The organism is Pantoea sp. Cy-639, assembly GCF_011752525.1.
Taxonomy (GTDB): domain Bacteria; phylum Pseudomonadota; class Gammaproteobacteria; order Pseudomonadales; family Pseudomonadaceae; genus Aquipseudomonas.
Genome location: NZ_VWXI01000011.1, coordinates 115,114 through 172,784, shown reverse-complemented (window position 1 = coordinate 172,784; position 57,671 = coordinate 115,114). Strand labels below are relative to the sequence as shown.

The 57,671-nt window shown below is 65.9% G+C and carries 49 protein-coding genes (2 of these 49 only partly in view); 20 read left to right on the top strand and 29 right to left on the bottom strand.

All coding sequences use genetic code 11. The features are described 5' to 3' along the window. The 4 genes from F3J43_RS15325 to F3J43_RS15310 form a co-directional block, all read right to left on the bottom strand. A protein-coding gene (locus F3J43_RS15325; protein ID WP_166887976.1) for an AMP-binding protein crosses the window boundary here: on the bottom strand, positions 1–914 show its 5' portion. Its footprint begins 733 nt before the window's first position; the window shows 914 of its 1,647 coding nt (coding positions 1–914); the start codon lies at positions 912–914; the stop codon falls past the left edge of the window. A 115-nt stretch (positions 915–1,029) separates the two neighbouring features. Beyond that, positions 1,030–5,355, bottom strand: coding sequence for a dermonecrotic toxin domain-containing protein (locus F3J43_RS15320; protein ID WP_166887973.1), 4,326 nt, complete (start codon positions 5,353–5,355; stop codon positions 1,030–1,032). Between the two features lie 86 nt (positions 5,356–5,441). Beyond that, positions 5,442–6,464: an AraC family transcriptional regulator gene (locus F3J43_RS15315; RefSeq protein WP_166887968.1), complete on the bottom strand. Its 1,023-nt coding sequence runs from the start codon at positions 6,462–6,464 to the stop codon at positions 5,442–5,444. Between the two features lie 57 nt (positions 6,465–6,521). Continuing rightward, complete coding sequence (locus F3J43_RS15310; RefSeq protein WP_166887965.1) at positions 6,522–7,385, bottom strand: LysR substrate-binding domain-containing protein; 864 nt, start codon at positions 7,383–7,385, stop codon at positions 6,522–6,524. A 114-nt stretch (positions 7,386–7,499) separates the two neighbouring features. Here F3J43_RS15310 and F3J43_RS15305 point away from each other — a divergent pair, with 114 nt between their 5' ends. Next, complete coding sequence (locus F3J43_RS15305; RefSeq protein ID WP_166887962.1) at positions 7,500–8,606, top strand: 2-aminoethylphosphonate--pyruvate transaminase; 1,107 nt, start codon at positions 7,500–7,502, stop codon at positions 8,604–8,606. 34 nt (positions 8,607–8,640) lie between these two features. Continuing rightward, positions 8,641–9,468, top strand: a complete 828-nt coding sequence (gene phnX, locus F3J43_RS15300) for a phosphonoacetaldehyde hydrolase (protein ID WP_166887959.1) — start codon at positions 8,641–8,643, stop codon at positions 9,466–9,468. 88 nt (positions 9,469–9,556) lie between these two features. Here the strand turns inward: phnX and F3J43_RS15295 are convergent, their stop codons facing one another. Then, positions 9,557–10,117, bottom strand: coding sequence for an NADPH-dependent FMN reductase (locus F3J43_RS15295; protein ID WP_166887956.1), 561 nt, complete (start codon positions 10,115–10,117; stop codon positions 9,557–9,559). 154 nt (positions 10,118–10,271) lie between these two features. Between F3J43_RS15295 and F3J43_RS15290 the strand changes: the two genes are divergently transcribed. Beyond that, positions 10,272–10,490, top strand: coding sequence for a hypothetical protein (locus F3J43_RS15290; RefSeq protein ID WP_166887953.1), 219 nt, complete (start codon positions 10,272–10,274; stop codon positions 10,488–10,490). On the opposite strand, the gene F3J43_RS15285 is transcribed toward F3J43_RS15290, so the two are convergent. The 4 genes from F3J43_RS15285 to F3J43_RS15270 all read right to left on the bottom strand — a co-directional run bounded on the left by F3J43_RS15285 (position 10,474) and on the right by F3J43_RS15270 (position 14,945). Further along, a complete protein-coding gene (locus F3J43_RS15285; RefSeq protein WP_166887950.1) occupies positions 10,474–12,735 on the bottom strand; it encodes an Orn/Lys/Arg family decarboxylase in 2,262 nt (753 codons plus the stop codon). The genes F3J43_RS15290 and F3J43_RS15285 overlap by 17 nt on opposite strands. An 88-nt stretch (positions 12,736–12,823) precedes the next feature. Continuing rightward, positions 12,824–13,579, bottom strand: a complete 756-nt coding sequence (dnaQ, locus tag F3J43_RS15280; RefSeq protein WP_166887947.1) for a DNA polymerase III subunit epsilon — start codon at positions 13,577–13,579, stop codon at positions 12,824–12,826. Positions 13,580–13,711: 132 nt separating this feature from the next. Beyond that, the gene (gene rnhA / locus F3J43_RS15275) at positions 13,712–14,158 is read right to left on the bottom strand and encodes a ribonuclease HI (protein ID WP_028690529.1); all 447 of its coding nucleotides are present in this window, start codon (positions 14,156–14,158) and stop codon (positions 13,712–13,714) included. A gap of 13 nt (positions 14,159–14,171) precedes the next feature. Continuing rightward, entirely contained in the window at positions 14,172–14,945 is a 774-nt protein-coding gene (locus F3J43_RS15270) for a class I SAM-dependent methyltransferase (RefSeq protein WP_166887944.1), read from the bottom strand. A gap of 85 nt (positions 14,946–15,030) precedes the next feature. Between F3J43_RS15270 and gloB the strand changes: the two genes are divergently transcribed. From gloB to F3J43_RS15235, 7 genes are all read left to right on the top strand, one after another. Then, positions 15,031–15,810 carry a hydroxyacylglutathione hydrolase gene (gloB, locus tag F3J43_RS15265; RefSeq protein WP_166887941.1) on the top strand — a complete coding sequence of 260 codons (780 nt, stop codon included), beginning with the start codon at positions 15,031–15,033 and terminating at the stop codon, positions 15,808–15,810. 99 nt (positions 15,811–15,909) lie between these two features. Further along, the gene (locus F3J43_RS15260) at positions 15,910–17,340 is read left to right on the top strand and encodes a lytic transglycosylase domain-containing protein (protein WP_166887938.1); all 1,431 of its coding nucleotides are present in this window, start codon (positions 15,910–15,912) and stop codon (positions 17,338–17,340) included. Between the two features lie 132 nt (positions 17,341–17,472). Continuing rightward, complete coding sequence (locus F3J43_RS15255; protein WP_205297885.1) at positions 17,473–19,305, top strand: extracellular solute-binding protein; 1,833 nt, start codon at positions 17,473–17,475, stop codon at positions 19,303–19,305. Then, a complete protein-coding gene (locus tag F3J43_RS15250) occupies positions 19,302–21,140 on the top strand; it encodes an extracellular solute-binding protein (RefSeq protein ID WP_166887935.1) in 1,839 nt (612 codons plus the stop codon). The genes F3J43_RS15255 and F3J43_RS15250 overlap by 4 nt, the downstream gene beginning before the upstream one ends. A gap of 1 nt (position 21,141) precedes the next feature. Beyond that, positions 21,142–22,215: a microcin C ABC transporter permease YejB gene (locus F3J43_RS15245; protein ID WP_166887932.1), complete on the top strand. Its 1,074-nt coding sequence runs from the start codon at positions 21,142–21,144 to the stop codon at positions 22,213–22,215. A gap of 1 nt (position 22,216) precedes the next feature. Continuing rightward, positions 22,217–23,236 carry an ABC transporter permease gene (locus F3J43_RS15240; protein WP_166887929.1) on the top strand — a complete coding sequence of 340 codons (1,020 nt, stop codon included), beginning with the start codon at positions 22,217–22,219 and terminating at the stop codon, positions 23,234–23,236. A gap of 1 nt (position 23,237) precedes the next feature. After that, the gene (locus F3J43_RS15235) at positions 23,238–24,848 is read left to right on the top strand and encodes an ABC transporter ATP-binding protein (protein WP_166887926.1); all 1,611 of its coding nucleotides are present in this window, start codon (positions 23,238–23,240) and stop codon (positions 24,846–24,848) included. Between the two features lie 190 nt (positions 24,849–25,038). Here F3J43_RS15235 and F3J43_RS15230 read toward each other — a convergent pair whose 3' ends face one another. Both F3J43_RS15230 and F3J43_RS15225 read right to left on the bottom strand, forming a co-directional pair. Further along, on the bottom strand, positions 25,039–25,884 hold the full coding sequence (locus F3J43_RS15230; protein ID WP_205297884.1) for a contractile injection system protein, VgrG/Pvc8 family: 846 nt from the start codon (positions 25,882–25,884) through the stop codon (positions 25,039–25,041). 177 nt (positions 25,885–26,061) lie between these two features. Further along, positions 26,062–27,078 carry a polyamine ABC transporter substrate-binding protein gene (locus F3J43_RS15225; protein WP_286184627.1) on the bottom strand — a complete coding sequence of 339 codons (1,017 nt, stop codon included), beginning with the start codon at positions 27,076–27,078 and terminating at the stop codon, positions 26,062–26,064. A gap of 225 nt (positions 27,079–27,303) precedes the next feature. Here F3J43_RS15225 and F3J43_RS15220 point away from each other — a divergent pair, with 225 nt between their 5' ends. After that, positions 27,304–28,095, top strand: coding sequence for a helix-turn-helix transcriptional regulator (locus tag F3J43_RS15220; RefSeq protein ID WP_166887914.1), 792 nt, complete (start codon positions 27,304–27,306; stop codon positions 28,093–28,095). Positions 28,096–28,109: 14 nt separating this feature from the next. Here the strand turns inward: F3J43_RS15220 and F3J43_RS15215 are convergent, their stop codons facing one another. Beyond that, positions 28,110–29,273 (bottom strand): AAA family ATPase, encoded by a 1,164-nt coding sequence (locus F3J43_RS15215; RefSeq protein ID WP_166887911.1) that lies wholly within the window; start codon positions 29,271–29,273, stop codon positions 28,110–28,112. A 116-nt stretch (positions 29,274–29,389) separates the two neighbouring features. Next, entirely contained in the window at positions 29,390–30,229 is an 840-nt protein-coding gene (locus F3J43_RS15210; protein WP_166887908.1) for an AraC family transcriptional regulator, read from the bottom strand. 126 nt (positions 30,230–30,355) lie between these two features. On the opposite strand from F3J43_RS15210, the gene F3J43_RS15205 reads away from it, so the two are divergent. Then, a complete protein-coding gene (locus F3J43_RS15205; RefSeq protein WP_166887905.1) occupies positions 30,356–30,754 on the top strand; it encodes a hypothetical protein in 399 nt (132 codons plus the stop codon). A gap of 7 nt (positions 30,755–30,761) precedes the next feature. Next, a complete protein-coding gene (locus F3J43_RS15200; protein ID WP_166887902.1) occupies positions 30,762–31,061 on the top strand; it encodes an antibiotic biosynthesis monooxygenase in 300 nt (99 codons plus the stop codon). Positions 31,062–31,214: 153 nt separating this feature from the next. Here the strand turns inward: F3J43_RS15200 and F3J43_RS15195 are convergent, their stop codons facing one another. Beyond that, positions 31,215–32,132: a LysR family transcriptional regulator gene (locus tag F3J43_RS15195; RefSeq protein ID WP_166887899.1), complete on the bottom strand. Its 918-nt coding sequence runs from the start codon at positions 32,130–32,132 to the stop codon at positions 31,215–31,217. 163 nt (positions 32,133–32,295) lie between these two features. Between F3J43_RS15195 and lysA the strand changes: the two genes are divergently transcribed. After that, positions 32,296–33,531, top strand: a complete 1,236-nt coding sequence (lysA, locus tag F3J43_RS15190) for a diaminopimelate decarboxylase (RefSeq protein WP_166887896.1) — start codon at positions 32,296–32,298, stop codon at positions 33,529–33,531. A 247-nt stretch (positions 33,532–33,778) separates the two neighbouring features. Here the strand turns inward: lysA and F3J43_RS15180 are convergent, their stop codons facing one another. The 13 genes from F3J43_RS15180 to F3J43_RS15120 form a co-directional block, all read right to left on the bottom strand. Continuing rightward, a complete protein-coding gene (locus tag F3J43_RS15180) occupies positions 33,779–34,474 on the bottom strand; it encodes a response regulator (RefSeq protein ID WP_166887890.1) in 696 nt (231 codons plus the stop codon). Continuing rightward, on the bottom strand, positions 34,471–37,125 hold the full coding sequence (locus F3J43_RS15175; protein WP_166887887.1) for a DUF4118 domain-containing protein: 2,655 nt from the start codon (positions 37,123–37,125) through the stop codon (positions 34,471–34,473). Before F3J43_RS15175 ends, F3J43_RS15180 begins: the two co-directional genes overlap by 4 nt. Before the next feature lie 180 nt (positions 37,126–37,305). Further along, positions 37,306–37,869 carry a potassium-transporting ATPase subunit KdpC gene (gene kdpC, locus F3J43_RS15170; protein ID WP_166887884.1) on the bottom strand — a complete coding sequence of 188 codons (564 nt, stop codon included), beginning with the start codon at positions 37,867–37,869 and terminating at the stop codon, positions 37,306–37,308. A gap of 13 nt (positions 37,870–37,882) precedes the next feature. Next, positions 37,883–39,931 carry a potassium-transporting ATPase subunit KdpB gene (gene kdpB, locus F3J43_RS15165; protein ID WP_205297894.1) on the bottom strand — a complete coding sequence of 683 codons (2,049 nt, stop codon included), beginning with the start codon at positions 39,929–39,931 and terminating at the stop codon, positions 37,883–37,885. Between the two features lie 16 nt (positions 39,932–39,947). After that, entirely contained in the window at positions 39,948–41,642 is a 1,695-nt protein-coding gene (gene kdpA / locus F3J43_RS15160) for a potassium-transporting ATPase subunit KdpA (RefSeq protein ID WP_166887878.1), read from the bottom strand. Positions 41,643–41,651: 9 nt separating this feature from the next. Then, complete coding sequence (gene kdpF / locus F3J43_RS15155; protein WP_011534724.1) at positions 41,652–41,741, bottom strand: K(+)-transporting ATPase subunit F; 90 nt, start codon at positions 41,739–41,741, stop codon at positions 41,652–41,654. Between the two features lie 188 nt (positions 41,742–41,929). Next, positions 41,930–42,982 carry an AI-2E family transporter gene (locus F3J43_RS15150; protein ID WP_166887875.1) on the bottom strand — a complete coding sequence of 351 codons (1,053 nt, stop codon included), beginning with the start codon at positions 42,980–42,982 and terminating at the stop codon, positions 41,930–41,932. An 11-nt stretch (positions 42,983–42,993) separates the two neighbouring features. Continuing rightward, positions 42,994–43,788: a DUF4892 domain-containing protein gene (locus F3J43_RS15145; protein WP_166887872.1), complete on the bottom strand. Its 795-nt coding sequence runs from the start codon at positions 43,786–43,788 to the stop codon at positions 42,994–42,996. A 102-nt stretch (positions 43,789–43,890) separates the two neighbouring features. After that, complete coding sequence (locus F3J43_RS15140) at positions 43,891–44,745, bottom strand: alpha/beta hydrolase (protein ID WP_166887869.1); 855 nt, start codon at positions 44,743–44,745, stop codon at positions 43,891–43,893. Beyond that, positions 44,742–45,530: an alpha/beta fold hydrolase gene (locus F3J43_RS15135; protein WP_166887866.1), complete on the bottom strand. Its 789-nt coding sequence runs from the start codon at positions 45,528–45,530 to the stop codon at positions 44,742–44,744. The genes F3J43_RS15140 and F3J43_RS15135 overlap by 4 nt, the downstream gene beginning before the upstream one ends. A 168-nt stretch (positions 45,531–45,698) precedes the next feature. Further along, positions 45,699–46,157 (bottom strand): phosphohistidine phosphatase SixA, encoded by a 459-nt coding sequence (sixA, locus tag F3J43_RS15130; protein ID WP_166887863.1) that lies wholly within the window; start codon positions 46,155–46,157, stop codon positions 45,699–45,701. Further along, complete coding sequence (locus tag F3J43_RS15125; protein WP_166887860.1) at positions 46,154–46,501, bottom strand: DUF4389 domain-containing protein; 348 nt, start codon at positions 46,499–46,501, stop codon at positions 46,154–46,156. Before F3J43_RS15125 ends, sixA begins: the two co-directional genes overlap by 4 nt. Positions 46,502–46,512: 11 nt before the next feature. Then, on the bottom strand, positions 46,513–47,538 hold the full coding sequence (locus tag F3J43_RS15120; protein WP_166887857.1) for an NAD(P)H-dependent glycerol-3-phosphate dehydrogenase: 1,026 nt from the start codon (positions 47,536–47,538) through the stop codon (positions 46,513–46,515). Between the two features lie 126 nt (positions 47,539–47,664). On the opposite strand from F3J43_RS15120, the gene F3J43_RS15115 reads away from it, so the two are divergent. From F3J43_RS15115 to fabB, 5 genes are all read left to right on the top strand, one after another. Further along, a complete protein-coding gene (locus F3J43_RS15115) occupies positions 47,665–49,812 on the top strand; it encodes a TonB-dependent receptor plug domain-containing protein (protein ID WP_205297883.1) in 2,148 nt (715 codons plus the stop codon). Next, entirely contained in the window at positions 49,812–50,702 is an 891-nt protein-coding gene (locus tag F3J43_RS15110) for an ABC transporter substrate-binding protein (protein ID WP_166887854.1), read from the top strand. Before F3J43_RS15115 ends, F3J43_RS15110 begins: the two co-directional genes overlap by 1 nt. Then, positions 50,699–52,627 carry an ATP-binding protein gene (locus tag F3J43_RS15105; RefSeq protein ID WP_166887851.1) on the top strand — a complete coding sequence of 643 codons (1,929 nt, stop codon included), beginning with the start codon at positions 50,699–50,701 and terminating at the stop codon, positions 52,625–52,627. Before F3J43_RS15110 ends, F3J43_RS15105 begins: the two co-directional genes overlap by 4 nt. A gap of 206 nt (positions 52,628–52,833) precedes the next feature. After that, the gene (fabA, locus tag F3J43_RS15100) at positions 52,834–53,349 is read left to right on the top strand and encodes a 3-hydroxyacyl-[acyl-carrier-protein] dehydratase FabA (RefSeq protein ID WP_011534736.1); all 516 of its coding nucleotides are present in this window, start codon (positions 52,834–52,836) and stop codon (positions 53,347–53,349) included. Positions 53,350–53,360: 11 nt separating this feature from the next. Beyond that, positions 53,361–54,581 carry a beta-ketoacyl-ACP synthase I gene (gene fabB, locus F3J43_RS15095; protein WP_166887848.1) on the top strand — a complete coding sequence of 407 codons (1,221 nt, stop codon included), beginning with the start codon at positions 53,361–53,363 and terminating at the stop codon, positions 54,579–54,581. A gap of 83 nt (positions 54,582–54,664) precedes the next feature. Here fabB and F3J43_RS15090 read toward each other — a convergent pair whose 3' ends face one another. Next, the gene (locus F3J43_RS15090; protein WP_166887845.1) at positions 54,665–56,290 is read right to left on the bottom strand and encodes a methyl-accepting chemotaxis protein; all 1,626 of its coding nucleotides are present in this window, start codon (positions 56,288–56,290) and stop codon (positions 54,665–54,667) included. 287 nt (positions 56,291–56,577) lie between these two features. Between F3J43_RS15090 and F3J43_RS15085 the strand changes: the two genes are divergently transcribed. After that, positions 56,578–57,441: a pirin family protein gene (locus F3J43_RS15085; RefSeq protein WP_166887842.1), complete on the top strand. Its 864-nt coding sequence runs from the start codon at positions 56,578–56,580 to the stop codon at positions 57,439–57,441. Positions 57,442–57,509: 68 nt separating this feature from the next. Here the strand turns inward: F3J43_RS15085 and F3J43_RS15080 are convergent, their stop codons facing one another. After that, positions 57,510–57,671: the 3' portion of a dienelactone hydrolase family protein gene (locus tag F3J43_RS15080; protein WP_166887839.1), read on the bottom strand. Its footprint extends 564 nt past the window's final position; only the last 162 of its 726 coding nucleotides appear in the window; its start codon lies beyond the right edge, outside the window; it ends in the stop codon at positions 57,510–57,512.

Sequence of the window (57,671 nt, the reverse complement as noted above, 5' to 3'; positions counted from 1 at the left end):
ACGACCCGCAAACGTCCCTTGACCGGCGCGCTGAAGGCCTCGCCGGCAGCGATCAGCAAACGGAAGGCGGTAGGCGATCCGGCCAGGTTGGTGATGCCCAGCTTGTCGATGACGCGTGCGCAGCTCTCGACACTGAACGGCCCGTCGTAGAAGGTCGTGGCGTGGCCCAGGGACAGCGGCCCGGTGACGGCGTAGTACAAGCCATAGGCCCAGCCTGGATCGGCCAGGTTCCAGAAGTTGTCCTCCGGACGCAGGCCAACGGCATCGCGCATGTAGCCCTGGAACGCGACAATCGCGCGCAGCGGCACCTCCAGCGGCTTGGCCGGGCCGCTGGTGCCCGAGGTGAACATCAGCAGGAACGGGGCGTCAGCGCGGCGCATGACCGGCGCGCAGACGCTGTCCGCGACTGCCAGCGCCTGGTGAAAATCCAGCTCGCCGGCAACCGCGCCAACTGTAACGAGGGTCGGGCAATCCGCCACATCGTCGAGCTTGGGGCGGTTGTTGCGGTCGCTGACCACCACCTTGGCCTGGGACTGTTCGAGCCGGTGCTCGATGGCCTTGGGGCCGAAGGCGGTGAACAACGGCTGGTAGACCGCGCCCAGGCGCCAGGTGGCAAGGATCGTCACCAGCAGCTCGGGGGTTCGTGGCAGCAGCCCGGCCACCCGGTCGCCGGCCACCACGCCCTGGGCCTTGAGCACGTTGGCGAAACGGGCGGCCAGGGCCTGCAACTGCTCGAAACTGTAGCGTTCGCTGTTGCCCTCCCGGTCTTCCCAGATCAGGGCAGGCTGGTCACTGCCGGTGTGTCGGTCACAGCACTCGACACAGGCATTGAGGGCCTCGAAGTCGCCATGCAGCGCCGCCGCGGCGGCCCGGGCATGGTCGAACGAACGAGCGGCCTCGGCGTAATCACGCATCGTCGGACTCCTGAGTTGTTGTTTTTGGAGTGGAACCATCGGTCCGACGATGTTCGCGCCGCGTCTGCGACGCGGCAATGGCCAAAGCTGTCAATCTGGATGACCGGTTTGGCCGCTAGCGACCGATGCCACGCTCACTGTCGTCGGCGATGCGCGCCATGCGCTGCATGAACTCCAGGGTCAGGCGCTCACTCAGCGCCTGGCGCTCGGCCTCGGGCTGCGACACGGCGAACGCAGCGGCATCGTAACGTTCAAGAAAGCGCTGCCAGAATGCGCGCCGGCACAGGTCGACAGCCATGGCCTGGGGGGTACTGGCAGCCTGCACGGCGTCCTGGGCAGCGCCGAGCTGCAGCTCGCTCACCACCGGGGAGCCGACTTCGTACATGCGCTGCGGCTGGAACGGCAGGGCCAGTGCCCGACGCAACTTGAGCCGATAGCGCAGGGCCAATGCGCCATGCTCGCTGGCCCGCAGACTGCTACCCCGCGCGAGGATGTCCGCCTGGGCGAACGACTGCAGGCGCTCCAGGCGGAACAGCCCTTTGCCCAACGCCAGCAACTGTGCCCCCGTCAGGCGGGTCGTTGGCTGCCCGGCCAGCGCATCGGCATGCAACTGCAGCACCTGGCTGAAAAGTGACAGCACACTGTTATCGTCGTTCGGCCTGCGTGCCAGCAGGCCACGGACAGCGGTGGCAAAGTCCGCATCGGTGTGGATGAGAGCAAGAATTCGCCATACCTGCCGGTGCAGGAATGCTTTCGACCAACTGTAGTCGGCCACGGCCTCCAGGCGCTCGAGCAACAGGAACAGGTCGTCGTTGCCTGGAACAGCCTGCAGTGTGTCCCACATCTGCCTGTGCGCCGCCGCGCCAGCACCGCTTGCGGCCCACCACTCTCGTCCTTGCGCATATTCGGGCGGTTCCTGGATAGGATCGAGTGCTGCAAGGTTGGCCATCTCATGCAAGGTCAGGCGATTGTCGTCGACCAGCAACGACTCGCGAAACACCTGGGGCATGTTGAGGATTTCCCGCGGCGCACCAGGCAAGGCGTTGCCACGCAGGTCGACCAGCTTCAGAGATCCGCAGAGCGACAGGCCTGTCGGCCACTCGCGCAATGCACATCTGCGCAGGCGCAGTTCGACCAGGTGCGACAGATGGTCAAACGGCAGGTTGAAGGCACCGACAGCCCTGTTCTCGCTCAGGTCCAGATGACTCAGCAGCGGCAGTCGACTCAGGGCTTCGACAGCATTGGCATCCAGCCGGATCTCGTTGCCCGCCAGGCGCAAGCGGCGCAGGTTGATCAGGTAGCCCAGCCCGTCCGGGCACCGCAGCAGATGGTTGTGGCTCAAGTCGAGCCGTTGCAGGTCGGTGAACGCGCGCAGAAAGCCGGCATGCACGTGACTGATCGTGGTGTCGTTGATCACCAGCGCCTTGACGTGGAAGAAATCGACCTGCAACGGCAGTTCCGGCAACGTCGCGACAGGCAGGTCGCTGAAGTTCAGGTGCAAGCCCAGGCGCTGCCCTCGCCCGCCTGTCAGCTGCGTTTCGCCCAGCCCGCGCCAGGCCCGCTGCAGGCGCTCGGCAAAGCGCTCGCGAATGGCACGAGAGGCATCGTCGAGCGCGAAACCAACCCAATCGCCCAGGGCCTTGTCCAACTGCTGAAGGTCGTCCTCGAGCGCCCTGAGCACCGCATGCGCGCGAACACCCCTGCGCCACCTGACCTCCAGCTCAAACTCCAGTTGCGCGTCGTCCAGCCCCGGAAAGTACTGGCGCAAGCCATCACGCAGAATTTCTCGCTGGGATAACCGACCCGCCCCGCGCCCGCTAAGCAGGTAGCCGACCCGCCCGTCTGCCAGACGCTGCCCGGGATTGAACCAGGCGTCTCGAGCTGGCCAGCCGAGCATGCCGGTGATGCCCTGCTGCGTGTCGGGCAGCACGGCCAGCAACCTTTCACGCAATGCCGCGCCTGCCTGGCGGGTCTCCCCTTGTGCGGCAAGGACATGTTCGAGCGCGCCGAAGATATCGTCGCCGGCCCCCAGGCCAACCTCTGCACCGGTATCATCGTAGACCCGGAACACCCCCTCCTGATGAACCAGTACCCAGTGTGGCGTGGCTTGCGTGCCGGTCTCGACGCTGGCCAGGGATTCGTGCTGGGCGACATCCCTGGCCAGGCTCAACCGCAGGCCATCGATCCCGAGCCTGTCGAGCAGCGCCATGGCCAGCACACCGCTGTCGTCGGTGTAGGCACTCGGCAGGTAGAGCCCCGCCAGCATTCGGTTGAACCGGGCCAGACGCGCCAACGCGCGCGCCCTGGTCATCAGCCCGAGGGGCAGGCGACGCTGGGCGATGGCTTGCTCGCGCTGCGCTTCGCTCACCTCCAGGGACAAGGCGCGCGCGTAGTTGCCAGGCAACCTGCTGAAGTTCTGGCCCAGCAGTTGGGCCAGTTCATCTTCGGTGTCGGGCAAACGGCTCAGGTGTGCCAGCATCGGGGCCCGCAGCGCAGCCTGCCGTTCGAGAATGTCGCTCACGGTCGACACCTGCGCACGTGTGCGACACCACGCCAGCAATGCTGGATCGACAAGTGCGGCAGGGTCTTGCCGCAGTTGCTGGAAAAACGTCTCGAGACGCTCGACGGCCTCGAAACGCTCCAGGGTGTCGCGCAGGTTGATCGGCGTGCGGCGATTCTCCACCAGCAGGCCACGCAGCTCGTCGATGTCCATATCGGCAGCGCGCAGGATCTGCCGGGCCTCGACTGCGGATCTGGGCTGTGCCAGCGGCCACAGTGTATCGAGCATCTGCGCGGCGTCATCCCAGGCCTGCGCCCGCTGGTAGAGCAACTGCCAGCAGCGCTCGCCATTGTGCAGCAGGCGCGGCTCGTAGGCGCCAGGGCGCACGGGATGACGCAGCCGGTACAGGCGCCCAGGCGCTGGCCGGTACATTTCGAAGTAACGCCCGCGCATCCGTATCCAGTCACGTTGCCCATCGCTGAAGCGGCCATCGGCCTGCAGTAAGACGGCACCGGGCTCGCTGGCGTAGGGTCCGAGGTCGTTGGGCCACAGGCGCAGCGTGTCCCCCTCGTCACTGACCCATTCCATCCCCTCCAGGAAAGCACTGCGCACGAACGTGACGGTCGCTACCGTACTTGCCGTGGCAGCAAGCGTGGCCGCAACCCCCAGCACATGCTCCAGCGCCTCGTGCTGGTGGCCAAGCGACCAGTCCGACATGCCTTCGAAGATCTGCCCTGCGCTGTGCACAACGACATCCGCCAGCAGAAGTGCACCCACGGCAGGAATGAACAACCCCGACAGGTTCAGCAGGTCCAGGCCCGCGGCCTTCCACGCGGCCAGGCGCGCCCTGCCGGCCGCAGTATCGGCCTCGGCCGTGGGTACCAGCAACTGGCGGGCATCGGCTTTCAGCCTGTGCACCTGTCGCCGTGCCATCGCCTGGAAGACATTGCCGGGCTGGACCTGTCCTTCCAGTTCCAGGTCCGGCATTGTGTCCTGCAGGCGCTTGTCCAGCCGGGCGACAAAAGCGGGACGCTGCTCCAGGCTGATGAGCCGGGTGAAGTGCTGGCGATAACGAGCGTCCTGCAGGTCATTGGCCAGCCCCCGGTTCATGGCGGCGGCCGAATCGTAACGGCGCAAGACCTCGCGCGGATCGCCGGGAAGATAGAGCAGCACACCCTGCTCCGTGCCCTGGCTGTCCCGCAGGTGAATCAGCAGGCCATCGGCCAGCGGTTGTCCGAGCACCTGCGGCAAGCCTGGATAACCCTTGATCTCGAACTGGACGTGCATCTGGCCAACATCGAGCACCTCCCGCAGGGCGAGTTGGTCGGCAGCGCTGATCCTGCCCTGGAGCGCCGCCATTTCCATGGCGAGCCAGAGTCCCGAACGTTTGTCATGGCCCAGCACCTCCTGGGTGGCCGCATCGTAGACCCGGTCCAGCTCGGCCTGGTAGAGCGCGCCCACGTCCAGCGCACGACAGGCCCCGGCCAGCACGTCAGCCGAGGACAGCAGCGTGTCGTCAGCGCCCGCCACCAGGCCGGAACCTTGGTAGAAACGCTCGCCCGCCGCGAAGTTGCTCATCAACCGCAACAGGCCGTTTTCACGCGATAAATGCGCATCGTAATCAAGCAGCGGTACCTGGGGTGGGCTGGTGATATCCGGCAGCACGGTCAACCACTCGAGCTGGCCGAACGTCACACCGTCCGGCAGCGGCCCGGCCAGCAGCGCGGCAAAGCGTTGCTCGGCAAACCGGTGTACAGGGAGCAGGCCCTGGGCGCGGCCCCGCAGGCGGGCCTGAGTGGCCTGGTGCGCGTTCAGCGCCTCACGCAGGCGCTTGACCTGGCTGCCCGAGGCGCGCTGCAACCAGCCGGGCAACCTCGAACCGATCCACTCGTCAATAGCGCTGGATTGCTGTTGGGAGGAGTCTGGGGAAATGGGGGACATGGCATGATCCTCTGCTGTTCGCGAGGTCGTCATGCTGGTCCAGCGAAGCATCGCGCATCAGCGGGAAACGCGCCTTGGGCAAACCGTCAGTGGCCACCTTCACGCGCCAGGATCAGCGCACGGTAGTGCCCGGGATTGCAGCCGAACCATTTGCGAAAGGCCTTGTAGAACGAGCTGCTGTCGGCGAACCCCAGGCGCTCGGCGATCTCACCCATCGCAGGTTCAGCGTGACTGAGCCAGGCGATGGCCAGCTCGCGCCGTACGCTGTCCTTGAGTCCCTGGTAGGTCTGTCCCTCCTCGGCCAGGCGCCGGCGCAAGGTCGAGGGTGACAAACACAGCTGGCGGGCCAGGCTGTCGCCGTCGGGCCACAGCGCCGGATCCAGACGCAGCAGGTCGGTACGGATGCGCCGGCCAAGACTGGCCGGGTCGCGGTAGCGAACCAGAATGTTGCCCGGCGCTTCGGCGAGAAAGCGCTGCAGCTCCTCCTCGCTGCGTCGCAACGGCAGGTCCAGGGACTCGGCAGCGATAATCATGCGCGTGCACGGACGCTCGAACTGCAGGTTTTCCGAGAACATCACCCGGTAGTCATCGCAGAACGGCGGCTCGGCGCAGCGCAGGTCGATGGCCAGGATCGGGATGCGTCGACCGGCCAGCCAGCACGCAACGCCGTGCACGATCATCCAGAAGGTGAAGTAGGTGAAAGCGCGACGCGGCTCGTCGCGGGGCTCGTTGATGACGATCTCGGCCAGACCTTCCTGGCGCACCAGGCCCGGCTGCAGGTCATCGAGCATCAGCGACAGAAACGCCAGCGCGGTTTCCAACCCGGCGCCCAGGGTCGGCTGGGCCATGCTCGCCCGGCACAGGAACGCCAGGCTGCCGCTGCGCAGGCCGCGCGGGTCCATGGCAAAGAACTCGTCGTTGCAGCGCCGCGCCAACAGGCGCCAGAGCCGGGCATAGGACGCGGCACTGACCCGCGCCTCGGGCCGGTGCAAGTGCTCGACGGCAATGCCGGCGCGGGCCAGCAGGCCGACGTCGGGCTCGCCGGCCGGGCAGGTCTGCAACAGCGCCTCGCGCACCAGTTGCATGGAAATGGTGTCTTTCTCGCTCATCGACGGTCCTGTCGGTGCAGTGCCGGCCATCTTAGGCCGCTCCATTCAAAACAGCCATCACAGACCAGCCGCCAGCCCCAGGAACGCCTGGATCAGGCGCAGCTCCCGGCGGCGCTCCAGGCAGCCGACCATATGCTGGTTGACCAGCCCCGCGCCGCTCAACGGCCGCGCCACCACTCGCGGGTCATGCGCCACTTCGGTGGAAGAGACCACTCCAATACCCAACTCGGCCGCCACCGCCTCGGTGACCGCCTCGCGGCTGTCCAGCTCCAGCAGCACCCGCGGTTGCACCCCACCCTCCGTGCAGGCCTTGTCGAAGGTACGCCGGGTGGTCGAGCTGGGTTCGCGCAGCACCATGATCTGCTTGTCCAGCTCGGCCAGCGACAGGTCGCCGACAGCGCCAGCCCAGGGATGTCCCGCCGGTAGCAAGGCACACAGGCGCGACTCGCACAGACTCTGCAAATGCAGGCCCTTGCGTGGCTCGATCTCGGTCAGCACCGCCACGTCGGCATGCTCGGACAGCAACGCGACCAAGGTCTCCTGGGCATTGCCCAGGCGCAGGTTGACGGTGATGCCCGGATAGCGCTCGCGCAACAACGCCAGCATCGGCATCACCCGGTGCGGCCCGTCGGCGGCCACCTCGAGGCGCCCGGTGAGCAACTGCCGGTTGGCCTCGAGCATGACCTGGGCCTCCTCGGCCAGACTGAACATCGCCCGGGTGATGGCCGCCAGGCGCGTGCCCTCCTCGGTCAGCTCGACCCGCCGCGCGGTACGCCGCAACAAGGTGATCTGGTAGTGCTCCTCCAGCGCCTTGACATGCCCGGTCACCGCCGGCTGGCTGATGAACAGGCGCTCGGCGGCGCGAGTGAAGCTGCCCTCGCGGGCGACGGCATCGAAGGCTCTGAGCTGGAACAGGTTCATATATATCGGCCTTACTTATGGCTGGCATAACGACAAACAATTTGATTGATGCATCCGCGAATTGCAACCTAGGCCCCATAGTTTTCCAGCCCACCGCCTGTGAGGAACCACGGAATGAGCAACGCCCCGATCCTGCTGACCCCCGGTCCCCTGACCACTTCGCTGCGCACCCGCCAGGCCATGCTTGTGGACTGGGGCTCCTGGGACCGCGACTTCAACCAGCTGACTGCCAGCCTGTGCGAGCAACTGCTGGCGATCATCGACGGCGCCGCCAGCCACCACTGCGTGCCGCTGCAGGGCAGCGGCACCTTCGCCGTGGAAGCCGCCATCGGTACCCTGGTACCCCGCGACGGCAAGGTCCTGGTGCTGATCAACGGCGCCTACGGCCAGCGCCTGGCGAAGATCTGCAAAGTACTGGGCCGCGCCTACAGCACCTTCGAGACCGCCGAGGACCAGCCGACCACCGCCGCCGACGTCGACCGCCTGCTGGCCGCCGACCCTGCCGTGACCCACGTGGCACTGATCCACTGCGAGACCAGTACCGGCATCCTCAACCCACTGCCGGAGATCGCCCAGGTGATCAAGCGTCACGGCAAGCGGCTGATCATCGACGCCATGAGCTCGTTCGGCGCACTGCCGATCGATGCCCGGCAGGTCCCCTTCGAAGCACTGATCGCCGCCTCGGGTAAATGCCTGGAAGGCGTGCCCGGCATGGGCTTCGTCTTCGCCGAGAAAACCGCCCTGGCCGCCGCCGAAGGCAACGCCCACTCGCTGGCCATGGACCTGCAGGACCAGCACGCCTACATGGCCAAGACCGGCCAGTGGCGCTTCACGCCGCCGACCCACGTGGTCGCCGCCCTGCACGAAGCGCTGCTGCAATACAACGAGGAAGGCGGACTGCCGGCACGCCACCAACGCTATGCCGACAACTGCAAGACCCTGCTCGACGGCATGGCCAAGCTCGGCCTGCGCAGTTTCCTGCCCGCCGAGATCCAGGCGCCGATCATCGTCACCTTCCACGCCCCGAAGGATCCGCGCTACCAGTTCAAGGACTTCTACGAGCGGGTCAAGGCCAAGGGCTTCATCCTCTATCCGGGCAAGCTGACCCAGGTCGAGACCTTCCGCGTCGGCTGCATCGGCGTGGTGGGCGCAGCGGGCATGCAGGCCGCCGTGAATGCCGTGGCCGACGTGCTGCGGGAAATGGAAGTGCTGGACATCTGACCCTCTGCCCACCGAACTCAAGGAAAACGCGCACATGAACTACAGCAACCCCACCCAGCTGCAAGCCGCCATCCTCGACTGGGCCGGCACCGTGGTCGACTTCGGCTCCTTCGCCCCCACGCAGATCTTCGTCGAGGCCTTCGCCGAGTTCGACGTGCAGGTGTCCATCGAAGAGGCCCGTGGCCCGATGGGCATGGGCAAGTGGGACCACATCCGCACCCTGTGCGACGTGCCGGAGATCGCCGAGCGTTATCGCAAGGTGTTCGGCCGCACGCCCAGCGACGACGACGTCACCGCCATCTACGAGCGCTTCATGCCGTTGCAGATCGAGAAGATCGCCGTGCACTCGGCGCTGATCCCCGGCGCGCTGGACACCCTGACCGGGCTGCGCCAGGACGGCCTGAAGATCGGCTCGTGCTCGGGCTACCCGAAAGTGGTGATGGACAAGGTGGTGGAACTGGCGGCGCAGAACGGCTACGTCGCCGATCATGTGGTGGCCACCGACGAAACCCCGAACGGCCGCCCGTGGCCGGCCCAGGCCCTGGCCAACGTGATCGCCCTGGGCATCGACGATGTGGCGGCCTGCGTGAAAGTCGACGACACCGTGCCGGGTATCCTCGAAGGTCGTCGTGCCGGGATGTGGACCGTGGCCCTGGTGTGCTCGGGCAATGCCCTGGGACTGACCTGGGAAGGCTATCGCGCCTTGAGCGCAGAGAAGCTGGAAAGCGAGCGCAAGCGTATTCACACGCTGTTCGCCGGATCCCGCCCGCACTACCTGATCGACACCATCAACGAACTGCCCGAGGTGATCGCCGATATCAACCGGCGCCTGGCCAAGGGCGAGATGCCGCAGAGCGTCTGACAGCAGGTTCCATCGCGGGGCCCGCCCGCCCCCATACAGGCCAGTGCACGCTGGCGTGGGGCGGGCTTGCCCCGCGATGTTTTGCGGCTCAGACCGCCCTGTTCAACTTCACCCACGAGGCGAACTTGTCGATGAATCCCTGCAGGAACGGCCGGGTCTTCTCGCTCAGCTTGCCCGATTCATCGAACAACGCCGCCGCCCCGCCGAGGTAGACCTCGGGCATCTGCAGGCAAGGCATGTCGAGAAACACCAGCGACTGGCGCACGGCATGGTTGGCGCCGAAGCCGCCGATCGCCCCCGGCGACACACTGGCCACCGCTGCCGGCTTGCCACTCCAGACGCTCTGCCCATAAGGCCGCGAACCGACATCGATGGCGTTCTTCAGCCCGCCCGGCACCGAACGGTTGTACTCCGGGGTGACGAACAGCACTGCGTCACTGCGCCGGATCTCGTCGCGAAAACGCTTCCACGCCTCAGGCGGCGCAGCGGTCTCGAGGTCTTCGTTATAGAGCGGCAAGTCGCCGATCTCGACGATCTTCAAGGCAAGGCTGGACGGCGCCAGCTCCGCCAGCGCACGGGCGACCTTGCGGTTGTAGGAGTCCTTGCGCAAGCTGCCGACGACGACCGCTACCGAATAGACCTGGCTCATGGCACTACCTCTGCTGGAAAAAGGGACGTAACTAGTTATAGATGACCGTTCCTCGTCCCCCTGATTTTTTTCCATCGGGCGGAAAACTTCCCAGGCGTTTCGCTGGTCTATGGGTACAGACATTTCCCACACGTTTCAGAGGTTTCCCCCGAAAATGGCAGCAGTAATGGTCGGCCAATTCCACGCCCGCGATGCCGAAGGCCGTATCTACCCGGTTCACGAGTTCCAGGAGTCGACGCTCCAGGCCGACGGCAGCACCCAGGGCTCGCCCATCACCACCTACCGCCTGGCCATCGGCGATCGGGTCAATCACCTCGGCGACAACCGTTTCGAGCTGGCCCAGACCGGCGTCGAGATCATCCGCATTCCCTGACGCAGTCGACCGTGTAGACCGGCCCTTGGCCAAGGTCCTCGCGCTGCAGCCCGTGCACATCGGCGACGAAACCTGCAAAGCCCTGGTCGAAGGCCCGGGCGAACGCCAGGTAGTCGAGGATCGAACGGGTCGCCTCGGTGAAGCGCTCACCCGGCATGATCAATGGAATACCCGGCGGGTAAGGCACCAGCATCACCGCCGAGACCCGACCCAGCAGTTGCTCGATCGGCACCGCCTCCACTTCACCACGCACCATCTGGTCATAGGCCCGAGCCGGACTCATGGCCACCTCCGGCAGGCGCGTGAACAGGCGCTTGAGCTGCTTGGCCGTGGCATTGGCGCGATAGCAGCCGTGCAACTGCTCGCACAAGTCGCGCAAGCCCAGCCCGTGATAGCGTGACGGCTGTTCGGCGACCACGCTGGGCAGGCACTCGCGCAACGCCGTGTTGCCATCGTAGTGGCGCTTGAACTCCAGCAACTCGGTCAACAGCGTGCTCCACTTGCCCTTGGTGATGCCCATCGAGAACAGCACCAGGAAGCTGTACAGCCCGGTCTTCTCCACCACCAGCCCGCGCTCCCAGAGGAACTTGCCGACCACCGCCGCCGGAATGCCGCACTCGCCCAGCACCCCGCCGGCATCGAGCCCCGGCATCACCAGGGTGACCTTGAGCGGGTCGAGCAGCACATAGTCGTCGCTGATCTCGCCGAAGCCATGCCACGCTGCCCCCGGTCGCAGTAGCCAGTCTGCTGCCTCCAGGGTCTGGGCGCCTTCGGCCATGGGCGGTTGCCAGATGCTGAACCACCAGTCGTCGGGGGCAATGCTTTCACGCAGGTTGGCCAGGGCACGACGAAAACTCAGCGCCTCGTCGAACATCTCCTGCAGCAGCGAACGCCCCGCCGGCCCCTCCATCATGCTCGAGGCCACGTCCAGCGAGGCGAGGATGCTGTATTGCGGCGAGGTGGAGATGTGCATCATGAAAGCTTCGTTGAAGCGGTCGCGATCCAGCTGGCGCAGCGCGCCGTCCTGCACGTGGATCATCGAGGCCTGGCTGAAGGCCGCCAGCAGCTTGTGGGTGGAATGGGTGGCGAACAGCAGCGGGCTGTCCGCCGTGCGCGGCGTGCCCATGGCGTAGCGTCCGCTGAAAAAGTCGTGGAAGGCGGCATAGGCGAACCAGGCCTCGTCGAAGTGCAGCACCTCGACGCTGGCGCCGAGCATCTGCTTGATCTGCCCGGCGTGGTAGCACAGACCGTCGTAAGTCGAATTGGTCACCACCGCCAGGCGGATCTTCTCCGCCCGCCCCTGGGCCAGCGGGTTGGCCTGGATCTTCGCCTGGATCGACGCCGAGCTGAACTCGCTGAGCGGGATCGGCCCGATGATGCCCAGTTCGTTGCGCTCGGGGCACAGGTAGATCGGGATGGCTCCGGTCATGATGATCGCGTGGACCACCGACTTGTGGCAGTTGCGGTCCACCAGCACCAGGTCGTCGCGACCGACCATGGCATGCCAGACGATCTTGTTGGCAGTTGAGGTACCGTTGATGACGAAGAAGGTGTGGTCGGCGCCGAAATTGCGCGCCGCCCGCGCCTCGGCCTGGGCCAGCGGTCCGGTGTGGTCGAGCAGCGAACCCAGCTCCGGCACCGAGACCGACAGGTCCGAGCGCAAGGTGTTCTCGCCGAAGAACTGGTGGAAAGCCTGGCCCACTGGGCTCTTGCGGTAGGCCACACCACCGCCGTGGCCCGGCGTGTGCCAGGAATAGTTGGATTGCGCGGTGTGTTGCACCAAGGCCTTGAAGAACGGCGGCAGCAGGTCTTCGAGGTAGATGTGCGCGGCCCGTGCCACTTGCCGGGCGAGGAACGGCACGGTGTCTTCGAACAGGTAGAGGATGCCGCGCAACTGGTTGAGTTCGCTCATCGCCTCGGCCGGCGCATTCTCCAGGGTGACCTGCTCGCCCAGGGCAAAGATCGGCAGATTTGGCGCACGCAGGCGGGCCAGGCGGATCAGCTCGGCCATGTTCTGCAGCAGGTGGCTGTTTTCGCCGGCACCCTCGGCGGCAATCAGCATGCAGGCCAGGCCGTGGTGGGTAGCGGCCACCAGGCGTGCCTCGGCGTGGTCGGCGGCCTTGATGATGGCAAAGCCGTCCTGGGCCAGCTCATCGGCGATGCCACGCACCCGCTCGCCGGCGACGCTGTCGGCCTTGATCGCGCGATGGACGATGAGGATCGGGAACTTGAGGTCCTTGTACATCGGGCGGCTACCTCTGCGGGTAATTTCCCTCAGGGTAGTCGATGCAATCGCGGGGCAAGCCCCTCGATTGGGCGCTATGGCAGACGCCTCAGTTGGCGGATGTCTCGGTCAGTGCCTGCCACAGCGACGGCCCACCCGCCGACTTGGCGATGGCCGCCAGACGCTCGGCATGGGCCTCCAGCTCTTCGGCACTGGCCATGATCACCCGTCCCGGCGCGCGCCCGGCGATACGACGGATCTCACTGCCGGTGCCGCCCTGCCCCTCTTCGCCACCGGCGCCGTCGCCGGCCAGCGACAAGCTGGTCTGGCCGCCAGTCATCGCCAGGTAGACGTCGGCCAGCAGTTCCGAGTCGAGCAGTGCGCCGTGTAGCTCACGGCCGGAGTTGTCGATGCCGTAGCGTTTGCACAGGGCGTCGAGGCTGTTGCGCTGCCCCGGATGGCGTGAGCGCGCCATCATCAGGGTGTCGAGGATGCTGCAGTGCTGCGAGATATCGGCGCGGTCGTGCTGGCCCAGCAGGGCGAACTCGTTGTTGATGAAGCCAACGTCGAACGCCGCGTTGTGGATGACCAGGGTGGCGCCCTGGATGAAGTCGTAGAACTCCTCGGCCACGTCGGCGAAACGCGGCTTGCCGATCAGGAAGGCGTCGGTGATGCCGTGGACGCCGATGGCACCCTCGTCACTCTCGCGGTCAGGCTGCAGGTAGACGTGGAAGTGCCGACCGGTCAGGCGCCGGCCCATGACCTCGACGCAACCGATCTCGATGATGCGGTGGCCTTCGCCCACCGGCATACCGGTGGTTTCGGTATCGAGAATGACCAGGCGCTGGTCTTGCTGCTGTTCCACGCGGGGGACTCCAACTGGCAGGGCTTGTAAGGACGGGGCGGGAGTATAACCCAAGCCCGGGCGTTATGCGGCCATCGCGGGGCAGGCCCACTTGCGCGAAGGCCACAGTAGAGGGCGCAGTTGAACGGTGCCTCAGCGCTGCGCGCGGACCTCGTCGACACCACGATTGGCCAGCTGGTCGGCGCGTTCGTTGCCCGGGTGGCCGATATGCCCGCGCACCCACTTCCAGGTCACCTTGTGCCGGTTGACCTGCTCATCGAGGGCCATCCACAGGTCGGCGTTCTTCACCGGTTCCTTGGCGGCGGTCTTCCAGCCACGCTTCTTCCAGTTGGTCATCCACTCGTTGATGCCCTTCATCACGTACTGGGAGTCGGTGGTCAGGACCACCTCGCACTCGCGCTTGAGCGCCTTGAGCCCCTCGATCGCGGCCATCAGTTCCATGCGGTTGTTGGTGGTCTCGCGCTCGCCGCCCCACAGTTCCTTCTCGACGCCCTTGAAAACCATCAGGACGCCCCAGCCGCCCGGGCCAGGATTGCCCTTGCAGGCACCATCGGTGTAGATCTCGACGCTATCGCTCATGTACCACTCGTGTTCAGTGCTTTTCGGATTCCGGATGGGGGGCGTTGCGGTTGACCTTGGCCAACGGCAGCGGCAGCAGCTTGCCCATCGGCTCGCGGCGCTCCAGACGCAGGGGCCGCAGGCCCACCACCATCTTGCGCGCCACCAGCAGGTAGACACCGCCGCCGGCCGTCTGCCAGCCGCCCGCCACCCGCTCCCAGCCAGCCAGGCGCTGCTGCCAGGCCGGTGAGGCAAGCGGCGGACGATAGCACCCGAAGCGGCGTTTCTCCAGCGCGAAGCCCAGCAGGTTGAGCCAGTCGCCAACCCGCGACGGCGAGATGCAGCGTGCCTTGCGCAAGGCACCCTGGCCGAAGAAATGGCGCAGGCCCCAGCCACTCCAGGGGTTGATGCCGACGATCAGCAGGTGACCGCCCGGACGCACCGCGCTGGCCGCCTCGCGCAGCAGGCCATGGGGCGACAGGCTGAAGTCCAGGCCATGCTGCAGCACCACCACGTCGGCGGCGTGCTCCGACAACGGCCAGGCCTGCTCCTCGCAGACGATCTCCACCCCGGGCAGCGGCGCGCCCAGGCGCACGTTGCGCTGTACCTGCGTGGCCTTGGGCGGGGGTTCGGCGCACGGACCGTAGTGCACCAGGTAGCCACCGAAGAAGCGTCCCAGCTCCTCGCCGAGCAGCAGTTCTTCTTCCTTGAGCATCAATTGCCCGAGCGGGCCGTTGAACCAGTCGCGGGCCAGGCGGATCAGCTCGACCCATTCGGGGTCGGCCTGGGCGAAGGCTTGGTCGGTCATTGCGTTCTCCCTCGAAGGTTCTCCGCCCGCGCCATCGCGGCTAAGATGCCTTCAATATCCAGGCTTGGCGATACGGATCCGCACCATGATACAGATCGATGCCCTACCCGCTTTCTCCGACAACTACATCTGGTTGTTACAGGATACTGCCAACCGCCGCTGCGCGGTGGTCGACCCCGGCGACGCCGCGCCGGTGCTCGCCTGGCTCGGCGCCCACCCCGGCTGGGTGCTGGCGGACATCCTGGTGACGCATCACCACCATGACCACGTCGGCGGCGTCGAGGCACTCAAGGCCGCCAGCGGCGCCCGGGTCTGCGGCCCGGCCCACGAGCGCATCCCGGCCCGCGACCTGGCCCTGGAGGACAACGCCACGCTGCAGGTGTTGGGCCTGGAGTTCCAGGTCATGGCCATGCCCGGCCATACCCTCGGGCACATCGCCTATTACACTGCGCAATCGCCCACGCCGCTACTGTTCAGTGGCGACACCCTGTTCGCCGCCGGTTGCGGGCGCCTGTTCGAGGGCACCCCGGAACAAATGCACCAGTCACTGCAGCGCCTGGCCGCGCTGCCCGCCGAAACCCTGGTGTACTGCACCCACGAATACACCCTGAGCAACCTGCGCTTCGCCCGTGCCGTGGAGCCGGACAGCGAGCCTGTTCGCCGGCGCTTCGAGGACGTTACCCGCCTGCGCGCCGACAATCGCATCAGCCTGCCGTCGAACATCGGCCTGGAGCGCCTCACCAACCCCTTCCTGCGCACTGCTGAAATATCCGTTAAACAAAAAGCAGACGAATGGAAGGGGCATTCGAACACCAGCCAAGCCGCTGTTTTTGCTGCCTTGAGGTCTTGGAAGGACGTGTTCTGATAACCCCAAGATATATCGCACTCTAGCCGTAAAGGTTGACCCGGCCGGGACCGGTTTCTAGAATCGCCGAAATTTTTGCCCGGATAACCGTCCCCGCCGATGTCTTCCCGTAGCCGCAGAACCGCTCATTCGGTCGCCCTGACGCGACTGGCACAAATCAGTGCGCTGGCGCTGGCCGCCACCCTGGTCGGCTGCCAGAGCACCCGTCAGCTCGACGAATCCGACAGCGTTCGCGCGCACAACTATCAGGCGCGGATCAAGCACAAGCCCGCCCCGCTGATGGTCAAGCACAAGGAGCAGGCACCACCCCAGGATGTCTGGGAGCGCATGCGCCAGGGCTTTGCCCTGCAGGACGGCATCGACGTCAACCCACGCATCGAACAGCAGCGCCTGTGGTTCGCCAGCAACCCGTCGTTCCTCGAGAACGCCGGCGAACGCGGCAGCCTCTACCTGCACTACATCGTCGAACGCCTCGAAGAGCGTGACATGCCGCTGGAGCTCGCGCTGCTGCCGGCCATCGAGAGCGCCTACAACCCGATGGCCTACTCCCGCGCGCACGCTGCCGGCATGTGGCAGTTCATCCCGTCCACCGGGCGCCACTTTAACCTGCGCCAGACCCACTTCTACGATGGCCGCCGCGATATCACCGCGTCGACCAACGCCGCGCTGGACTACCTGAACCGCCTGCACGACATGTTCAACGGCGACTGGCTGCTGGCCCTGGCCGCGTACAACGCCGGCGAAGGCACCGTCAGCCGTGCCATCGAGCGCAACGAGCGTCTCGGCCTGCCGACCGACTACTGGAACCTGCCGCTGCCGCAGGAAACCCGCGACTATGTGCCCAAGCTGCTGGCCCTGTCGCAGGTGGTCAACACTCCGGACGCCTACGGCGTCAACCTCAACCCGATCGCCAACGAGCCGTACTTCGAGGCCGTCGCCATCAACGAGCGCCTCGACCTGTCGCGGGTCGCGGCCTTCGCCGACATCGACGAGGACGAGCTGATCCAGCTCAACCCGGCGTTCAAGAAGCGCATGACCGTGGACGGCCCCAAGCAACTGCTGGTACCGACCGCCAAGGCGCAGCTGCTCAGCGACCGCATGTCCAACCTCAAGCCCGAGGAACTGGTCAGCCTGCAACCGAACAAGGCCGTGTTCCAGGCCGCCCTGGCCGAGACCAAGGCACCGGCGGCGCGCAGCTACCGGGTCAAGCGCGGCGACAACCTCGGCAGCATCGCCAAGGCCAACCGCGTCGCGGTCAAGGATATCCAGCGCTGGAACCGCCTCTCCGGCAACAGCCTCAAGGTCGGCCAGGTGCTGGCCCTGCGCGGCGGCAATGCACCGAGCGCGGCAGCCAACCGCGTGGCCGAGGCCAAGCAGCGCTCTACCCAGTACAAGGTGCGCAAGGGTGATTCCTATTACCTGGTGGCCAAGCGTTTCAATGTCGAGATGAAGCACCTCAAGCGCTGGAACCCGCGCAGCGGACACGCGCTCAAGCCAGGGCAGACCCTGACCGTCTACCTGTCGCACTGATGTGAGTTCCGGGGCTGCCTGGCAGCCCCAATCAGCCACATCCATCCGACCGAATCGCACCCTTTTTCCATTCCAGACAAGCTGTTACTGTAGCCCGAACCAAGCCCAACGCCCCCTGGATCGGATGCCGACTTGATACGTCCCCTCCTGCTGTCACTCAGCCTGGCCTTGAGCTTCCCCGCCGTCGCGATGGTGAGCGAAAGCCACGGATACGCGCAGTTCGGCATGCTCAAGTATCCAGCCAGCTTCACCCACTTCGACTGGGTCAATCCGCAAGCGCCCAAGGGCGGCACCTTGCGAGCGATGGCCTTCGGCACCTTCGACACGCTCAACCCCTACACCTTCAAGGGTTCGAGCCCGGTCACCACGCCCAACTTCCTGCAGTACGGCATCAACGAGTTCAACGAACCGCTGATGGTCGGCACCGGCATGTACGACCCCTCCGGCGACGAGCCCACCTCCAGCTACGGCCTGATCGCCCGTTCCGTCGAGTACAGCGAGGACCGCAGCTGGGTGGTGTTCAACCTACGCCCCGAAGCGCGCTTCCATGACGGCGTGCCCATCACCGCCGCCGATGTCGCCTTCAGCTACCGCACCCTGCTCAAGGATGGCCACCCGATCTACCGCACCAACCTGCAGGAAGTGGCGCGGGTCGACATCCTCGGTCCGCAACGCATCCGCTTCGTCTTCAAGCGTGCCGGCAACCCGCTGCTGATCCTGCGCCTGGGCGAGATGCCGGTGCTGCCCAGACACTACTGGGAAAAGCGCGACTTCAAGGCCACTACCTTCGAACCACCGCTGGGCAGCGGCCCCTACCGCATCAGCGAAGTGCAGCCCGGCCGCCGGGTGGTGTTCGAACGCGTGAAGGACTACTGGGGCAAGGACCTGGCGGTAAACCGCGGCAAGTACAACTTCGACCGCGTCGAGTACGAGTTCTACCGCGACGCCACCGTGGCCTTCGAAGCGTTCAAGGCCGGCGAGTTCGACATCTATATCGAGCACCAGGCGAAGAACTGGGCCAACGGCTACAACTTCCCCGCCGTGCGCCGCGGCGAGGTGATCAAGGCACAGATCCGCCACCAGATCCCGACCCAGACCCAGGGCCTGTTCATGAACAGCCGCCGCGCCACTTTCAGCGACCCGCGAGTACGCCAGGCGCTAGGCCTGATGCTCGACTTCGAGTGGACCAACCGCGCCCTGTTCAACGGTGCCTACCGCCGCGCCAGCAGCTACTACCCCAACAGCGAGTTCGCCGCCAGCGGCCTGCCCACCGGCAAGGAGTGGCTACTGCTCAAGCCGTTCCGCGACCAGTTGCCGGAAAAGCTGTTCACCCAGCCCTACCAGGTCAGCCACACCGACGGCAGCGGCATCAGCCGCCAGGCCCTGCGCCAGGCCCTGAACCTGCTCGGCCAGGCCGGCTGGAAGCTCAACGGCCAGCGCCTGGTCGACAGCAAGGGCCAGCAGCTGCGCCTGGAACTGTTGCTGGTGAACCCCAACCTCGAACGCATCCTGCAACCTTATGTCGAAAATCTTGCCAGCATCGGCATCGATGCGCGCTTGCGTACCGTCGACCGGGCCCAGTACAAACAACGGCTCGACCAGTTCGACTTCGACATGATCCTGATGACCCTGAACCAGACCCTAAGCCCGGGCCTCGAGCAGTGGCTGTACTTCCACTCCAGCCAGGCCGCCATCAAAGGCAGCAAGAACTACGCCGGCATCAAGGACCCAGTGGTCGACCACCTGCTCGACACCCTGCTCGCCGCCCGCAGCCGTGACGACCAGGTCGCCGCCGCCCGCGCCCTGGATCGCGTGCTGTCCTGGCAGAACTACATGATCCCCAACTGGTACCTCGACACGCACCGCCTGGCCTACCGCAACCGGTTCGCCTTCGTCACCACGCCGCCCTACACCCTCGGGCTGAACAGCTGGTGGCTCAAGCAGACTTCGGAGAAAGCCCAATGAAGCCAAGCAACCGCCTGCGCCCACTGCTCGGCAGCCTGCTGCTCGCCTGCCTCGCGCTCCCGGCGCTGGCCGCCCCGCAGCATGCCCTGACCCTCTACGACGAAGCGCCGAAATACCCGGCCGGCTTCAAGCACTTCGACTACGTCAACCCCGACGCCCCCAAGGGCGGCACCTTCCGCCAGTCCAGCTTCGGCGGCTTCGACAGCCTCAACCCGTTCATCAACAAGGGCGTGCCCGCCGACAACATCGGCGCCATCTACGACACCTTGATGCGCCAGAGCCTGGATGAGCCTTTCACCGAATACGGCCTGGTGGCCGGCAAGATCGAGAAGGCCCCCGACAACCGCTGGGTGCGCTTCTACCTGCGCCCCGAGGCACGCTTCCACGACGGCCGGCCGATGCGTGCCGAAGACGTGGTGTTCACCTTCAACGCCCTGCTCAAGGACGGCGCACCGCTGTATCGCCAGTACTACGCCGACGTCGCCGAGGTGGTCGCCGAAGACCCGCTCAAGGTGCTGTTCAAGTTCAAGCACGGCAACAACCGCGAACTGCCGCTGATCCTCGGCCAGTTGCCGGTGCTGCCCAAGCACTGGTACGAAGGCCGCGAGTTCAGCCGCGGCAACCTGGAGATCCCGCTGGGCAGCGGCCCGTACAAGGTCGCCGAGGTGAAGGCCGGCCGCTCGGTCCGCTACGAGCGGGTCAAGGACTACTGGGCCAAGGACCTGCCGATCAACCGTGGCTTCTACAACTTCGACGTGATGACCTTCGATTCCTACCGCGACAACACCGTCGCCCTCGAAGCGCTCAAGGCCGGCCAGTTCGACTATGGCCTGGAGGTCAGCGCGAAGAACTGGGCCACCGCCTACGACGTACCCGCCGTGCGCGACGGCCGGCTGATCAAGGAAGAGCTGCCCAACGGCAACCCTGTCGGCATGCAGGGCTTCATCTTCAACCTGCGCAAGCCGATGTTCCAGGATATCCGCGTGCGCCACGCCATCAGCCTGCTGCTGGACTTCGAATGGACCAACAAGCAGCTGTTCAATGGCGCCTACATCCGCACCGGCAGCTACTTCGAGAACTCCGAGATGGCCGCCAGCGGCCTGCCCAGCCCTGCCGAGCTGAAAATCCTCGACCCGCTGCGCGGCAAGGTACCGGACGAGGTATTCAGCGCCGCCTTCCACAACCCCGTCACCGACGGCAGCGGCATGATCCGCGAGCAGCAGCGCCAGGCCTACAAGCTGCTGCAGGAGGCCGGCTGGAAGATCGTCGACGACAAGATGGTGGACAAGGACGGCAAGCCGCTGACCATCGAGTTCCTGCTGGCCCAGACCCAGTTCGAGCGGGTGCTGCTGCCGTTCAAGCGCAACCTCGCCGACCTGGGTATCAACCTCGAAATCCGCCGCGTGGACGTGTCGCAATACATCACCCGCCTGCGCTCGCGCGACTTCGACATGATCGTCGGCGGCTACCCGCAGTCCAACTCCCCCGGCAACGAGCAGCGCGAGTTCTGGTCCAGCGCCGCCGCCGACAATCCCGGCAGCCGCAACTTCATCGGCCTGCGCGATCCGGCCATCGACCAGTTGGTGGAGCAGTTGATCAACGCCGACTCCCGGCAGAGCCTGATCGACCATTGCCGGGCCCTGGACCGCGTGCTGCAGTGGGGCTACTACGTGATCCCCAACTGGCACATCAAGACCTGGCGCGTGGCCTACTGGAACCACATCGGCCACCCGGCGGTATCGCCCAAGTACGACATCGGCATCGACACCTGGTGGATCAAGCCCGATGTCACGCCGGCGGTGAGCGAAGCCCCCGCAGCGCAAGAGGCCAACTGACATGCTGGCCTATATCCTGCGGCGCCTGCTGCTGATCATCCCCACGCTGTTCGGCATCCTGATCATCAACTTCATCATCGTCCAGGCCGCCCCTGGCGGCCCGGTGGAGCAGATGATCGCCAAGCTCGAAGGCTTCGACGGCGCCACCAGCCGTATCGCCGGCGGCGGCGCCGAAGTCTCGGTGGCCGGCTCCAACTACCGCGGCGCCCAAGGCCTGGACCCGGCGCTGATCGCCGAGATCGAACACATGTACGGTTTCGACAAGTCGGCGCCGGAACGGCTATGGATCATGGTCAAGAACTACGCCCAGCTGGATTTTGGCAACAGCTTCTTTCGCGACGCCAAGGTCATCGACCTGATCGCCGAGAAGATGCCCGTGTCGATCTCGCTGGGGTTGTGGAGCACGCTGATCATGTACCTGGTGTCGATCCCCCTGGGGATCGCCAAGGCCGTGCGCCACGGCAGCCACTTCGATGTCTGGACCAGTTCGGCGATCATCGTCGGCTACGCCATCCCGGCATTCCTGTTCGCCATCCTGCTGATCGTGCTGTTCGCCGGCGGCAGCTACTTCGACTGGTTCCCGCTGCGCGGGCTGACCTCCAACAACTTCGACGAGCTGTCCACCACCGGCAAGATCCTCGACTACTTCTGGCACCTGGTGCTGCCGATCACCGCGCTGGTGATCGGCAACTTCGCCACCATGACCCTGCTGACCAAGAACAGCTTCCTCGACGAGATCAACAAGCAGTACGTGGTCACCGCCAAGGCCAAGGGCCTGAGCCGTACCCGCGTGCTCTACGGCCATGTGTTCCGCAATGCCATGCTGCTGGTGATCGCCGGCTTCCCCTCGGCGTTCATCGGCATCTTCTTCACCGGTTCCCTGCTGATCGAGGTGATCTTCAGCCTCGACGGCCTGGGCCTGATGAGCTTCGAAGCGGCGATCAACCGCGACTACCCGGTGGTGTTCGGCACCTTGTTCATCTTCACCCTGCTCGGCCTGGTGGTGAAGCTGATCGGCGACCTCACCTACACCCTGGTCGATCCGCGCATCGACTTCGCCAGCCGGGAGCACTGACATGGCCCTCTCCCCTCTCAATCGCCGGCGTTTCGAGCGCTTCAAGGCCAACCGCCGCGGCTGGTGGTCGCTGTGGATCTTCCTGGTGCTGTTCACCCTGAGCCTGGGCGCCGAGTTCATCGCCAACGACAAGCCGATTGCCGTGCGCTACGACGGCCAGTGGTACTTCCCGGCGTTCAAACGCTACCCGGAGACCACCTTCGGCGGCGAATTCCCGCTGGAGGCCAACTACAAGAGCCCGTACATCCGCGAACTGCTGGCCAGGAAGGACGCCTTCGTGCTTTGGGCGCCGATCCCCTACAGCTACCAGAGCATCAACTACGACCTGAAAGTCCCTGCTCCCGCGCCGCCCTCGACCGACAACCTGCTGGGTACCGACGACCAGGGCCGCGACGTGCTGGCCCGGGTGATCTACGGTTTCCGCATCTCGGTGCTGTTCGCCCTGACCCTGACCATCGCCAGCTCGATCATCGGCGTGATCGCCGGGGCCTTGCAGGGCTTCTACGGCGGCTGGGTCGACCTCGTCGGCCAGCGCCTCCTGGAGATCTGGTCCGGCCTGCCGGTGCTGTACCTGCTGATCATCCTCGCCAGCTTCGTGCAGCCCAACTTCTGGTGGCTGCTGGGCATCATGCTGCTGTTCTCGTGGATGAGCCTGGTGGACGTGGTGCGCGCCGAGTTCCTGCGCGGGCGCAATCTGGAGTACGTCCGCGCCGCCCGCGCCCTGGGGATGCGCAACGGCCCGATCATGTTCCGGCATATCCTGCCCAACGCGATGATCTCGACCATGACCTTCATGCCGTTCATCCTCACCGGCGCCATCGGCACCCTCACCGCCCTGGACTTCCTCGGCTTCGGCCTGCCCGCAGGCTCCCCCTCGCTGGGCGAGCTGGTGGCCCAGGGCAAGTCCAACCTGCAAGCCCCGTGGCTGGGCATCAGCGCCTTCGCCGTGCTGGCGGTGATGCTGAGCCTGCTGGTATTCATCGGCGAATCCGCCCGCGACGCCTTCGACCCGAGGAAATGACATGCGCCAAGACACCCTGATCGAAGTCCGCGACCTGGCGGTGGAGTTCGTCACCGGCGAACAGGTCAACCGCGTGGTCGACGGCATCAGCTTCGACATCCGCAAGGGCGAAACCCTGGCCCTGGTCGGCGAAAGCGGCTCGGGCAAGTCGGTGACCGCCCACTCGATCCTGCGCCTGCTGCCCTACCCGCTGGCGCAGCATCCTTCCGGCACGATCCAGTACGACGGCAAGGACCTGCTGCACCTGGGCGAGAAACCCATGCAGCGAATTCGCGGCGACCGCATCGCGATGATCTTCCAGGAGCCGATGACCTCGCTGAACCCGCTGCACAGCATCGAGAAGCAGATCAACGAGATCCTGTTGCTGCACAAGGGCCTGACCGGCAAGGCGGCCACCGCGCGCACGCTGGAGCTGCTGGAACTGGTCGGCATTCCCGAGCCCAGGAAACGCTTGAAGGCCCTGCCTCATGAGTTGTCCGGTGGTCAGCGCCAGCGGGTAATGATCGCCATGGCCCTGGCCAACGAGCCCGAACTGCTGATCGCCGACGAACCCACCACCGCACTCGACGTGACCGTGCAACTGAAGATTCTCGACCTGCTCAGGGAACTGCAGGCGCGCTTGGGGATGGCCTTGCTGCTGATCAGCCACGACCTCAACCTGGTGCGCCGCATTGCCCACCGCGTGTGCGTGATGCAATGCGGCAAGATCGTCGAGCAGGCCGATTGCGCCACGCTGTTCGGCCAGCCGCAGCATCCGTATACGCAGATGCTGATCAACGCCGAGCCCAGCGGGGCGCCTGCCGCGAATGCCGAAGGCGCGCCATTGCTGGAAGTGAAGGACCTGAAGGTGTGGTTCCCGATCAAGAAGGGGCTGCTGCGCCGGACCGTGGACCATGTGAAGGCCGTGGACGGGGTGAACTTCAGCCTGCCCCAGGGGCAGACGCTGGGCATCGTTGGCGAGAGTGGGTCGGGCAAGTCCACCTTGGGGTTGGCCATCTTGCGGTTGATTTCCAGCCAGGGTGGGATTCGCTTCCACGGACAGAATCTGGAAGGGCTGAACCAGAAGGAAGTACGGCCGCTGCGGCGGGAGATGCAGGTGGTGTTTCAGGACCCCTTTGGCAGCCTGAGCCCGCGCATGTGCGTGGCGGATATCGTTGGCGAGGGGTTACGGATTCACAAGATCGGCACGCCGGCCGAGCAGGAAGCGGCGATTATCGCGGCGTTGGAGGAAGTGGGGCTGGATCCCCGGACGCGGCATCGCTACCCCCATGAGTTTTCTGGTGGGCAGCGCCAACGGATTGCGATTGCTCGGGCGTTGGTGTTGAAGCCGGCGTTGATTCTGCTGGATGAGCCGACCTCTGCGCTGGATCGGACGGTGCAGCGGCAGGTGGTTGAGTTACTGCGGAATTTGCAGGTCAAGTACAACCTGACTTATCTGTTCATCAGCCATGACCTGGCGGTGGTCAAGGCGTTGAGTCATCAGTTGATGGTGATCAAGCATGGGCAGGTGGTGGAACAGGGGGATGCTGAAGCTATCTTCCATAAGCCCAAGCATGGATATACGCGGCAGTTGTTGGAGGCGGCGTTTTTGGGCACGACATCGGTTGCCTGAAGCGCTGTTCCCACTGTTCAACTGAATTGAAGGGATAGGATGAAGCATTGATCTTCAGTTAAACGCGAGGCCTGCAGGAGCGACCTTGTGTCGCGACACAAGGTCGCTCCTGCAGGGGATTTGGATGGCCAGGCCCTGAGCGAGCACGCGCGGCGGATCAAGCCATGCGTTGCCAGCGAAGCCTGAAGGCTCAGTGCCCGCCCAGGCTCGCGCTGACCACCGGCTGGTCGGGGTCGTGTCCGAGGAACGTGACCTCCACAGCCATCCCCACCTTTGGACAAGGCATCGCACTCGGCCAGTCAGCCGCCAGCGGCAGCCAGCAACGACTCTTGTCGTCGAACCGGCCATCGGGGTCCCAGGGGAACTGGACCTCTACCCGCGCCAGGCGTCGATCCCCCCGGCCCTCCCCGCTTTCCACCGCAATCACCACGGCCGCCTGGCTCGCAGGCACCAGGGGCTTCTTGTGCACCACCGGCGGGCGATAGAGCACGCCCCACGGCAGCACCGCCTGGCCATCGGCGAACACCAGCACATGGCCTTGGGCACTGTGCCGGAAGTAAAAGCGAATACCCTCCTCTTCACACAAGCGCTGGACGAAGTGCAGGTCCGTTTCATCGTACTGCGTGCAGTAATCCCGCTCGGCGTAGGTCGAGCCCAGTTCGAAAAGATAGGCCTCGCCCACGATCCCATGCTCTTCCAGTATCAGGGCCACGATCCTGGGCACCGAGAGCCGTTGGTAGATCCTGCGGTTGGTACGGTGGCGCAAGTAGGACAAGTGCGGCACCACGGCCAGCTTGTAGCGTGTCGAGCGCGCGCCCTTGCCATTTGCCGCGATATGGTAGATCCGTCCGTGGATGCCATTGCCGCGCGCATCGAAGGTGAAGTACGCCTCACGATCGAAAAAACGCTGCAGGTCGCGTTCCGGCCACTCGCTGGCCAGCTCCACGTTGAAGAAGTAAGGCTTGTTGGCCATCTCCTCGCCGGTATAGGCGAGCACCTGAAAACCATGCTCCATGCCTTCTATCGTCAGGCTCATGTGAGTCTTATGGGCTGGGCTGAACATGCGCTGTTCTCCTCCTGCATGACAGAGGGCTGAGGTACACGAGACCATCGCCTGCTCCTGCCGGCAGCCGGCGCCTCGAGGCGATCGTGTTGCTTTGCGGCCTGGGCCGGCGGGCAGCCCGCTGCATCGGGCTGCGGGCGACATGCCAGGTCACACCCCGCTCTTCACCTTGGTCCAGACCCGCGTGCGGATCCGCTCGAGCTTCAAGGGCAAAGGCTCGAGCGGTATCAGCGTGGCGACCGTCTGCTGGTCGGGGTAGATCCACGGATTGTCCCGCAGCGCCTGTTCGACGAACGCGGTGGCGTCCTTGTTGGCGTTGGGGTACAGCGTGTGGTTGGAGGTCTTGGCGATCACCTCCGGGCGCATCATGTAGTTGATGAACGCCATGCCTTCCTTCGGGTGCGGCGCGTCCTTGAGCAGCACCAGGTTCTCCGACCAGACCAGCGCGCCTTCGCGCGGCAGACTGTAGGTGATGTTGCGCCCGGTGTTGTTCTTCTCGTTGATGGCCTGTGCGGCCAAGGCGCCGTTGGCCCAACCCACCACGGCACAGATGTTGCCATCGGCCAGGTCGGCGTCGATGCGCGAAGAATCGAAATACAGCACGTACGGACGGATCTTCATCAACAGGTCTTGCGCCTTCTGGTAGTCCGCCGGGTTGCTGCTGTTGCTGGGCAGCCCCAGGTAGTTGAGGGCGATCGAGACGATCTCGCTGGGTGAGTCCAGCATCGCCACGCCGCACGACTTCAACTTGCTGATGTTCTCTTCCTTGAAGATCAGGTCCCAGCTGTTCACCGGCGCCTGGTCGCCCAGGGCCGCGCGGACCTTGTCGACATCGTAGCCGATGCCAGTGGTGCCCCACAGGTAAGGCACGGCATAGCGGTTGCCGGGATCGTTGACCGCGAGCTGGGCCAGGATGGCGGGGTCGATATGCGACAGGTTGCCCAGTTGCTCGCGGTCCAGCGGCTGCAGCACGCCGGCCTGGATCAGGCTGGGCAGTACATTGGAGGTCGCCACCACTACGTCATAGCCGGTGCGTCCGGCCATGACCTTGCTCTGCATGATATCGGCGCTGTCGAACGCATCCATGTGCACCCGGGTGCCGGTTTCCTGCTCGAACGCCTTGGGAGTCTCCGGCGCGAGCAAGCCGAACCAGTTGTACAAGTGCATGCCGGGCTGTGCGGCAAGGGTTGGCGTGCTGATGGCAGCACACAGAAGCGAAGCCGAAAAAAGGGTTCGCAAACACAACGTTCTCATGCAACATCCTTATCCAAACGATATACCGTCGGGCCCCTCCTGGACCCAGACAGCGACTATACCGGGCATGTCCGGGTAGTAAATACCTACGAATACTTACCTTTGTCCTGCGTATTCCTAACCCAAAAGGGGTAGAAAATGCCGTTCGACCTGCATGGCCTGGCGTGGCACCGCTCGATCGGAAAGCTGATCATGCAGCTGGACCGTCCGGCATTCTGGAGTTCATTGATCCGGGTTCTGAACGAATACGTGCAGATCGACAACTGGGTGGTTCTGGTATTCGGCCATCAACAAGTGGAAGTGGTGAGCTTGCCCGAAGTCGCGGATGCCGAAGAGGTCGATGCGTTCATTCACCGCTATGTAAAAGGCCTGTACCTGCTGGATCCGTTCTATATCGCCAATCGGGAAAACCCGCAGAGTGGCTTCTTTCATCTGGCGGATATCGCCCCGGAATACTTCGTCAATACCGAGTACTACCACCAGTATTTTGCCCAGTACATTTCTGCGGACGAAGCACAGTACAACGTCCAGCTCGACGCGGACCGGACATTGTGCGTTTCGGTTGGCAGCAAGTTACGTTTCACCCCGGAGCAGATCACCCTGCTGGACATCATCAAGCCCTGGGTCACGGCCCTGATGCACCAACGCATGCAGTTCGAGACCGACGTCGGCAGGAACCTCGCCGAGCCGCCCTCGTGGCAGGAAACCATCGCCCAGCTGGGCACCCAGATCACCACGCGCGAAAGCGATGTACTCACGCTGCTGCTCAGCGGTTTTTCCAACAAGGAAATCGCCGGCAAGCTCGCTCTTTCGACCGAGACGGTGAAAGTCCACCGCCGCAATCTCTACGCCAAGCTGAACATCAAGTCGCAATCCGAATTGTTTGCCCTGTTCTTCATGCCGCGACAAGAAGCACTCGTGACCAGTTGAAGCCGAGTGCGGGCTCAACGCCCGCCCAGCATCGCCTGGCGCTCGCGCCAGATCTCCTGCACGAACGGGTCGGTCACCCCATACAGCCCATGCCCCCGGCGAATGACGAGATTGGCCGCCAACAGGTCATTGACCACCGGCTGTATCTCCTCCACCCGCACCTCACGCCCGATGAACGCCGAGTACGCCCCCGCCGCCTCGTTGGAAAACACCCCGCGGGTTTCGCCATCCACCGAAGCGATACGGGCGAAGATGGCCTGGGCCAGCACGCCCAGTTCCTCGACCTTCATCAGCTCCAGGTCCGCTGCCGCCGAGCGCAGCGTGGCCGCGATCACCGGCAGCACCACGTCGGCGCCAGAGGCGAGGCTCGGCGAGTGCACCAACTGACGCAGGGCACGGATGAACTCCTCGGGCCGGCTGCCCAGGGTCTTGAACGCCTCGCTCGCCACTGCCAGCGAAGGCAGGTTGTCCAGGCCGTCGGCCGCCAGCCGGTCGAGCCAGAAGGCGACATAGTCCTCGCCCAGCACCGGATAGGCCACGTTGGTCGCGCCGGCGAATGCCTGGTTACGCCGGGCGGTCAGCTCGTTGACCATTGCCCGGTGCGAGCCGGTGCCGATGAACAGGAAGTGCCCGCCAGGGGCTGGCCGCGGGTTGATGGCATCGCGCGCGGCCTTCAGGGCCAGCATCATCTGCTGCCCGTCCTCGGTGGTGATGGCGTGCTGCACTTCATCGACGATCAGCACCACATTGGCCTTGGCCTGGTCCACCACTTCGCCCAGGGCCTGGGCCAGCGTCACGCCGCCCGCCTCGCCCAGGGTGTCGACACTGAAGCCGAACTTGAAGCCGACCAGCTCCACCTCGGCACCACGCAAGGTCCGCAGGCGTTGCATGAACGACGAGGTCGGCGTCTGCAGGTCGTGCAAGGCCTTGCGCACGGCAGCGAGCACCAGCGTCACCGGGCTGGTCTGGGTATCGCTCCACAGGTCGACGTAGATCACCAGCGCGCCCTTGGCTTCCAGCGCGGGGATCAGGTCGTTCCTGAGGAAAGTGGTCTTGCCTGTGCGCCGCAGGCCAGACAGGAACAACCCCGAGCGCAGGCCGATATCCAGCGCGGAGGGCTCCAGCAGTTGCCTGGCCATGTCGGCCGCCAGTTCGGGGCGTAGGAAGATATCGGCCATCGGTTTATCCTGAATTATTGGTGAGCAATAATTATTGGCAGCGAATAATTCGCTGTAAAGCAGCCCTAGGCTGAGCGGTGATCACGGGCAATGGCGCGCGACGACCGGTCAGCGCCTCAGGGCGCAAGCAGGATGCCGCGCCCCGCCTCGCCTTCCCCGCCGGCAGCGCGCTCCAGCAGGTAACGCGCCGGCGGCTTGCCCATCGCCTTGCGGAACATGGTGACGAAGCCGCTGGCGCTCTCATAACCCAGCTCCAGCGCCACAGCCTGCACGCTCTGGCCCCTGGCCAGGCGTTGCAGCGAGAGGATCACATGCAACTGGCGCCGCCAACGACCAAAACTCATGCCCAGCTCCTGCAGCAGCAGCCGGCTCATGCTGCGCTCGCTCATGCCGATGTGCCGAGCCCATTCGCCACTCGGCGTCTTGCTGGCCGGGTCGGCCAGCAGCGCTTGCGTCAGTTGGCGCAGTCGACGGTCAGCAGGCATCGGCAGGTGCAAGTCCTCGACCGGAGCCTGGCACAACTCATCGAGCAAGGTGGCGATCAAGCGCGCCTGCGGGCCCTGCTCGGCGTACAGCGTCTCGAACCCACTGGCCTTGAGCAGCAATTCGCGCAGCAGGGGTGACACTGCCAGGGTGCAGCACACCGCCGGCAGGCCCTGCAGCGCGTCCGGCTCGACGAACAGGCAGTAGCATTCGGTCTCCCCCGAGCCGCGAACCGAGTGCAGCAGGTCGCCCGGGATCCACAACGCGCACTGCGGCGGCACGATCCAAAGGCCGGTGTCGACCTCGCAGTTGATGATCCCACGCACCGAATAGATCAGCTGGGCCTTGCGATGGCGATGGGGGGCGTGCTCCCAGTCCTTGCCGACCGAGGAAGCGTTGAGGGCGATGACCTGCCGGGCCATGCCGTCGATATCCCACGTGCGTGGGGAATGCGCTGCGTTGCCGGGCTGCATGGCGGATGTCCAGGCCTTTGGCTGAAATGAAAAATACAATGACAAGATTGCGCAATGACGTCCAGCGCTGCCGTGGTTATCGTGCAACTGCGTCGCCGACGCCTTGTTTTCAGGAGGACGAACCAGATGCTCTTGCACACCGCCTATTTCCCGCTGGTCTGGATGAAGATCGGCACCGCCGCCATCGACACTCGCGACGAAGGCTTCACCGCTTTCGAAGCACTGCTGGCCCGCGCGGAACCGTTCGTGCTGCTGGATGCGGACAGCGCCCAGCGCGAGGAACGCGAAGACGCCCATGAGGGGCGCAAGCAGCTGTCACTGTGGATGAAACGGCACAAGGCCGCGCTGCGCGCGTTCGTCAAAGGCCAGATCAATGTCGAGCCCGATGCCGGCAAGCAGGCGTTCCTGCGTGCGTTCGCCCCGAAGTTCGAGGCGTTCTGGGGGTATCCGCTGTTCGTGGTGGACACCCAGGAAGAGGCGTTCAAGGTCGCCGACCGGCTACTGGCGAAATCGCCAGAGGAGTGACGGGAACATGGGCCTGGTTGCCATCAACACCGTGGAAATCATGCCGGCCCCGGGTGCCAGGGCCGTCTTGCAGCTGCGCCTGGACGCCCTGCTGGAGACACTCAATGGCACCTCGGGCTGCAAGCGCTACACCCTCGCCTGCCGGGACACGGCGGACGGCCCCTGGATCATCACTGGCTATTGGGACTCGGTCGAACGGATGACCGCGCATTTCCAACTGCCCTGCCTGGCGGAACTGTTCGAACTGGCCACCCAACGGCTGTTGTCGAGGATCGGCTGCAGTACATTCCTGATCGCGTCGGCCTGACCAGCAAACGCCGTGCGCACGCTCATCAGGAAGGCGACGGCTCGCGCAAGGGGCACTTCATCCTGGTGGTGCTGCGCCCGCGCATCCTGGTCAGCCCGGAGCTTGCCTTGTGGGGGCACGCCCCCCCCCACAAGGCCGCCCGCTGCCGTGCGGTCAGCCGCGCATCGTGCCCAGTGTCGTTTCGAGCGCCCGCGCCTGCTCGCGCAGCGCCTGGCAGAACGGCTCGACCACGGCCGACGCCGGCCGGTGCTCCGGCTGGATCAACATCACCCGATACGGTACTGACAGCGCCAGATGGCGCATCGCCAATCCGCTGTGCGCCGCCTCCAGCCCGCTCAACGGGTTGATGATCGCCACGCCCAGCCCCTGCCGGACCATGGCGCATACCGACGCCGCGCTGGTGGTCTCGATCACCGTGCGCCGGTTCACCCCGGCAGCGCGAAAGTGTTGGTCGAGCTGCTGGCGGTAGGTGTCGAGGCTGGCCAGGTTGATGAAGTCGACCTCGTGGAAGTCGCTCAGGTCCAGCACCGCCCTGGCCTGCAGCGGATGCCCCTCGGGCAGCACGCAGACCATGTCGGCGCTGAACAGCAGTTCGCCCACCGCCCCCCGCGGCACCTGTTCGATTTCGGTCAGGCCCAGGTCGTGCTGCTGGGCCACCAGCGATTCCTCCAGCAACGGCGACTCCTGCGCGGTGATGCTCACGCTCACCCCCCGGTGTTGCTGCTGGAAGCGCTGGCAGGCCTTGGGCAGCAGGGTCTGCGAGAACAGCGGCAGGCAGGTGATGGCCAACCGGCCTTGTTCGAAGTTGCGAATGGCCTGGGCGAAGCGGTCGATGCGTTCGAGGCCGACGAAGGCACGCTCGACTTCCTCGATCAGCAGGTGCGCCTGGGCGGTGGCGACCAGGCGCCCGCCTTCGCGCTCGAACAGGTTCAGCCCCGTGACCTGCTCCATGCGCGCCAGTTCACGGCTGACGGTGGGCTGCGAGGTGAACAGCAGGCGCGCGGCGCCGGTGACGCTGCCGGCGGCCATGATGGCGCGGAACACTTCGATATGGCGGACGGTGAGTTTCACGGCAGGCCCTGGCTCGGCAGATGATGCAATGGATGGCACCGGCTTTGCCGGCGCCTACGGGGTCTTGACCCATATCAGATATGAATGATCGATAGAAGAAAAGGTATTTTTCTGGATAGATCATTGGCCTCACCATCGGGCTATCCATTACAAGGAACACCCCATGACCACCGCCTCCACCCTTCTGGCCAGCGCCGTCCGCGAACACGGCTCGCCGCTCTGGGCCTACGACGCACAGATCATCAGCCAGCGCATCGACCAGTTGCTGCAGCACTTCGACACTGTGCGCTTCGCGCAGAAGGCCAACCCCAACCTGCACGTGCTGCGCCTGATCCGCGCCCGTGGCCTGGTGCTCGATGCGGTGTCCCTCGGCGAGATGGAGCGCGCCTTCGCCGCAGGTGCCAAGGTCGGCGGCGAGCCGGCCGGCGTGGTGCTGACCTGCGACGTGCTGGACCAGCCGACCCTGGCCCGGGTGGTCGAGACCGGTATCGAGGTCAACGCCGGTTCCATCGACATGCTGCACCAGTTGGGCGAGCGCTCCCCCGGGCACCGGGTGTGGCTGCGCATCAACCCCGGCTTCGGCCACGGCCACAGCCGCAAGACCAACACCGGTGGCGAGAACAGCAAGCACGGCATCTGGCACGAGCAATTGCCCGAAGCGCTGGCCTGCGTGCAGCAGCACGGCCTGCACCTGGTCGGCGTGCACATGCACATCGGCTCGGGGGTGGACTACCAGCACCTGGAGCAGGTGGCCGGCGCCATGGTCGGGCTGGTCGGCAAGCTGGGCATGGACATCGAGGCATTCTCCATCGGCGGTGGCCTGTCGACCCCGTACCGTGTCGGCGAGCAGCCGGTGGACCTGCAGCGCTACGCCCGTACCTGGGCGGTGGCGCGGGCGGAGGTCGAGGCGATGCTCGGCCACCCGGTGCGCATGGAGATCGAGCCAGGCCGTTTCGTGGTGGCCGAGTCCGGCTGCCTGGTGGCCGAGGTCCGCGCCGTCAAACAGATGGGCGAGCGCCACTACATCCTGGTCGACGCCGGTTTCAACGACCTGATGCGCCCGACGATGTACGGCGCCTACCACCGCATGAGCCTGTTCGATGCCGTGGGGCGGCCGGTGAGCCGCCCGCTGCAAGCGACCGTGGTGGCCGGGCCGCTGTGCGAGTCCGGCGATGTATTCACCCAGGACGACGAGCAACTGACGCCCCAGGACCTGCCCCAGGCCAAGGTCGGCGACCTGCTGGTGATTCACGATGCGGGGGCGTATGGCGCGTCCATGTCTTCGAACTACAACAGCCGGCCGCTGTTGCCGGAGTTTCTGCTCGAGCAGGGTGAACTGCGGATGATTCGACGACGGCAGACGGTGCAGGAACTGCTGCAGTTGGAACAGATCGACTGAGTTACGCTGACGAAGGCGCCGCAGGGCGCTTTCGTCGCTGTCGGAGGGAAACGTTTCTCACCTCCGAATGGTCCTAGGCTTGTCGTCGCTGTAACTGGCCAGGCGGTCAAACAGGTCCCAGGTGAAGTGCGCGTGTGCCCCACTTTGCAGGCGGTGCACCAGGTTGCCGCGCTCGTCGTATTTGTAATGGGTGCCGGCATACTCGCGCAGCAAGTTATCCATCAGCTTGTTGCGACGCGGGTGGGTTCTACCCCATCGGCGCCACCAGGCGGTAGCCGACGCCCGCCTCGGTGACGATGAAACGCGGTGCCGTGGGGTCGTCACCCAGCTTCTGTCGCAGGTGCCCAACGACAATACGCAGGTAATGGGTGTCGTCGACATGGGTCGGTCCCCAGATGTCCTTGAGCAACTGCTGCTGGGTGATCACCCGCCCCGGGTGACCGGCCAGTTGCGCCAGCAGCGCATACTCCTTGCGCGTGAGGGCCACCTCGACGCCGTCCAGGGTCACCTTGCGAAACGCAAAGTCCACCACCAATGGCCCGAAGCTCGCCGCCGCTGCCACGCCGCCAGCCTGCGGCGCCTGGCGCAGCAACGCGCGCACCCGAGCGAGAAACTCCTGGATGCCGAACGGCTTGGTCACGTAGTCGTTGGCCCCGCCATCCAGCGCATCGACCTTCTGTACCTCGCTGGCGCGCACCGACAGCACCATCACCGGCACCGCGCTCCATTCGCGCAGCTCGCGCAAAACCTGCTGGCCATCCATGTCCGGCAGACCGAGGTCGAGCACCACCAGGTCGGGCTTGCCCAGCGCCGCCTGGGCCAGGCCTTCGCCGCCGGTGGCGGCCTCGAGCACCTTGTAGCCCTGGGACACCAGGCTGATGCGCAGGAATTTGCGGATCTGCGGTTCGTCGTCGATGACCAGCAGGGTTGCGGCTTGGCTCATGGGACTTCACTTTCGGTATCGGGTTGGATCGGCAGCGGCAAGCATAGAGTGATGCAGGTGCCCTGGCCATCGATGCCGTCTCCGACCAGGATGCGACCACCGTGGGCGCCGATCATGCCCTGGCAGATCGCCAGGCCCAGGCCGGTGCCCTGCCCGCCGCGGTCGCCACGGGCGGCGGTATAGAACATGTCGAAGATCTTCTCGCGCTCGTCCACAGGAATACCAGGGCCCTGGTCGCTGACTGCGAAGCACAGCTGTTCGTCCTGCACCTTCACCTGCAACACCAGGCGCCCTTGCGGCGGCGAGAAACGCGCGGCGTTTTCCAGCACGTTGACCAGCGCCTGCTCGATCAGCGCCGCATGCACGAACAGCAGCGGCAGCTCGCCCGGCACCTCGGTGTGCACCCGCAACGGCGCCAGCACCACCCGCAGGCGGTTCAGCGCGCTGCCGACGATATCGGCCGGGGCCACCCAGTCGCGCGCCAGCTTGAGGCCGCCATGGCCGAGACGCGTCATGTCCAGCAGGTTCTGGATGTAGCGGTCCAGGCGCTCGGCTTCGTTGCGCGTGCCTTCGAGCAGTTCGCGCCGATCATCCGCAGGGATGGCGTCGCCCAGCGCCAGCAGGCTGTCGATGCTGCCACGCATCGAGGTGAGCGGCGTACGCAGGTCGTGGGACACCGAGGCGAGCAAGGCGCTGCGCAACTGTTCGGTTTCACCGTGCAGACGCGCAGCCTCCAGTTGCTCGCCCAGCCGGGCGCGGGCCAGGGCCTGGGCCAGCGGCTGGGCCAGAGCCATCAGCATGCGCCGGCGCTGGGCGCTCAGCGGCTCGCCATTGCGCGGACGCACGCCAAGCAGGGCCAGGGGCTGCTCCTCCACGGCCAGCGGCCACCACCACCAGCGACCATGGGGCAAGGTGTCGCTGCCGAAACCCGCGGCCTGGCCATGCTGCCAGGCCCATTCGGCGGCGGCGCGCTCGGTGTCGGTGAAGGCATGGTTGCCGCCGCTGGCCACCTGCAACAGGCCGTCGCTGCTGCGTTCGAGCAGGCATACCTGCACATCCTGCCAGCCGTCCAGGTGCTGGCCGGCGGCGCTGAACACCGCCTGGCGGTCGGTGGCCACGGTGAGGCGGCGCGACAGGTCGAGCAACTGGTTGGTCTGCGCCTGAGTCTCGCGCAACGCCTGCAACTGACGACGCTGACGCGCGGCGAGGTTGCCGGTGAGCGCCGCCATCAACAGGAAGAACACCAGGGTCAGCACGTCTTCTTCGCGCTGGATGCTGAACGAGAAGTTCGGCGGGATGAACAGGAAGTCGTAGGTGAGGAACGACAGCGCCGCACAGGCCAGCGCAGGTCCGAGGCTGCTGCGCACCGCCACCAGCAGCACCGCGGCCAGGAACACCAGCGAGATATTGGGCAGCGCCAGCACGCTGGATACAGCCCACGACAGGCCCGCTGCCAGCACCGTGGCGACCAGCGCCAGCAGGTAGTGGCGCCACACCCACACCCGCTTCACTGCGGCCCGGGTCGGCTGCGGCTGGGTATCGCGGTCGAGCACGTTGATCTCCAGGCCATGGCTTTCGCGCAGCAGCCGCGCGGCAACGCCGGCACCGAACAGGCGCCGGCGCAGCAGGTCGCGGGACTGGCCCACCAGCACCAGGCTGGCACGACGCTCGAGCGCGTGCTGGATCAACGTGCGCGCCACCTCCCCCGCGCGCAACAGCACCACTTCGCCGCCCAGGCGCTCGGCCAACTGCTGGGCGGCCTGCAGGCGATGGCGGGCAACTTCGTCACGCAGCCGGCCATTGTCGACATGCACCACGCTCCAGGGCAGGTGACGGCGCTGGGCGACGCGGCTGGCATGGCGTACCAGGCGCTCGGCCTGCTCGTCGCCGTCGATGCCCACCAGCAAGCGGCCGCGCAACGCGGGGGCCTCCTGGCCACGCTGGCGATAGCCGCTGGCGAGGTCGGCATCGACCTGGGCGGCGGCGGTCTGCATGGCCAGTTCGCGCAGGGCGGTGAGGTTGGTTTGCGAGAAGAACGCGTCGATCGCCGCCCGCGCCTGCTCGGGCACGTACACCTTGCCCTCGCGCAGGCGCTCGAGCAGCTCGCGTGGCGGCAGGTCGATCAGCACCAGCTCGAAGGCTTCCTGCAGCACCCAGTCCGGCAGGGTTTCGCGCACCTGCACGCCGGTGATGTCGCGCACCTTGTCGTTGAGGCTTTCCAGGTGCTGGACGTTGACCGTGGTGTAAACGTCGATGCCGGCGGCCAGCAGCTCCTGCACGTCCTGCCAGCGCTTGGCGTGGCGGCTGCCGGGGGCATTGCTGTGGGCCAGTTCATCGACCAGCACCAGTGGCGGCGCGGCCTTGAGCAGGCCGTCCAGGTCCATTTCCTCGAGGGTCACGCCGCGGTATTCGCTGCGCAGCTGGGGTTGCTGGAGCAAGCCACCGAGCAAGGCCTCGGTCTCGGCACGGCCATGGGTCTCGACCACCCCGGCCACCACCTGCACGCCCTGGCGCTGCAGGGCATGGGCGGCCTGGAGCATGGCGAAGGTCTTGCCGACCCCGGGCGCGGCGCCGAGAAAGACCTTGAGCCGACCGCGGCCCTCGCGGGGCAGGCCAGCCAACAGGGCGTCGGCACGGGAGGGGTTGCTCATGTCTGGTCCTTAATCAAATGTCATGATCCGTGCTGTCTCGGTTGCAGGAGCGGCCTTGTGTTGCCAACGGGTTGCGCGCCAGCCCTGGGTTTCAGTGGCGTCGCTGAGATTGCCGGGGCTGCGTTGCAGCCCTTTGGCGACACAAGGCCGCTCCTACAGGAGGGCAGTGTCCGGCAGGGGTCAGTGCCCGGTCACGGGCGCCAGGCGCTCCAGCGCCTGGTTCAGCGCCAGCACGTTGACCACCGGCGGTCCGACCAGTGGGCGAAGCGTGGCCCCATCCACCAGCACTTGCAAGCGCTCGACAGGCACCTGCCGCGCCGCCGCCACCCGCGGCAGCTGGTAGGCGATGGCTTCCGGCGGCAGGTGCGGGTCGAGGCCGCTGCCCGAGGTGGTCAGCAGTGCCAGCGGTACCGGCCCCTGCTGCGCCTGGTACAGCGCGCCGGCCTCAGTCTTGATCCGCTCGGCCAGCGCCGGGTTGCTCGGCGCCAGGTTGCTCGCACTGCTGGGCACGGTGGCGTAGTCGCCGGCCGAGGGCCGCGACTGGAACCAGGCATCGCCCTTGAATGACTGGGCGATCAAGGCCGAGCCACGCACCTGGCCACGCTCGTCGCGCACCAGGCTGCCGTTGGCCTGTTCGGGGAAGGCGACCTGGGCGATGCCGGTCACCGCCAGGGGGTACAGCACGCCGGTGATCGCGGTCAGCAGCAGGATCAGGCTCAGCGCGGGGCGTACGTATGCGGTCATGTTCGTCTCTCCTTCAGACCAGGTGCAGGGCATTGAGCACGATGTCGATCAGCTTGATCCCGGCGAACGGCACGACGATACCGCCCAGGCCATAGATCAGCAGGTTGCGCCGCAGCAGGTGGGCAGCGCTGGCAGCCTGGACCCGCACCCCGCGCAACGCCAGGGGAATCAAGGCGATGATGATCAGCGCGTTGAACACGATGGCCGAGAGGATCGCGCTCTGCGGGCTGGCCAGGCGCATTACGTTGAGCACGGCCAGCTGCGGATAGATGGTGGCGAATAGTGCCGGCAGGATGGCGAAGTACTTGGCCACGTCGTTGGCAATCGAGAAGGTGGTCAGCGCGCCGCGGGTGACCAGCAGCTCCTTGCCCACCTGGACCACATCCAGCAGCTTGGTCGGGTCGCTGTCCAGATCGACCATGTTGGCGGCCTCGCGAGCGGCCTGGGTGCCGTCGTTCATGGCCATGCCGACGTCGGCCTGGGCCAGCGCCGGGGCGTCGTTGGCACCATCGCCGCACATGGCCACCAGGCGGCCGTCGTTCTGCTCCTGGCGGATACGCGCCAGCTTCTTCTCCGGGGTGGCTTCGGCCAGCACGTCGTCCACCCCCGCCTCGGCGGCGATGGCAGCGGCGGTCAGTGGGTTGTCGCCGGTGACCATCACGGTGCGGATGCCGAGCTTGCGCAGCTCGGCGAAGCGCTCGCGGATGCCGGGCTTGACCACGTCCTTGAGGTGGATCACACCGAGCAGGCGCTTGTCGACGCCGACCAGCAGCGGGGTGCCGCCGCTCTGGGCGATGCGCTCGACCTCGCGGGCCAGGGCATTGGGCATCTCCAGGCGCTGCAGGCCGACGAAGGCCAGCACGGCGTCGACGGCGCCCTTGCGGTAGCGGTGCTGCTGGAAGTCGATGCCCGACAGGCGGGTCTCGGCGCTGAAGGCGATGGCTTGGTACTGGCTGCCCGAAGGCTCGCTGAAGTCATGCAACTGGCGCAGGTACTCGACGATCGACTTGCCCTCGGCGGTGTCATCGGCCAGCGAGGCGAGCAAGGCCCCCTCCCCCAGCTCCCTGGCGGTGACGCCAGGGGCGGCGTGCAGGGCGCTGCAGCGACGGTTGCCGAAGGTGATGGTGCCGGTCTTGTCGAGCATCAGCGTGTGCACGTCGCCGGCCGCCTCCACCGCGCGGCCGGAGCGGGCGATCACGTTCAGGCGCACCAGGCGGTCCATGCCGGCGATGCCGATGGCCGACAGCAGGCCGCCGATGGTGGTCGGGATCAGGGTTACCAGCAACGCCGCGAGGAAGATCAGCGGCAGGCTGCCGCCATTGAAGTGGGCGAACGGCTGCAGGGTCACCACCACGATCAGGAAGATCAGGGTCAGGCCGATCAGCAGGATGTCCAGGGCGATCTCGTTGGGGGTCTTCTGCCGCTTGGCGCCTTCGACCAGGGCGATCATGCGGTCCAGGGTCGACTCGCCCGGATTGCTGGTGATGCGGATCAGCAGCCAGTCGGAGACCAGCCGGGTATTGCCGGTGACGGCCGAACGGTCGCCGCCGGACTCGCGGATCACCGGCGCGGACTCACCGGTGATGGCAGCCTCGTTGACCGCGGCGATGCCTTGCAGCACCTCGCCGTCACCGGGGATCATCTCGCCGGCCAGCACACGGACCACGTCATCCTTGCGCAACTGACTGGCGGCCACGGTCTCGAAACTGCCGTCGCTCCTACGGCGCTGGGCGGTCAGGCCCTGGCTGCCGGCCTTGAGGCTGTCGGCGCGGGCCTTGCCGCGACCTTCGGCCAGGGCTTCGGCGAAGTTGGCGAACAGTACGGTGAACCACAGCCACAGGGTGATCTGCACGGCCACGGCGGTGCTCACCCCGCTTTCGGGGGCAAAGCACAACCCGGTGGTCAGCAACGCGGTCAGGGCCACCACCAGCATCACCGGCGAGCGCTTGAGCTGGCGCGGATCGAGCTTGACGAAGGCCTGCACCAGGGCCGGGCGCCACAACACGGCGAAGCGGGTCTGGTCCTTGGCACCGTGCGGCGCCTTCACTTCTGGAATGGGCATGTTCATGGTGTATTCCTCAGAAACCCAGGCTCAGGTGTTCGGCGATCGGCCCCAGGGCCAAGGTCGGCAGGAAGGTCAGGCCACCGACCAGCAGGATGGTCACCAGCAGCAGGCCGGTGAACAGCGGGCCGTGGGTGGGGAAGCTGTTGAGGCCTTGCGGCGCGCTCTTCTTCGCCGCCAGGCTGCCGGCCAGGGCCAGCACCGGCAGGATGTAGCCGAAGCGGCCGATGAGCATGGCCAGGCCGATCATCACGTTGTGGTAAGGGGTGTTGGCGCCCAATCCGGCAAAGGCCGAGCCGTTGTTGGCGGTGCCGGAGGTGTAGGCGTACAGCAACTGGCTGAAGCCATGGGCACCTGGGTTGCTTATCGCTGCGGCAGGCCCTGGCAGGCTGGCGGCGATGGCGCCGAGCACCAGCACGCCGACCGGCATCACCAGCAAGGTCGCCACCAGCAATTGCACTTCCCGGGCTTGCAGTTTCTTGCCCAGGTACTCCGGCGTGCGGCCGATCATCAGCCCGGCGAGGAACACCGCGATCAGCACGAACAGCAGCATGCCGTAGAGACCGGCGCCGACGCCGCCGAAGATCACCTCGCCGACCATCATGTTGACCATGGCCACCATGCCGGTGAGCGGATTGAGGCTATCGTGCATCGAGTTGACCGAGCCGTTGGAGGCGGCAGTGGTGGTCACTGTCCACAGCACCGAGCCGGTGGTGCCGAAGCGGCTCTCCTTGCCTTCGAGCGGCGCGCTCTGCTGCACCTGGGCGCTTTGCAGGGCCGGGTTGGGCTGGTACTCGGACCACAGCGCAGCACTGCCGCCGATGAGGAACAGCGCCAGCATGCAGGCAATGATCGCGCGGCTCTGGCGCAGGTCCTTGACGTAGTGGCCGAAGGTGAACACCAGCGCCACCGGGATCAGGATGATCGAGGCCACCTCGAACAGGTTGCTCCAGGCCGTGGGGTTCTCGAACGGATGCGCCGAGTTGACGCCGAAGAAGCCGCCACCGTTGGTGCCGAGCTGCTTGATGGCGATCTGGCTGGCGGCCGGGCCCAGCGGGATAGTCTGGTCGGCGCCTTGCAGGGTCAGCGCATGGGCGTAGTCGGAGAAGGTCTGCGGCACGCCCTGCCATACCAGCAGCAACGCCAGCAGCAGGCACAGTGGCAGCAGGCCGTAGAGGGTGGCGCGGGTCAGGTCGACCCAGAAGTTGCCCAGGCTGCTGGCCGAACGCCGGGCAATGCCACGGCACAGCGCCACCAGCACGGCCAGGCCGGTGGCGGCGCTGACGAAGTTCTGCACGGTCATGCCAAGCATCTGGCTCAGGTAGCTGAGCGAGGCCTCGCCGCTATAGGACTGCCAGTTGGTGTTGGTCATGAAGCTGACGGCGGTGTTGAACGCCAGCGACCATTCCTGACCCGGCAGGTGCTGCGGGTTGAGCGGCAGCGAGCCTTGCAGCAGCAACACCGCGAACAACAGCAGGAAACCCGCCAGGTTGAAGGCCAGCAGGGCCAGGGTGTATTGCTTCCAGTTCTGCTCCTGCTCGGCATTCACCCCGGCCAGGCGATAGCAGCCCCGCTCCACGGGCCCGAGCAGCGGCGACAGCCAGGTACGCCGGCCTTCCATGACGTTGTAGTAGAAGCGTCCGAGCCAGGGTGCCGGTAGCAGCACGATGGCGAAGAACGCCAGCAGCAGCAGGTAATCGTAACTGTGCATGGCCGCCCCTTAGCCGCGATCGGCGCGCAGCAGCGCCACCAACAGGTAAACCGCCAACGCCACTGCCAGCAGCAGTGACAACCCGTCGAGCATGTACATGAGCCAATCTCCCTTGATGCGGCGTGAGGGCCGCTTTGGGGAAATTGTCCGAGCGAGGGGCGTAAAGGGGCGAGATCAGGGGTGGGCTCAGGGCATAAAGAAAACGTAAAGATCGCCCATGCCGCGCGGGGCGAGCCCGCCCCCACCAAGACAACCACCGTGGGAGCGGGCTTGCCCCGCAATGGGCATCAACGCTGCGGTGGATGCTGCGCGGCGTTGCGGCTCCAGTCCAGCAGCAGGCTGTAGCCCACCGCCAGCAGGGTCGGCCCGATGAACAGGCCGATGAAGCCGAACGCGATCAAGCCACCGAACACCCCGAGCAACACGATCACCAGCGGCAGGTTGCCGCCACGACTGATCAGGTAAGGCTTGAGCACGTTGTCCACGCCGCTGATGACGAAGGTGCCCCAGATCCCGAGGAACACCGCCATGCCGTAGTCGCCCTTCCACACCAGCCAGCCCGTGGCGGGAATCCAGGCCAGCGGCGGCCCCATGGGGATCAGGCTGAGCATGAAGGTCACCAGGCCCAGCACGATGGCCCCCGGCACCCCGGCGATCAGGAAGCCGATCAGCGCCAGCAGGCCCTGGGCCGCCGCGGTGCCGATCACACCGTTGACCACCCGTTGCACGGTGCCGGCCACCAGGTCGACATAGTACTCGGCGCGCTCGCCTACCAGCCGCTGCAGCAGACGGTGGACGAACGCCGCCAGGCGCGGCCCGTCACGATAGAAGAAGAACACGAAGATCAGGCTCAGGGTCAGTTCGAGCACCCCACTACCGATCTGCGCGCTGCGTGCCAGCAGCCAGTTGCCGACCTGACCCAGGTACGGCTTGGCCGAGGCCAGCAGCGCCGCGCCCTGCTGGTCGAGCGACTGCCACCAGGCCACCAGCCGCTCGCCGACGAAGGGAATGCCGCCGACCCAGGCCGGGGCGTCGGGCAGGCCATCGACCTGCACGTCGCGCACGAAGGCGGTAGCGTCGCGGATATGGTCGGCCAGGTTCAGCCCCAGCCACACCAGCGGCAGCGCCACCAGCAGGATCCACACCGTGGTCAGCAGGCTCGCGGCGAGGGTCTCGCGACCACCCAGCAGGCGGGTCAGCAGGCGCATCAGCGGCCAGCTGGCGAATGCCAGGATGGCGCCCCACAGCAGCGCCGAGATGAACGGCGCCATCACCCACAGCGCGGCGCCGAGCAGCGTCAGCAGCAGGATCTGGATCAACAGACGGTCATTGGTGGTCATCGGGCGCTCACTCAACGGATCAGTTCCAGGTGCAGGCCATCGGTCGCTGCGTCGCCCACTTCCAGGCGGGCGCTGCGCACGCCGGCCTGGATCAGTTGTTCGCGCCAGGCCTCGGCGCCCTTGCCGCTCAGGCTGGCGCGCAGGGTGCTGTCGAGGTTCAGGCTGCGCCCCAGCAACGCGGCCCAGTTGGCCTGGGGCACGGCGAGGTCCGGGTAGTCGAGCTTGCCGGTGTCGCGCAACTCGCGCAGCACGGTGGCCGGCGTGGGCAGGATCTCGCCCAGCGGGCTGTCGGCGACGAACTCCTCGACATGCAGGTAGGCACGGCGGTTGCCGCGGGTGACGCTGTACAGCGCGACCAGCGTGTCAGCTTCCTCGGCAGAGCGACGCAGGAGGATGAACGCCTGCTGCTCGTCACCGCCATTGAGACGGGCATTGGCGAACACGTCGTTGGCCCACAGGCTGGCCTCGCCACAGTCGCGGCCCTGGCACCAGAACAGCGGGTAGCCGCCATCATGCTGCAGCGCCTCGCGGGCACTGGTGAAGGCCTCGCGGGCGCTGCGCTCGACCGGCAGCTCATAAGTCACCGAGCTGACCTGGCCGCGGCTCTCGACCTTGTCGTCGACCCGCAGGCGGCCGCTGATCTTGCGCAGCGGACCCATGGGGTAGACCCGCTCCTGCTCCAGCGCAGGGCGCTGGTCGACCACCTTGGCGTCGACCGGAACAGGCAGGCTGCCAGCCCACAGCAGCGGGCTGGCGAGGGCGAGGCAAGCGGCGAAGGCGCCGCGCACGAATACGGGTGCGCTCATCGGCGGCCCTCGCGGCGGCAAGGCTGGAATGCGTGGATGTCTGGCATGTGCATGGTTGTCTCCCTTTCAACCCGCCAAGCCTCGGCACTTGCCAGGTGCAAGTCAAGAAATGCCAAAGAAGCGATTGAAACAGTCTGCAACAAGGGCAGCGCCCTGAGCGTCGTTCAAATGCAGGTGATGCCCGCCGGGCAGGGTCTGCTGCTCGAAGGGTAGCTGTTCCAGCAGTTCCGTGTGACGCGCCAGCATGCCGTCGGCGGCCACCACCAGGCAGGTCGGGCAGGCGAGGCGCCGGACGAAGGCCATGGCCTGGGCCTGGTTCAGCCGGGTGGGCGACGGCAGGGTCAGGCGACTGTCGCTGCGCCAGCTGTAGCCGCCGGGTACCGGCATCAGGCCACGTTGGGCCAACAACTCGGCGGCCTCGCGGCTGACCGCGACCATGCCCTTCATGCGTGCCTCGACGCCCTCCTCCAGGGTCGCGTACACCGACTTGCGCTTGCCCTCCAGGCGCAACTGCGCCTGCAACGCCGTGCCCAGGCGCTCGGCGGCATCCTGCTCGCTCAGCGTCGGCGGGATCACCCCGTCGATCAGTGCCAGGTGACTGACGCGCTCGGGCAAGGCACCGGCCAGTTGCACCGCGATGATCGCCCCCAGCGAATGACCGAGCAGGCCGAAGCGCTGCCAGCCCAGTTGCTCGGCAACCCGCAGCACGTCATGGGCATAGTCGGCCAGGGCGTAGCCGGCGCCCACCGGGCGGTGCTGCGAATAGCCATGACCGGCCAGGTCCAGGGCGACGATGCGCAGCCCGGCGAGCTGCGGCGCCAGGCGGGCGAAACTGTTGGCGTTGTCCAGCCAGCCGTGCAGGGCGATCACCGGCAGGCCATCGGCCGGGCCGAACAGGTGCGCGGCCAGCTCGATATGGCCGAGCGCCAGGCGCAGTTCCTCGACCTGGGCGCTCATGCCTGGCTCCAGCGTTCGAACAGGTTGCGGATCAGCGCGGCAGTATCGACCGGTCGCTCCAGCGGGAACATGTGCCCGCCCGGCAGGCTGTGGTATTCGCCCCTGGCCATGCCGCGCACGGCCAGGGCATGGTGCTTGCGGATCACCCGGCTCTGGGCACCGCGCACCATCGCCAGCGGTACCTGCAACTGGCGCGGCCGGGCCGGGCTGACGTGGGGAATGCTGCGGAAGATGCTGATCTCGGTGGCCGGGTCGAAGCGCAGGCGCAGGCCATCCCCGGCCTGCTCCAGGCCATGCTCGAGATAGGCTTCCAGGCAATCCGGGTCGAAGTGACGGAACAGGGTCTTGCCGGCGAAGTAGTGGCGTGCACTGTCGCGATCGGGGAACGCCTCGCGCCGGCCCAGGGTACGTCCGGCCGGGGTGATGCGGTCGATGAAGCCCAGGCGCTTGGCAGCCTGGATCAACCACTCGTCGGCGCGGGTCAGTACCGGCGAGTCGAGCATCACCACGCCACGGTAGAGCTCGGGCCGGCGCAGCGCCGCATGCAGGTGCAGCACGCCGCCCAGGGAATGGCCTACGCCCCACACCGGCGCTTCCTGCTGTTCGAGGTGATGCAGCAACTCGTCCACCAGGCTCTGCCAGTTGTCGTTCACCGGGAAGCGCGGATCGTGGGCGTGCTGCTCCAGGTGATGCACCCGGTAGTCCGGCGCCAGCGCGGCGAACAGCTTGCCGTAGGTGGCCGAAGGGAAGCCGTTGGCGTGGGCGAAGAAGATCTGCTGCGACATGGCCGCCTGCTCTGCACGGGAAATGGATGGCCCATTGTCAATAAGGGCCACGGGGGCGACAACGTTCGGAAAGGTCATCGCCAAGGGCAATCAGGTCATTCGCTGGCGGGTCGTGACGCAAGACTGCGCAGGAGCCAGACTTGCTGGCTCCTGCGGGCAGGGTGCGTCTCAGCTGGCGTGATGCAATTCGCGCAGGGTCATCAAGCCGGCCAGTGGCCACTCCCCCTCCAGTTCGGCCAGGCTGGCCGTGCTCAGGGGCGCCGGCTGCTGGCCGTGGCCATGCTCGAGCATTCCCACCAGGGTACCAACCAGCGGCTGATGACTGACCAGCAACACATGCTCCAGGCGCAGGCGCTCGATTTCACCGATCACCTGCCGGACATCGCTTTCCGGGGTCAGCCAGGGCACGGTGCGCACCGGCTCGGCAAAGCCCAGCGCATCGTGCACCAGCGCCGCGGTCTGCTGCGCGCGGACATAAGGGCTGGCGATGATCGCCTGCAAGGGCTGGCCGAGCAGCCGTGCGGCGCTGAACAGCACCTGCTCGCGGCCATGAGCGGTCAGACGCCGCTCGGCATCGGTGTTGGCCCGAGGCTCCGCCTCGCCATGGCGCAGCACCCACAGCTTCACAGCTTCGGTTCCTCGTCACGCGCCGGATGCGCTGCCGGGGCCACGGCATGCGGGGCCTCGCCTTCTGGTGCCCGGGCTGCCGGCCAGTCGGCGAACGGCCAAGGCTTCTGGTCGGTGTGGAAGGTGCCGAAACGGCCGATCTGCGCCAGGTACTGGCTGAGGCTGTCGCCGAAGTTCATCAGGCTGGCGCTCGGCGCGCCGTAGACCAGGCGGTAGACCAGTTGCACCAGCACCAGGCCGCCCAGCAGCAGTTCGGCGAGTTGCCAGACCACCAGGAACACCAGCATCCACAGCACCCGCAGGATGATCGACTCGCGCTGGGCGTGCTCGGGGGTATCGCTCATAGGTCGCTCCTTCAATTGAAACCACTGGTGGAAATGAAATCGACGTCGGTCTTGGGTTCGGCGCGCATCAGGTGCTCGATCACCTGGTTGAGGGTACGCCCCTCGAACAGGATGGCATGCAGCCCGGCCACCAGGGGCATGTACACCCCGACCTCCTGGGCCTTGGCCTTGAGTACCTTGAGGGTGTTGACACCTTCGGCCACCTCGCCCAGGCGGCTGACCGCCTCGTCCAGGGTCAGGCCCTGGCCGAGGGCGTGGCCCACCTGGTAGTTGCGGCTCTTGGGCGAGGAGCAGGTGACGATCAGATCACCGACCCCGGCCAGGCCCAGGAAGGTCATGGGGTTGGCCCCCTGGCTCACGGCGAAGCGGGTCATTTCGGCGAGCGCGCGGGTGATCAGCATGCTCTTGGTGTTCTCGCCCATCCCCAGGGCCACGGCCATGCCGGCGATGATCGCATAGACGTTCTTCAACGCTCCGCCCAGCTCGACGCCGAAGCGGTCGGCACTGGCGTAGACCCGGAAGGTGCGGCCATGCAGCACGGCCTGCACCTGCTGGCACAGCACCTCGTCCTCGCTGGCCACCACGGTGGCGGTCAGCGCATGCTCGGCGATCTCGCGGGCCAGGTTCGGCCCGGACAACACGCCGATGCGCGCCTGGGGGGCGATCTCTTCGAGGATCTGGCTCATCAGCTTGAAGCTCTGCGCCTCGATGCCCTTGGTCAGGCTCACCAGCCCCTTGCCGCGCAGCAGCTCGGCGTGAGGCGCCAGCACGCTGCGCAAGGCGCTGGACGGCAGGGCGACGAAGATCAGGGCGCTGCCTTGCAAGGTGGCGAGCAGGTCGTTGACCGGCTCGACCCCGTCGTGCAGGCGAATGCCTTTGAGATAACGCGGATTCTCGCGGTTGGCGCGCATCGCCTCGGCCTGGTCCGGGTCGCGCATCCACTGGCGCACGGGGTGGCCGTTCTCGGCCAGCAGGTTCGCCACGGCGGTGCCGAAGCTGCCGCCTCCAAGAACTGCAACAGGTTGCTGTTCGGTCATATCCAATCCGTTAACCAATAAAGTAAGTGGCGACTGGCGCATTATACGGGGCACATGCGCCAGAACCAGTGCCCGCAGCAGGTCTACCTGGCCAGATCACTGGTAAAAGCCGTCCGGTCGGTTAACATGCCTGACCCATTTCAGAAACAAGGCCGTTCCGTGTTGCCAGGCACGCCCCCTTACCCTCGCCTGCTGTTGCTGACCGCGCTGCTCGGCGGCCCTGCCCTGGCCGACGATCTGTTCGTCGACAACCAGGACCTGCCCCAGGTTCTGACCGCCACGCGCCTCAAACAATCCCCGGCCGCGGTGCCCGGCAGCATGACCGTGCTCGACAGCAGCCTGATCCGTGCCAGCGGCGCCCGCGACATTCCCGAGTTGCTGCGCCTGGTGCCGGGCATGATGATCGGCTACGGCGCCGGCAACCAGCCGACGGTCAACTACCACGGCAGCAACGTCAACGACGCCCGGCGCATGCAGGTACTGATCGACGGCCGCTCGGTGTACCGCGCAGGCCTGGCCACGGTGGACTGGAGCGACATCCCGGTGGCCATCGAGGACATCGAGCGCATCGAGGTGTTCCGTGGCCCCAACACTGTCAGCTATGGCGCCAACGCGCTGATGGCGGTGGTCAACATCCTCACCCGCAACCCGGCGGACAGCCACGGCACGCGCCTGAAGATGACCCGCGGCCAGGACGGCATCAACGACTATTACGTCAGCCACGGCTTCGGCTGGGACGGCGGCGACCTGCGCCTGTCGGTGTCCGGGCAACAGGACGATGGTTTCGACAAGGACCAGTTCGGCCATGACTACCGCGACAGCCGCCGGCTCAACCGCTTCAACCTCAGCGCCAGCCACAGCCTGGCGCCGAACCAGACCCTGGAGTGGCAGTTGGCGGCGAAGGAAGGCAGTAACCAGCGGCCCTACACTTACCAGCCGGTGTTCGGCAACTACCGGGCCGGCAACGATGCCGACGTCAATGCCAAGGACTATGCCGGCTCGGTGCGCTGGAACATCGACCTCAACCCCGAGCACAGCCTGTACATACAGGGTTCGGCCCAGCATTTCGATCGCCAGCAGGTGTGGCGGGCCTGCGACGCCGCCATCGCCTTCAGCCCGGAACTGACCCGGATGTGGCAGATTGACCCGAATTTCACCGAGAAGGTCGCGCGCAACCTGCATACCGGCAACCTGCCCTCCACCAGCGACCCGACGCTCGGCACCCTGATGAGCCAGGTGCGCGACCAGTGGCGCAACGGCGGCAGCAACACCATTTGCGGCGACGTCGACCAGAGCACCCGCGAGACCCGCTACGACCTGGAGATCCAGGACACCTACAGCCTCAGCGACAGCCTGCGCCTGGTCAGCGGCATGAACTACCGCTACGACCGCGCCGATTCGCAGACCTACTTCAACGGCAGCATCGACGACCGTACCTGGCGTCTGTTCGGTCAACTCGAATGGCGCGCCGACGAACACTGGATCCTCCAGGGTGGCGCGATGTACGAGGATGCCCAGCTGTCCGGCAACTCGCTGACGCCGCGCCTGGCGGTGAACTACCTGATCACCCCGCGCCACGGCCTGCGCGCGGTGTATTCCGAAGCGATCCGCTCGCCGGACATGTTCGAGAACAACGTCAACTGGAGCTACACGGTCAGGAACCTGAGCGCCAACCGCTACGGCCTGCAAAACGGCGAATACTTCGTCAAGACCCGCGGCCCGGGCAACCTCGACCAGGAACGCATGCGCTCGCGCGAACTGGGCTACAACGGCTACTTCAGCGACCTCGACCTGAGCATGGACGTGAAGCTGTTCTACGACGAGATCACCGGGATGATCAGCGAGCCGCTGAAGAACAACCAGTTCATCGCCAGCAACGCCAACAAGGCCCGCTTCAGTGGCAGCGAGGCCCAGTTCGACTGGCACGCCACTGCCCGCGACCGCCTTCGCGTCACCTATGCCTATGTCGACGCCTGGGCCAGCAACCCCGACGACCGCCGCCTGAGCGCACGCAACAGCGGTTCGGCGGGCTGGATGCGCGACTGGGGCGAGGGCTGGTCCAGCGCACTGTTCTACTACGGTGACGACGCCCTGAACCAGTATCGGTTCGAGCGCATCGACCTGCGCCTGGCCAAGCGTTTGCGCGTGCAGGGCAGCAACCTCGAGCTCGCCGCCCTGTGGCAGCAGCGCCTGGACAACGAACCGACCACGGCGCCGCAGAACCGCTACGACAGCCACCACCGTCTGAGCGTGAGTGCGGAGCTGGAGTTCTGATGGTGCGCCTGCTGCGTCTGCTGCTGCTCTGCCTGCTGCCCCTGGGTCCGCTGTCCGCCAGCGAAATCCTGCTGGTCGGCGCCGAGGAGCAACCCGGCATCCGCAGCTTCGTCGCCGCCATGCAACAGCGACATCCGCAGGATCAGGTGCACTTCCAGAGCGTGGCCATGCTGCCGCCCCCCGGCCAGCTCAAGGCCGATACACGCCTGGTCCTGCTCGACACTGCCGCACTGGAGTGGCGCCTGGGCGAAAACGCCGGACCACCGGCGCTGGCGCTGCGCGTCAGCCGGGTGCAGGCCGAGCAGCGCCTGGGAAAGTCGCGACCGGCATTTCTCACCCTGCTGTGGAGCGACCCGCCGCCGGCGCGCCAGTTGCGCCTGAGCCGCTACCTGCTGCCACAGGCCAGGCGCATCGGCGTGCTGTACGGTGAGCACAGCCGCTTCCTGCTCGACGAACTGCGCCAGGCGGCCCGCCCGCTGGGGCTGGAAATCGTCGCCCAGGAGTGGCCTGACCTGCGCGACAGCCGGCCTCTGCAGAACGTGCTCGGCAACAGCGACGTGCTGCTCGGCGTGGACGACCCCGAGCTGTACAACTCCAAGTCGGCCAAGAACGTGCTGCTCAGCAGCTATGGCCGGCAGATGGCGTTGATCGGCCCGAACGTCGGCTTCGTCCGCGCCGGCGCCCTGGCCAGCACCTACAGCGACCAGGACGACTGGCTGGCGGTGCTCGACCAGTTGCTGGCACAACCCTCGGCACGCTGGCCACGCAGCCTGTACCCCACGCACTTCGGGGTCAGCGGCAACCAGCAGGTGGCCCGCGCCCTGGGCCTGGAAGCCATCGACACGGCCACCGCGGTCCAGGCCCTGGCCGAAGGAGAACCCACCCCATGAGCAAACGCATGAGCTGGGACATCCATACCCGCACCCAGATCATCAGCCTCGGCCCTGCCCTGCTGCTGACCTTGCTGTTGATCAGCTTCTTCACCTTCGTGCGTATCCAGGACTTGCGCCAGGAGCTCAACCACACCGGGCAGTTGATCGCCAACCAATTGGCGCCCGCTTCCGAGTACGGGGTGATCTCGGGCAACAACGAAGTGCTCGACAGCCTGATGCGCGCCACTCTGAGCATCCCCCATGTGCGCTTCCTGGAGGTACAGGACAGCCGCAACCATATCCTGGTGTACGTCGAGCAACCGGACGAAAGCGTCAACCGCGCGCAGCGGGTCGAAGTGTTCCAGGCACCGATCCGCTTGCAGCAGATCCGCCTGGACAACGACTTCCTGCTCGGCAAGGCGCCGCCACCGAACATCGGCGACGACTACCTCGGGCGAGTGATCGTCGGCATGTCCGACGATGCCTTCAGCCAGCGCCAGCAGGAAATCGTGATCAAGGCGGCGATCCTCGCGCTGTTCGCCCTGCTGTTCACCTTCCTCCTGGCCCGGCGCCTGGCCATGAGCCTGTCCAAGCCGATCAGCGATATGGGCCATGCCGTGAAGGCCATCCAGCAGGGCGACTTCAACGCCCCCCTGCCAGTGGTCGACGACAGCGAGCTCGGCCACCTGGCGCGGCATATCAACAACCTGGCCAGCGCTCTCGACCAGGCCGCCCACGAACAGCAGCAAGCCATGGGCCAGCTGATCCAGGCCCGCGAGGAGGCCGAGCAGGCCAACCGCGCCAAGTCGGACTTCCTGGCCATGATGAGCCATGAACTGCGCACACCGATGAACGGCGTGCTGGGCATGCTGCAACTGCTGGAAACCACCCAGCTGACCAGCGAGCAGGCCGAATACACCGCCTTGGCCAGCGAATCCACCGGGCACCTGCTGAAGGTGATCAACGACATTCTCGACTTCTCGCGCATCGAACGCACCACGGTAGAGCTGGAGCACCTCGACTTCGACCTCGGCGAACTGATCGCCAGCAGCGTCCAGTCGTTCCAGCACACCGCCCAGCAGCGCGGCCTGGACCTGCGCCTGCAACTGCCACAAGGCAACGGCCACCAACGGGTGGTGGGCGATCCGACACGGATCCGCCAGATCCTGCTCAACCTGGTAGGCAATGCATTGAAATTCACCGAGCACGGCGAAGTCGCGGTGGAGGCTCGCTGGCAGCTACTCGACCGTCAGTTGCTGTGGCTGACCTGCACGGTGCGCGACACCGGCATCGGTATCGACAGCAACCGCCTGGAAATGATGTTCGTGGCCTTCCAGCAAGCCGACAGTTCGATCTCGCGCCGCTACGGCGGTACCGGGCTGGGCCTGTCGATCGCCCGCACCCTGGCCGAGCGCATGGGCGGCCAGCTGCGCGGTGAAAGCCGCGAGGGCCTGGGCTCGACCTTTACCTTGGAAATGCCGCTGGCCCTGGCCAGCACGCCGCCCACGCACCTGCCCGGTGCCAGTCACGATGCCGGCACCGCCGGCAATGGCGGGCGAATCCTGCTGGTGGAGGACAACCCGGTCAACCAGAGCGTGATCGAAGCCATGCTGCGCAGCCTGGGCTTCGAGGTCAGCCTGGCCATGGATGGCGCCCAGGCCGTCGACCTGGTCGGTCTGCAACGTTTTGCCGCAGTATTGATGGACTGCCGGCTGCCGCAGATGGACGGTTACGAGGCGACCCGGCGCATCCGCCTGATGCCCCAGGCTGCGGAACTGCCGATCATCGCCCTGACCGCCAGCGCCCTGGAGGGCGACCGCGAGCGCTGCCTCGCCGCCGGCATGAACGATTACCTGAGCAAACCATTCAAACGTACCGACTTGCAGCACGTGCTGCGCCGCTGGTTGCCCGGCCAGGCAGTCGCGACTGGAGATAAATGCTAAAGTGCGGCAGTCTTAAAGACTGGACAGGACCGCCGCGGGACCTGAAAATAACATTTCAGTGCACACCTGTACTTCTTTTGCCAGGTGCGCTGTGACTTTCACTACAACGCAATAGTCTACCTGTAGGCTGCCGCCCCGGATGCCAAGCGTTTCGGGTCGGCCGGGAAGATTCATCCCCTGCCACAGGGGGTTATTGAGGAGCTCGCATGACCAAACAAAACGCCTTTACCCGGGAAGACCTGCTGCGCTGCAGTCGCGGTGAGCTGTTCGGCCCCGGTAATGCGCAACTGCCCGCCCCGAACATGCTGATGGTCGATCGCATCACCCACATCAGCGAGGAAGGCGGCAAGTTCGGCAAAGGTGAATTGGTCGCCGAGCTGGATATCAATCCGGACCTGTGGTTCTTCGCCTGCCACTTCGAAGGCGATCCGGTGATGCCGGGCTGCCTGGGCCTCGACGCCATGTGGCAGTTGGTCGGTTTCTTCCTCGGCTGGCAGGGTCTGCCGGGCCGTGGTCGCGCCCTGGGTTCGGGCGAAGTGAAATTCTTCGGCCAGGTCCTGCCATCGGCCAAGAAAGTCACCTACAACATTCATATCAAACGCGTCCTGAAGGGCAAGCTGAACATGGCCATCGCCGATGGTTCGGTCAGCGTCGACGGTCGCGAGATCTACACCGCCGAAGGCCTGCGGGTCGGCGTGTTCACCTCCACTGACAATTTCTAAGGGTTATTCGCATGCGCCGCGTCGTTATCACTGGTCTGGGCATCGTGTCGTGCCTGGGCAATGACAAAGCTACCGTCACCGAAAACCTGCGCAACAGCCGTCCGGGCATCCGTTACAACCCGGAATACAAGGAAATGGGGCTGCGTAGCCAGGTTTCCGGCTCCATCGACCTCAACCTCGAAGAGCTGATCGACCGCAAGGTCTATCGCTTCGTCGGCCACGCTGCCGCCTACGCCTACCTGGCGATGCAGGACGCGATCAAGGATTCCGGCCTGACCGAGGAGCAGATCTCCAACCCGCGCACCGGCCTGGTCGCCGGTTCCGGCGGCGCCTCCACGCTGAACCAGATGGAAGCCCTGGACACCCTGCGCGAAAAAGGCGTCAAGCGCGTCGGTCCATACCGCGTCACCCGCACCATGGGCAGCACCGTCTCGGCGTGCCTGGCCACCCCGTTCAAGATCAAGGGCATCAACTACTCGATCTCGTCGGCCTGCGCTACCTCCGCGCACTGCATCGGCACCGCCATGGAGCAGATCCAGTGGGGCAAGCAGGACATCGTCTTCGCCGGCGGCGGTGAGGAAGAGCACTGGAGCCAGTCGTTCCTGTTCGATGCCATGGGCGCCCTGTCGACCAAGCGCAACGATACCCCGGAGCAGGCTTCGCGTGCCTACGACGCCGACCGTGACGGCTTCGTCATCGCCGGTGGCGGCGGCATGGTGGTGGTCGAGGAACTCGAGCACGCCCTGGCCCGCGGCGCCAAGATCTACGCCGAGATCGTCGGCTACGGCGCGACCTCCGACGGCTACGACATGGTCGCCCCAAGCGGCGAAGGCGCGATCCGCTGCATGCAGCAGGCGCTGTCCACCGTCGACACCCCGATCGACTACCTGAACACCCACGGCACCTCCACTCCGGTCGGCGACGTCGCCGAGATGAAGGGCGTGCGTGAAGTGTTCGGCGACAAGGCACCGAAGATCAGCTCGACCAAGAGCCTGTCCGGCCACTCGCTGGGCGCCGCTGGCGTGCACGAGGCGATCTACTGCCTGCTGATGATGGAGAACAACTTCATCGCCGGCTCGGCCAACATCGACGAGCTGGATCCTGAAGTCGCCGACCTGCCGATCCTGCGCAAGACCGAAGAGAACGCCAAGCTCACCACCGTGATGAGCAACAGCTTCGGCTTCGGTGGCACCAACGCCACCCTGGTGCTCAAGCGCTGGGAAGGCAAGTGATCGCCTGATGCGCTGAACGAAAACGCCCCGACCTAGGTCGGGGCGTTTTTGTTTGTACTCGAACCAGTCCGCCTCCCCAGCAATCAGACCGAGAACCGCTGCACCAGGGTGTTGAGGTCTACCGCCAGGCGCGATAGCGCCTGGCTTGCAGCAGAGGTTTCCTCGGCCCCGGCCGAAGACTGGTGCGCCAGGTCGCGGATGGTGGTCAGGTTGCGATCCACTTCCCGTGCCACCTGGGCCTGTTGCTCCGAAGCACTGGCGATCACCAGGTTGCGCTCGTTGATCTGGCCGATGGCACCGGCAATCGCCTCCAGCGCCTCGCCGGCGGCATGGGCACCGTCGAGGGTCGAGCGAGCCTGGGCATCGCTGTGCTGCATGCCCTGCACCGCGCGCTCGGCACCACTGCGGATGGCGACGATCATCTGCTCGATCTCCTGGGTCGAGCTCTGGGTGCGATGCGCCAGGGCCCGCACCTCATCGGCGACCACCGCGAAGCCACGCCCGGCCTCCCCGGCCCGGGCCGCCTCGATGGCGGCATTGAGCGCCAGCAGGTTGGTCTGCTCGGCGATCGAACCAATCACATCCAGCACCTTGCTGATGTCGTGCACCTGCTGCGCCAATTGCCCGACCTCCTCGGCATTGCCTGCCACGCCATTGGCCAGCGCTTCGATGGCCGTGACCGTGGCACGTACCTGCTCACGCCCCTGGCGAGCGATACGATCGGACTCGCGCGAGGCCTCCGAAGTCGCCACGGCATTGCTCGCCACCTCCTCCACCGCGGCGGTCATCTGGTTGACCGCAGTGGCCGCCTGCTCGATCTCCTGGCTCTGCTGCTGCAGGCCACGGGTAGCATCCTCGGTCACCACACTGAGCTCCTCCGACGCCGAGGCCAGCTGGCTGGCCGAGTCGGAGATCCGCCCTATGGTCTCGCGCAGGCTCTGCTGCATGCTCTTGAGCGCGGCCAACAGGCGCGCCGGCTCGTCGTCGCCCTGCACGGTGATCTGCGGGGTCAGGTCGCCGGTGGCGACGGTCTCGGCCACCTGCAGCGACTGCCCGAGCGGTCGCACGATGCTGCGGGTCAGGGCCAGGGCCAGCACCACGGTGAGCGTCAGGGCAATCACCAGCAGCCCGATCACCCAGATGCGCGCACCGCTGTAGACCGCCTCGGCAAGGTTGGTGGCGATCCCGGCATGGTGGTTGTTCAGCTCGATCAGGTCGTTGAGGGTGGCGGTCATCTGGTCGGCGAACTGGTTCATCTCGCCGTTGACCAGCGCCGCAGCGGCCTCGATGCGCCCCTCGGTGGCCAGCTGGGTGACCTGCGCCTGCAGGCTCATGTACTGGCGCTCAAGCCCCTGGTAGCGATCGAGCAGGGTGCGCTCCTCGGGCAGCACGATCAGTGACGCGTAATGCTCCTGGGCCTTGCCCAGCCCAGCCTTGATCTCGTCGATACGCGCACGGTTCTGCTGCTGCGCGCTCGCGTCGGTATTGACCAGCAAGCGCAAGGTCAAGGCGCGGATGCGCAGCATGTCCTGGGTCATACGCCCCACCGAGATCACGCTGGGCAGCCAATTGTTGTCTACCTGCTCGGCCTGCTGACGCATGCTGGTCATCTGCTTGAGGGCAAAGACCCCCAGCGCCATCACCAGCAACGCCATGATGCCGAAGCCGAGCCCCGCACGCGGGGCGATGTTCAAGCGTCTGAGGCTCATTTCCAGGATCCCTCCCAATAAGCGTTGGTCCATCGCTTAAAGAAGGTATCGGGCGCTTGGGAAATTGCGTAAGACGAAAAAGCAATATCAAAACGCTACCCCCTGCTAAAAGGCACAGATTCGCGCGCTTTAGCAGCAGATAGCCCGACTTTTTCCACCTCACTGGCCTCATGCCCACGCCCAAGCATCGCCTGGGACAACCGTACCGACAGCCTCGCACGGCAAGGTTTCAGTCATGCCGCGGGAACCGTTATGCTGAGCGCACGCCATCCGCCTGGAGCCACCCCATGAGCAGCCCACTGGTCATCCGCCCTCGCGCCGAATCGGTCGAAGGCCAGCCAATCCTGCGCCCACTGCCTTCAGCCCAGTGCCGAAGCGTCGGCCCATTCGTGTTCTTCGACCATATGCTGGAGACCGACTATGCCCCCGGCAGCGGCGTGGACATTCGCCAGCACCCGCATATCGGGCTGTCGACCCTCACCTACCTGTTCGAAGGCCAGATCCAGCACAAGGACAGCCTCGGCTCGGACCAGCGCGTGCTACCAGGCGACGTCAGCTGGATGACCGCTGGCGCGGGCGTCGCCCATGTCGAGCGCACCCCGGCCCAGGTGTTCGAAGAAGGCTCGCGCCTGCATGGCCTGCAGGTCTGGCTGGCCTCGCCACAGGCCGATGAACAGGGCCCGGCGAGCTATAGCCATCATCCTGCGGCGAGCCTGCCGGTCAGCGACAGCCTGGGCGTGCGCATCTGCCTGATCGCGGGCACGGGCTTTTGCCTGGCATCGCCGGTACCGGTGCTCTCCCCTACGCTCTACGCCCATGTGCAGATGCAGGCGGCGACCACGCTGACAGTGCCGGCGGAGCATGCTCAGCGGGCGCTGTATCTGCTGGAAGGCGAACTGCTGCTAGACAGCGATGCCGTAGAGCCTTGCAGCCTGGTAGTGCTGCCAGAAGGTGAAGACGTGGTGTTGTACGCCGAGCAGGCATGCCAGCTGATGCTGATTGGCGGCGCGCCGCTGGATGGGCCACGGCGGATGAACTGGAATTTCGTGGCCAGCGACCCGGCCTTGATCGAACAGGCGCGGGCGCGCTGGGCGGCCGGGGATTGGCCTGCGGTGCCAGGTGAACACACACGGATCGAGTTGCCCCGATAGATCTGCACGGGTCAAGCCCGATCCCACAGACCCTAGTGGGAACGGGCTTGACCCGAGACAGGGCCCGCTCAGCGCCTGAAGACTTCCGCCAACAGGTTGTGCATGGCCTTGAACGCCCGCTCCGAGGTGCGCCGGTCATACTGCATCTTGCCCGGCACGTTGGCATTCGGATCGGTGAACGAATGCACCGCCCCACCATAGCTGAGCAGTTGCCAATCGACCTTGGCCGC

Bases quoted from the DNA above. Each gene is read 5' to 3' on its own strand.
- F3J43_RS15205 (WP_166887905.1), top strand. From the start codon at position 30,356: ATGCTCTTGCACACCGCCTATTTCCCGCTGGTCTGGATGAAGATCGGC.
- F3J43_RS15105 (WP_166887851.1), top strand. From the start codon at position 50,699: ATGAGCAAACGCATGAGCTGGGACATCCATACCCGCACCCAGATCATC.
- F3J43_RS15230 (WP_205297884.1), bottom strand. From the start codon at position 25,884: ATGAGCCTGACGATAGAAGGCATGGAGCATGGTTTTCAGGTGCTCGCC.
- kdpB (WP_205297894.1), bottom strand. From the start codon at position 39,931: ATGCCCATTCCAGAAGTGAAGGCGCCGCACGGTGCCAAGGACCAGACC.
- F3J43_RS15250 (WP_166887935.1), top strand. From the start codon at position 19,302: ATGAAGCCAAGCAACCGCCTGCGCCCACTGCTCGGCAGCCTGCTGCTC.
- F3J43_RS15235 (WP_166887926.1), top strand. From the start codon at position 23,238: ATGCGCCAAGACACCCTGATCGAAGTCCGCGACCTGGCGGTGGAGTTC.
- F3J43_RS15295 (WP_166887956.1), bottom strand. From the start codon at position 10,117: ATGAGCCAGGTCTATTCGGTAGCGGTCGTCGTCGGCAGCTTGCGCAAG.
- F3J43_RS15145 (WP_166887872.1), bottom strand. From the start codon at position 43,788: ATGAGCGCACCCGTATTCGTGCGCGGCGCCTTCGCCGCTTGCCTCGCC.
- F3J43_RS15200 (WP_166887902.1), top strand. From the start codon at position 30,762: ATGGGCCTGGTTGCCATCAACACCGTGGAAATCATGCCGGCCCCGGGT.
- F3J43_RS15110 (WP_166887854.1), top strand. From the start codon at position 49,812: ATGGTGCGCCTGCTGCGTCTGCTGCTGCTCTGCCTGCTGCCCCTGGGT.
- F3J43_RS15090 (WP_166887845.1), bottom strand. From the start codon at position 56,290: ATGAGCCTCAGACGCTTGAACATCGCCCCGCGTGCGGGGCTCGGCTTC.
- F3J43_RS15215 (WP_166887911.1), bottom strand. From the start codon at position 29,273: ATGGCCGATATCTTCCTACGCCCCGAACTGGCGGCCGACATGGCCAGG.
- F3J43_RS15285 (WP_166887950.1), bottom strand. From the start codon at position 12,735: ATGTACAAGGACCTCAAGTTCCCGATCCTCATCGTCCATCGCGCGATC.
- F3J43_RS15220 (WP_166887914.1), top strand. From the start codon at position 27,304: ATGCCGTTCGACCTGCATGGCCTGGCGTGGCACCGCTCGATCGGAAAG.
- F3J43_RS15135 (WP_166887866.1), bottom strand. From the start codon at position 45,530: ATGTCGCAGCAGATCTTCTTCGCCCACGCCAACGGCTTCCCTTCGGCC.
- kdpC (WP_166887884.1), bottom strand. From the start codon at position 37,869: ATGACCGCATACGTACGCCCCGCGCTGAGCCTGATCCTGCTGCTGACC.
- F3J43_RS15310 (WP_166887965.1), bottom strand. From the start codon at position 7,385: ATGAACCTGTTCCAGCTCAGAGCCTTCGATGCCGTCGCCCGCGAGGGC.
- lysA (WP_166887896.1), top strand. From the start codon at position 32,296: ATGACCACCGCCTCCACCCTTCTGGCCAGCGCCGTCCGCGAACACGGC.
- F3J43_RS15140 (WP_166887869.1), bottom strand. From the start codon at position 44,745: ATGAGCGCCCAGGTCGAGGAACTGCGCCTGGCGCTCGGCCATATCGAG.
- kdpF (WP_011534724.1), bottom strand. From the start codon at position 41,741: ATGTACATGCTCGACGGGTTGTCACTGCTGCTGGCAGTGGCGTTGGCG.
- F3J43_RS15175 (WP_166887887.1), bottom strand. From the start codon at position 37,125: ATGAGCAACCCCTCCCGTGCCGACGCCCTGTTGGCTGGCCTGCCCCGC.
- phnX (WP_166887959.1), top strand. From the start codon at position 8,641: ATGAACTACAGCAACCCCACCCAGCTGCAAGCCGCCATCCTCGACTGG.
- rnhA (WP_028690529.1), bottom strand. From the start codon at position 14,158: ATGAGCGATAGCGTCGAGATCTACACCGATGGTGCCTGCAAGGGCAAT.
- F3J43_RS15320 (WP_166887973.1), bottom strand. From the start codon at position 5,355: ATGTCCCCCATTTCCCCAGACTCCTCCCAACAGCAATCCAGCGCTATT.
- F3J43_RS15305 (WP_166887962.1), top strand. From the start codon at position 7,500: ATGAGCAACGCCCCGATCCTGCTGACCCCCGGTCCCCTGACCACTTCG.
- F3J43_RS15115 (WP_205297883.1), top strand. From the start codon at position 47,665: ATGCCTGACCCATTTCAGAAACAAGGCCGTTCCGTGTTGCCAGGCACG.
- F3J43_RS15210 (WP_166887908.1), bottom strand. From the start codon at position 30,229: ATGCAGCCCGGCAACGCAGCGCATTCCCCACGCACGTGGGATATCGAC.
- fabA (WP_011534736.1), top strand. From the start codon at position 52,834: ATGACCAAACAAAACGCCTTTACCCGGGAAGACCTGCTGCGCTGCAGT.
- F3J43_RS15245 (WP_166887932.1), top strand. From the start codon at position 21,142: ATGCTGGCCTATATCCTGCGGCGCCTGCTGCTGATCATCCCCACGCTG.
- F3J43_RS15270 (WP_166887944.1), bottom strand. From the start codon at position 14,945: ATGACCGACCAAGCCTTCGCCCAGGCCGACCCCGAATGGGTCGAGCTG.
- F3J43_RS15290 (WP_166887953.1), top strand. From the start codon at position 10,272: ATGGCAGCAGTAATGGTCGGCCAATTCCACGCCCGCGATGCCGAAGGC.
- kdpA (WP_166887878.1), bottom strand. From the start codon at position 41,642: ATGCACAGTTACGATTACCTGCTGCTGCTGGCGTTCTTCGCCATCGTG.
- F3J43_RS15240 (WP_166887929.1), top strand. From the start codon at position 22,217: ATGGCCCTCTCCCCTCTCAATCGCCGGCGTTTCGAGCGCTTCAAGGCC.
- F3J43_RS15315 (WP_166887968.1), bottom strand. From the start codon at position 6,464: ATGAGCGAGAAAGACACCATTTCCATGCAACTGGTGCGCGAGGCGCTG.
- F3J43_RS15225 (WP_286184627.1), bottom strand. From the start codon at position 27,078: ATGCACTTGTACAACTGGTTCGGCTTGCTCGCGCCGGAGACTCCCAAG.
- fabB (WP_166887848.1), top strand. From the start codon at position 53,361: ATGCGCCGCGTCGTTATCACTGGTCTGGGCATCGTGTCGTGCCTGGGC.
- F3J43_RS15260 (WP_166887938.1), top strand. From the start codon at position 15,910: ATGTCTTCCCGTAGCCGCAGAACCGCTCATTCGGTCGCCCTGACGCGA.
- F3J43_RS15125 (WP_166887860.1), bottom strand. From the start codon at position 46,501: ATGAGCGATACCCCCGAGCACGCCCAGCGCGAGTCGATCATCCTGCGG.
- F3J43_RS15120 (WP_166887857.1), bottom strand. From the start codon at position 47,538: ATGACCGAACAGCAACCTGTTGCAGTTCTTGGAGGCGGCAGCTTCGGC.
- F3J43_RS15150 (WP_166887875.1), bottom strand. From the start codon at position 42,982: ATGACCACCAATGACCGTCTGTTGATCCAGATCCTGCTGCTGACGCTG.
- F3J43_RS15085 (WP_166887842.1), top strand. From the start codon at position 56,578: ATGAGCAGCCCACTGGTCATCCGCCCTCGCGCCGAATCGGTCGAAGGC.
- F3J43_RS15180 (WP_166887890.1), bottom strand. From the start codon at position 34,474: ATGAGCCAAGCCGCAACCCTGCTGGTCATCGACGACGAACCGCAGATC.
- gloB (WP_166887941.1), top strand. From the start codon at position 15,031: ATGATACAGATCGATGCCCTACCCGCTTTCTCCGACAACTACATCTGG.